This is a genomic window from Phocoenobacter uteri, from assembly GCF_900454895.1.
Lineage (GTDB): Bacteria > Pseudomonadota > Gammaproteobacteria > Enterobacterales > Pasteurellaceae > Phocoenobacter > Phocoenobacter uteri.
In genome coordinates this window covers 1-42,087 of the sequence record NZ_UGTA01000002.1, presented here as the reverse complement: position 1 = coordinate 42,087, position 42,087 = coordinate 1, and the positions used below count along the sequence as shown (strand labels likewise).

Sequence of the window (42,087 nt, the reverse complement as noted above, 5' to 3'; positions counted from 1 at the left end):
TCTAACTCTATGTAATTTACCATCCATAATTGGATGTTCGCCAGATACAACTAATCCCATATCCTTCATAAAAATAGAAAACTCTTCTCTTGGAGATAATGCAGGATCTTGTTGCACAGGGTTATTTTCTGGCAACCACTTCTTCATTTCATTAGTTACAACACCTGAAATATACCAACTCTTAACAGATTTATCCCACTTAGCACCCAAAGCTTTAGCTTCTTCTTTTCTTTAACGGAACAACCAAATATGTTTTCTCTGAATTATTCTTTTCTACTCTAACATTTTCTTTATTCATCCATTTACTAAAAGCTTCTTTATCAAGATTTTCAGGAATATACCAAGATGATTCTCCCCTATCCCATTTAGCTCCCAAAGCTTTAGCTTCTTCTTTTTCTTTAAATGGAACTGAGATATATGTTTTATTAGAATTTTCCATATCATTTACCCTAGCTAATATACTTAAATTAAGTTCTGTTGTTTCATCCTGTTGCTTATTAAGCTCTATTTTTTGCTCTTGGGATAGACTTAAGACAAAATCTTTTATTTTTTCTGCATCAGATGAGGCTCTAATAATTTCAGCAGGATCACTCTTCAATACTGCAACCCAACTTTGAACATAACTTGCATGCCTATTAGTATCATGTGGAATACCTACTTCCATTTCCAACATCATTGAAGAAATCTCTGCTCTTAGTTCTTCTCTTGCATATTTTTCACCTCCAAAATGGCCAGTTAAATCTCTATTTAGTCTTGTGGAATGCCCTGTCCAATGGCCTAATTCATGCAATGCTGTTCCATAATAAAATTCAGGTTTCTCAAATTGTTCTTTTAGAGGCAATACAATCTTATCTGTTGATGCTTGATAATATGCCTGATCCTGTTTTTTATGTTCTATATTGCCCCTGAGTTTTTAAGAATTTGTTCAGCTTTATCTATGCTATCCATACATCTATTGATTTTTCTGGAGCGGTGGCAATCCATCAATTTGCTCTGCATTAAAAACAACTGAATTAATTACTTTTGGTCTTTCTAAGCGTACTTTTTCTAAAATTTCTTTGCCATTATGATCTAATCTAGGTTTACCATTTTCATCTTTTATAGTCTGCATCTCCTCAAAAATCCAATATTGAACCTTTGTCCCCCGCTCCCCTTTTTTACCTGAGCTCCAAGAGTCTGAGCCTGTTTATAGGTCATCCAACGTGGATCTTCACGCCCAGATAATGCTAAATTTAAAACATTGCCCCTCTATAATTTTCCCAGTTATTACATTGTAAGGCCTGCCAGTAACTGTCCACCCTCTTTGCCAAGGAGCAACACCTTTTCCAATTGATCTATTAATTTATCAGCAACCTCTTTATAAAATGGTTTTTTAATATCTGACATATCTACTCCTAATTAGAATTTAATAAATCTAAAGCTCCCTCTATGATATCTTCCATATCCATAGAGTCATCCTCAAAGCACCTAAATAATCGGCTTCTTCAGGAGAAATTCTATAATAGCTCCTGGATTATTGCCTCAATCATTTTGATTCAAGTGCTTCAGTTTCAATTATAGATTGCTCATTATCAGAACCAATCAATTCATCTATTAAGTTTGGCATATTAACTCCTTAATCAATCTTAAATTTGGGCTTACCCATAACATCTGGATAAAGTTGTTTACAATTAGGATAATTCGAACAACTCCAAAAAATAATTTTGGATTCTTTTTACTTCTTCTTTAATAAGTCCACTACTACATAAATGACACTTATATTCTGAAATCACTGGTCTTATATAGGTTAAGTCTGGAGTATTATTTTATCAGGAAAACGAGCATCACATCCTTTTGTCTTATAAGCATTACACAACCAGAATAAACCATATTTACCATTTATTTGAGACATGCCGAACCACATTTAGGACAAATATATGCTTTAATATGACTTAAATTAAGCCCTTTTAGTTTAATTTGACTTACCTCATCTGTAATAAATTGAATAACACTATTAATTAGATCTTCTTTATTTAGAATCCCATTTTCAATCTCTAAAAATTTTTGATGCCATAATGCGGTCATATCAGGATATTTAGCTGAATCGGGCAAAACATCATAAAAAGCTCTACCTTTTTCTGTACTTATAACGGTTTTACCTTTCATTGATAGAACCCCCTTTCAAACAATCCTTTCAATATTTCATCCCTTGTTGCTGGAGTACCAATACCACCATGCTCCCCTTCTTTATTTTTATCTTTATCTATAAGAACTTTCTTTAAGTTAGGATCTAAAACATAATTTGCTACCCTTGTTAAATCATTTAACAAGCTATCCATGGTATATAATGCTTTTGGTTTTGTTTCTAATTTTTTCCAATCCGCAGATAAGCACTCTCCTTTACACCCCTCATTTAAATTATCAAAATTTAAATCAGCAATATCCTCAACACCATCATCATTATTTGCATCATTCTGGTACAATGTTTTCCACCCTAAATCAGTAGTAACAATACTCCTTGCTCCATATTCATACCCAAAACGCATATAAACCTCTACTATTTAATACCTTTATCCCAGTTTTTTATAAATTTATTGTCATAAATTAACTCTAAATATTTAGCATCTATATCCCAAAATGCTTTATTTAAAGACTCCCCTTGTTGAGAAAAAATAATTTTTCATGTTCTTCAACATTATCAAAAAAATCCTTCCCATTTTGGAGTAAATACAATCGTCTAAAATAATAATCTTGTAATACTAAATCATGTAATAAAGAAGAATTATTTGTAAAAAAATCAGCATTATTTATACAAATTTCCTTATACATATAGTTAATACTACATCTAAATTCATTCCATCGTTTCATTAAACTACTTGCAAAATCTAAATTTTGAGGATTAATCATTCTTGACTGAAAGTAATCTAATATTGATTGATGCTCTTCCTTTGAAACTCCACCTAAAAGTTTAATTAAGAATTTCTTCATTTCTGTTTTTCCTTCTCATTTTAGCGGCTAAAATCACCAAGTAAAAATAGGTATAACGACATTGTTTATATTTTTATAATTCAATATTCCATAATATCTACCATCAAAAGACATTGGATTTTTATCAGTCATAGTAAGCATTTCACCTTTCTTTAAAATATAATTATTAAAAGATTTAACGGGTATATTTAATCCTGAAATTCTCTTACTATGTAAATAATAATTACCATTAATAGTTACTCCAAAAGAATTAATAGATACCTTATCCCCTTCTGATGCCACTAAAATCTTCATCATCATTCCTAATTCACCATCACAAAAACCTTTATTAATCCACATTCTATTTCTAGCTTCTTGGAATAAAAAATTATTTGGTGGACAGAATAAAATAACATCTCCTTTTTCTGGTGTTTTATCTATAATTTTATAAATTCCAACAGGAATACTCGGCGTAGTATTAATTCTAATACCGAGAAAATAACCAGAAACTATAAATAAAAATCCAATACTTAAAATAATAATAAAGTATTTGCTAATCCAAACTAACTTTTTCATTCTCTCGTAATCTATTACTTTTAATAAGAAGATCGCTTTTTACTGGTGCAGGGATTTCTGATCTTTTTTGAAATATAGGATCTTTGAAATACAGGGGTTGTTTACCATATATTGCTGGATATCCTGTAACAAAAACTAACATATCGCCAGATTCAACAATAGAGCCATCCAAATCCTTTTTAGGTCCAGGCATTCGTTGTACTTCATCTGCTGTCATTAATGGCCTGGATATTTCCTCAACACTTCTTGACACTTGGCTATCCATAACAGAGACTCGCTTACCACTTGTTGTAATTTTCTCTTTTGTAACAGTTGTTATTCCTGTCATTTTAGATAAGTACTCTGCTGTTTCTAGTCTATTAGGTTGATAGGCAATTTGAACATGGCAATTAGATGTTATACTTTCCTCTGGCCCATATCCTGTTTCTCTACTTCTTAATTGCGTTGTATCTTGGCAAATTAAATAAGCCTTAATTCCATATCCAGCCAAAAATGCTAATGATTCTTGTAGAATCTCTAATTTACCTAAACTTGGGAGTTCATCTAACATCATTAATAATCTATGTTTGTAGTTTGCAACCGCTCGTCCATTTTTAAAATCCATACCTCCAGCATTTAATCTAATAACCATATTTACCATTATTCTCATTAATGGTTTTAATCTTTCCTTATCTGTTGGCTGTGCTATTGCATAAAGCGAAACAGGATCAGAGTAATCCATCAATTGTCTTAATTTAAAATCAGAAACATTTGTGTTTTTTGCAACAATAGGATCTCTATAAAGAGATAAATAAGTTTTTAATGTAGATAATACCGAGCCGCCTTCATCTTCTGGCTTATCTAACATATCCTTTCCTGCTGCAGAAACAACAGGATGAGCTTTTAATCCATCTATATGTAAATTATGTAACATTTCATTCCATAAGCCTTGCATTGCTTTCTTTTCATCATCAGAAGCATATTTAGGATCTGCCAATAAAGCATCTACACCAGCAAGGCTAGGTATGACTGTATCATCTATTTTAGATTTATAAATAACATGTAAAATTAACCCAACCAAAAGCATATATGATGTTTTTTGCCAATGGTCTCTTAGTCCCTTACCATTTGGATCTACAACTAAAATTGCAAGATTTTGTGCATCTGCAATTTCATTTTCTGAACCTATTCTAATTTCATCTAACGGATTCCATCTTGCACATCCTGAAGAAGATGCTGGCTCAAATTTTAGAATTTTATTATTTGCATGATTTTTTCTCCATCCAGAAGTCAAAGCATATAACTCACCTTTTAAATCACTTACAAAGGTTGAATGTGGCCAACTCAATAATGTTGGTAGGATTAAGCCGACACCTTTACCTGATCGAGTTGGGGCAAATGTAAGTACATGCTCTGGCCCACTATGTCGAAGATAGTTAAACTGCCCTTTATCATCAATCCATCCTCCGACATAAACCCCCTCCCCTTCGAGTAGTCCTGCATTTTTAACATCCTTTTCTGTTGCCCACTCAGCAGAACCATGTAAAAATTCATTTGCCTTTGATTTGGAAGAATTACTTTGAGCAACAACATATATTGCAAAAAAAATTAATAAAACAATTGTCGTCAAAAAGCCAATCGATATACTTTGCATAAAAATATTTTCATAATATTTACCCCAAGATAAATACCATTCAATAATTTTATGAGGAGAATAAACTCCTTCAATATTTACACCCAATCCTGCTTGAAATCCAAACTTATAAGCAGTCCATTGAGTTGCAGCCCAAAAACCTAAAATTATTGTTAATAAAAATAATACAAGACGTTGAAAAACATAATTATTTTTTCTCACATCATGTTTTCTGTTTCCAATCTGATTATTTAATTTTCTCTTTTTCATTTTTTATTCCTTCTTTGTTTGCTATTTTTAGCATCTTTCAATGAAATTTTGCCTTCGGAATCTAAATTAATTATTGACTGTAAACCTGCTTTTTTTAATTTTGATAACTCTCCATAAGCAGCGGCTTTAACATAAACATTATCATCTCCTGATTTCTGTAAGAGAATCAGATTTTGGTTATTTACTTTACGAACTCCCATAAATTTAACATCACCATTTATGCTGTTATTATATACCAAGTGTTTTGATATATCGAACACTTGTTTTAAATTATTACGCTTACTATTTCTTTCTGATACATAAGTTAAAATTGCATCTTTTTTATCTTGATCTAATCCATTGATATATGCCGCCCATCGCATTCCATCATCTCTACTGGTTGACTTCCTGTCCATATAATTATGTGCATTACTCTGCAATAACACTTTGTTTCGTTGTTCGAGTGATGCCACATTGCCACAGGACAATCCTGACATACTGTGTACTTCTTCGGTCGGTGCTCTTTCGGTAAACTGGCTAATGTTGGACTGAGCAAATAACCCTCGCTCATATTGCTTAAACTTTCTACTGTTGGATTCAGTACATCTTGATTCATTTCTTGAAGGAGCTGTTCTGATGCCATTTGAGCATCCATTTCCATCTGTGCTATTTGCTCTTGAGTAAGCTCTTGATCTAGAATCTCCATTCCAAGAATTTCTGAATAATCTTTGTCTATCATTATTGATTTGCTCCTTAATAAGAATTTGTCTATGTCTTTCCATTCCTATATCGTTAAATTGAATACTTAATTTTGCTTTTGCTGCAACTTTAACAATCTGTTGCTTAAATAATTCATCTCCTTCTATATTTAACAACGTCCCATATTTACTCTGTGCTAATTTTAATGCCTCTAAAATAGTTTCATCATCACTTTTACGGGTTATATCTATTCTTTTTCCTACATCCCTAATTCCTGATTTCTTTAAGATAAAAGATCCTCTTCGAGTAACTGACTCTACTTTTTTGTCTATATCAACAATTACATTATTATCATTTCCCCATATAGAGAATTTGCTTTTCCTGAAATTTTGCTGTTGTAATACCTTAGCGGCCTTTTCATTACCTGCCAAAGCCTCTTTTTTTAGCCAGTCATTCCAAACCAAAGGTTTCGTAGATTTATATAACGCTTCTCTCTCTCTTCTATATTCATCATTAATATTTTTAATTCTCTTTTTTAAATCATAAGATGTTGCCGCATAAGCAACTCTTTTAGAAATTCCCTTACTCAGTCCTCTAATAATGTTTCTTTTAATCTGTGCATTATTTTTAGCTTTTAATATTTTATTCTGGTGATCGTTCTTTAATTTAAAGAAACTTTGTTTTCTCTTAGCATTAAAATTATTTCTTTCATTCTTATAGGATAAGAAAAGATCAGTGGTATCAATTTTCCCTTTAAAAACTGGTTCTTTTTTATACTTTTTATTGGTTTTTCCTAAAAACTCTTTTCTATTACAAATAAATTCACCAAATTTTTTTTCTAAATTAGGCTTGGATAAATCTCGACTTATAGTACTGGCTTTAACCTCTAAATTACTCTCTTTATCCCCTATAACAAATCCATTACCTTTTAACCTAATGTAAAGATTAGACTCATTTAAAACTTTATGTAACTCTTCCCAATTAGAACTTCTAAATATATCATCTAAGCACTCTCTTCTTATCCAGCTAACCAAACTTTCAAGACCAGAAAATCTTTCCATATCCTGAACTTTATTTTGAGATATTGTTTTAGACCCTATATGATTTGTTGCTATCAAGTCATATTCATTTTCAACAAGAGAACAAACAGAAGATAAAATCTTATAATCATTAAAAGGCTCATGAATATTAAAAGATTTCGGATTAATCTTATTAATAGCTATATGAATATGTAAATTATCAGTATCATTATGAATAGCACTAATTCTCTGATGATCACCATATCCCAAAGCATTACAAAAGCGATCTTCTATCTCATAAAGTTTTTTATGTTCAAGGAATTCTCCAGTAGGAAAAGACAATAATAAATGGTATGTTTTATCTGATTCACTACGAGTATTTTTATTTTGAGTTGCTTGGATCTCTAATTTAGCCCATTCGATATTATCTGATGTACAATTTGTAATACGAATATTATCAATCCTATTATTTTTATTTTGTGTATCTGATATATAATTTACCAATCTACTAAAACTAGATTTACTAACTGTTTTCATTGGTATTTTTTTTGCAATCATTTATCTGCATTTCCATTAACATTATTGACAATGCTTAACATTGTAATTTGTAATTTTGCAATCTCATCAAGCAAAGTATCAATTTTTGTGGCTATATCTTTATCACCATATAAAGACATCTTTTCTGGATTTTTTAAAGCCAATGCCATTAAATTACCTAGCCTTGATTGAGCAGTATTTATTTTAACTAACTCTAAAATAGCATCTTGATCTAGCGTACTTGTTGGTTTAAATCCTAGCCCTAAATTTCTTAAAAATGTTGATGTCGTCATTCCTAAAGAGTTAGCTTTAATTTTTATTTCTTCTTTATCTGATTTAGATAAACAAACTTTAAGAATTTCTCTTCTTAAATTATCACGCTTAATGTTCATAATTCATTCCAAATATATTTTAATAAGGCGGCAGCCTTTAGCCTCGCAGAGCAAGATTGGACTTGAGCTTTAGCGAATTAGTCCAAGTAAATATGGATATCTTTGAAAAAGATGGCCATATTTACATATCTTGCCCACGTTTTAAAGTATAACGCCAGAAGAAAAAAAAGCAAATATTGGTTAATTATGTTTATTATTGTATAATAATGTTTATTATAGTTTAATAATTGGCAATTATTTTTTAATATAGGCGATTTTTGTTTATTACAGTTTTTTTGTATAAATAAAATTAATTTTAGCGGCTAAAATAATGAAAGAAAAAGAACTTCTAAAAGAACTAGCTAGCAGAGTTACGAATACTCAAAAACCTAAATCTAGGTTTTTTATTCTGGCGTATAAAACACATATTATATCTGCGTTGAATGAAGGCTATTGTTTCAAAGATATTTATGAAGTATTCAAAGAAAAGAATATCTATCCTTATAGCTACCAACAATTTACAAAATCAATTAAAGTAGTATTGGGAGACTATAAAAACATTTGTGATAAAAAAGATATAAATCAAATTTCTGCAGAAACGCAAAAAATAAAAATTAAGGAATCTAATAAATTTGAATTTAATCCTAAGGTAATTGATACAAAAAATTTAATTTAGTATAAAGAGGTGTATTATGGCAAAAATTAATTTTATTCTACAAGGTAAAGGTGGAGTCGGAAAAACTGTAGTATCTAGTTTGTTAGCTCAGTATAAAATATCGAAAGGCGATAAAATAAGCTGCATTGATACAGATCCTGTAAATGCATCATTTGAAGCTTATAAAGCATTAAATGTTAGTCACCTAGAATTAATTGAAGATCAGCAGATAAATACTCGTAATTTTGATAGACTTATAGAAATAATAAGTGAAACTGAATACGATATAATCATTGATAATGGTGCAGCATCTTTTTTCCCTTTATCTCATTATTTAATCTCAAATGAGATCCCAGAATTAATAGAATCAATGGGGCATGAAATAGTAATTCATACAGTGATTACTTCTGGACAAGCATTACTAGATACATTAAATGGATTAAATTCATTAGTTAAAAGTTTCGGGAAAAATTCAAATTTTGTTGTTTGGCTAAATCCTTTTTGGGGTGATATTGAATATAAAGGAAAATCATTTACAGAAATGGCTGTCTATAAAAATAATAAAAACTCAATTAATACAATTATTGAATTACCAAAATTATCTGCTGAGACCTTTGGTGCTGATTTTAGCCAAATGCTTAAAAATAAGCAGACCTTTCTAGAAGTCATTAATAATGAAGAAAATCATATAATGACTAGACAACGCATTAAAATTATTCAGAAGAATATTAATAGTGTATTAGATGCTGCTGGAGTATAAAATGTCTGATGAAATACAAGAATTAATAACAGAGATAGCACAAAAACATGGGGTTGTTATCACTAAAGATGATCCTATAGCAATTGCTTTTACTCTAAATAGATATTTATTAGAACAGACTAAAAAGAATCAGGAAACTCTCATTGCTAATCTAAAATCAGATATTGAAGAGATTTCATTAAATGTTTTAAATGAAAATAATAAACAAATTAAAAGTACTCAAGAAATATGCCTTAAATTAGTAAATGAGCATATAACTAAATCTAAAACGGCCATAAATAATGTTATTGACGACTCAGGTAACAACTTTAAAACAAAAATAACAGAATCTATTAAATCATTTAAAACAGAATTAGCTTCTTTTGGAGATTATTTTAAGTCATTAAAAATAATTTTAATTCTATCTATAATACTAAATATAATATTTATAGTAATCAATTTTTACTTATTTCTTATTCAATAAACTAAAAAAGGATTGAAAACAAATCAATCCTTTTTTAGTCGATAATACAGTCTATTTCTTTACAGATAGAGTATTAGTTAATGAATTAACAGCTTTATGAGATATCTCTTTCTGGTGTTTTAAATTCTTATTATTTTTTGCTTCTTGTATCTTTTTAATTCTATTAATCTCCATAATATCTTTGTATTTATTAACTAAGCAAGGATCTCTAAAATGTAATTTTTTCTTGGCCATATTTTCAATTTTAGAAGAATGTAATCCCATATCATCCCTAATCTCATGAACAGCCTCTAATCTCCTAGTTGCTACATTTATAATGTGCTTTTGAGCATTTATAATATTATTCCATTTATTCTTTCTACTAGGCATAGAAAAAAAACTTGGTTTATTGGACTGTAATCTATTAACTTGACTAGTTGCTTCTGATACTAATTTAGATAACTTAGTTTCTAATCGTTTTACCTGCTCATTCTTTTCATTAATAACTGAAGTTAATGAATCAGTATATTGATTCTCGATTAAATAATTTTGTTGCCTTTCAGCTTCCATAGCTTCATATACTGTTTTCTGAGTTTCATCTAAATTTTTATTTAATGAAGATTTAAGGATAACATTCTCCCCAAGAGAATTTTCTTCTTTATCAATTTTAGCGGCTAAAATATTGGTGTGAGGATGTAAAATATTTTTAAATACAGATTCTAAAGAAATAGAATTATTTTTTAAAAAACTTAGAGATTCATAAGCAGCATATTCATCTCTCCCAGCAAATTTTAACGAATCTTTATTTAGATTAGGAAATGATATTGAAATTACTTCCAAATCTCTAGATTTATATAATTCTTCTCTAGAGTTATCCGTTATATTTGTTTTAGACCAATCTAATTCATATCCCAACTTATCGGCAACTTGTCTAGTAAATTCTCTTATAGTTCTACTATTACCATCTTCAAAGGGATGTAAATGATCTAATGATGAATATAATGCACTTAGACTTTTTTCTATCTCTGAATTTGAACAATTATTTTTAAAATCATTTAAAACATTATTAATAACATCTTCAGTAACAACACCCTTATAATAGAAAACAGTGTAAGATCTATTCTCAGATTCAATATTTCGAGATCTTATCTGCTCATCATTAATTCTTAAATTTCCTGGGAAATAATATTTATTACTATTAAAAATACTCTTATGTATATTTTTTAGGGTTTCAGCATTTAAAATATCATCTAGTGTAGAGGTATTATCTGCATTTGTTGATGTTTTTATTAAAGCAATAATTGCCTTATTTAATTGGTTGCTCATTTATTAATTCTCTATTTTCAAACTTTATTTCAAGTTCTTCCAAAGAAGAAATTTCGCCATTTTCATATTTTTTAAGTAACTCTAATAAATGGGGGGATGGTATTTCCCCCTCTAATGCAAAACTAGCAATGGCATTTCTTACATGATAATTTCGTCTTTTTAAGTCATCATTTTTATTCATCTTAAGCCTCTATTAATTCTAATATAGTAACACTCGATAAATCAGCATCAACTTCCTCTCCAGAATCATCATATTTTATATATGCTCGACCTAATTCTGAAGGTCTCTTATTCATAATTAATCGACCTATTTGCCCATGATAACTTATCTTAAGAAATGATTTCTTAAGTTTATCAGGATCTTCTACCTTTGTTTTCTTATCTTTCGTCTTCTCTGTATTAGAAATGTTCTGCTTTTTATTTAATGAATCTTTAAAATTATTGAAAGATGTTCTCGAAAATTCATCTTGCTCAGAAATCCATGCTTCAACTTCTTCTGGAGTTTTCTTATATTGAGTGTTTAAATTAGCTAAAAGAGTAACATCTTCGCATTTAGCTTGATTTAATAAAGCTGCTATTGGTTCTTCTAAATTATTTAAACCAAAATATTGAGACACATAAGAGTTTGATTTACCCAACTTCTTAGCAATTTCTGATTTAGATAGTCCTTTTTTAATTGCTCTATCTATGACTATTGCTATTTCTCTTGCTGTTAAATTCTCACGTTGAATATTTTCTGTAGCTTGATCGTATAAGTCATAATCGTTATCAATAAAAGCTGGAATAGTTGCTTTATTTGCCATTAAAGAGGCTCTATAACGTCTTGCTCCATGATTAATGATATAAACTCCAGCTTGTGTAGGATTAGGTCTCACTGATATAGGGGATTTAACCCCTCTTTCTTTAATTGATTCAGCTAATTCTTTTAAAGATGACTCATCAAAAAATGTTCTTGGTTGCTCTGAATCTTCCACAATACAAGATAATTCTAATTCTAAGATTCCTGTATCATTTGGAGACTCATTTAATGCTCCTAAATTACCTAAATTAATGTCCATAACAACTCCTTACTTTGTTTTTTCTAAAATACATTCAATAACTGTTTTAATTTCTTTGCTTGCAACTCTTGCCGCACTTTTCTTTATATTCCAAACAGGGATACCTATATCTACTGCTTCTGCAATACTACTTCTTAATCCAATAGCTTGGGGAAGTACAAAGCCTGGGTATTTTTCCATCAATTGATTGTAATGTTTAATATGTCTTGGATCTCGTCTATTTATTTTAGAAATTAACATTCCTAAAAAAATAAGTTTATTATTTTGTTTTCTAATATTCGAGATAAGATTTATCATTTTTTCTATTCCTTGTAGAGCATATTTCTCTGGTTCAATCGGACTTAAAACATAATCAGAAGAAAATAAGGCTGCTACTAAAGAAGAATTAAGTGATGGTGCTGTGTCAATAATACAAAAATCAAATCCTTTTTGTTTTAGGATTTGAATTGAATTATAAAAAACTTTGGTAACTTCGTTTACTGACGAATTACTATATATTTCAGCCAATTCATTAGATCCTAAAAATAATGTTAATTTTTCATCTGAGTTATCAATAGAAAAATTATCTTGAAATAAAGAGTGAGCATATTTGGAGCTTGGAAATGATTTTTCTAATGTATAGCTAGCATTTACTTGAGTATCTAAATCAATAAAAACTCCTTTCATGCCTTTTTCTATTAGATAGAACGCAAAATGAGTAGCAAAAGAAGTTTTACCAACCCCTCCTTTTTGATTTGCAATAGTAAATATTTTCATAAAAACCCTCCTATTTTAGCGGCTAAAATATTATTTACTTTTAAAACATCTATACAATATCATAAGATAGACATTTTGTCTATTTTTAGCAGCTAAAATTCATTAGTTTTTCTTTTAAGATTGGAAAAATTAAGTTAATTAATATTTCTATAAGTAGAGAAAATAAAACAAGACTGATAAATTTTAAAAGAATATCAATTGTGTTATCAACATCTCCAGCAATTATAGTTAGTATTAATGGAAATAAGTAAAGAATAATAATAAAGTATAGTAAATATCTTATAAATTTCCAAATAATAGAGATTATATTAATAAAAATTAATAATGATATAGAAATTAGTCTTTTCATAAAATTCTCCTCGATATAAATATTATATTATACATAGACCTTATGTCTAGATCTTTCTTTCTGGAGTTTTTCGTGCGTAGCACACATTTTAATTGATTTATTATTTGTTGTTTATGAGACTTTTTCGCAAGCTCGGTGTTTATTTTTTAGGGGAAATATCTTGCGGCTAACTTATCCACAATAAAGCTTTTGCTTTATTTATCCTTTATATATTTATATATAACTCTCTTTAGAGATCTTAGTTCATTGTTTAAGATCGATTTTAAGTTTTTAAAAAATATGCGTTATCCACAAATAACGTTTATTTTAATAAAAATCAGGAAAACATTTTATTTTTAAGATAACAAACTCTCTTGAATTTGAATTAAAATGAAGGAAAAAAACAAAATTAGAAGTAACAAATAAAGGGAGGCCCTACTTATTTAAAAGTATATTATTAAGCGTTAAATGTTAGGTATTAAGTGTTAATTATTTTTCAGAATTTAATATAGCTCTTAGCTTTTTAATATTCTCAGATATGAGACGCTGCTCATCATCAGTCATTTTTCTTATATCATAAGAAAAATCATTTGTAGATTTTTTATAAGAACAACTTTTTTCTGGTGTTTTTTGTATATTATCTATGACTTCTTGACTTAAAAAATCTTTTTTTATATTAATCAATAAATTTTTTAAAGCAAATTTATCAGTTATATCTGCTACATTAGAATATGCCAAACGAGAAATATGCTCTCTATACATATTTTTAGATTTTTCTAACAAACCTTTTTTTACTCTGTATTTATATAGATTTTTTACTTTTTGTTTTAACCTTTTTTTAGAAAAACCAAAACTATAAAAAAACTCAGGTCTTAACCATATTCTCATAGCCTTACGTTGCTTTGTTTGATGATCCATTTCTCTTAAAATTATGATTAATCCAGCCTCCTCTAGCATTCTTAATGCTTTTATTACTGGATCATAAGATTTTCTTCCTGATGGATATATATGTAATTGTCTAATATTTTGAGCTAATCTCTCAACATTTGTCATTACTTCAAATAAATAATCACTATCTATAGAGTAATCAGCATATTCAATTAATTCATTCACTAAGGCATATAATGTTTCTCTTCTCTCAGAACGAATAGATAATCTCTGCTTTTTATTTTTTCTCAATTTCAATAGATATCTATTTCTGTTCCAATCATGAATATTAACAATTGCGGAAAGCTCTTTACCAAGAGCAAACTTAGAATTTTTCCTAATAACAGGAGTATGATTTCTATGTTTTTTTTGAATAAATACTTTTTTTTCTAAAAAAGATGATTGAGGTTGTTCAGTATCACTTACTGAACCTTTAAATAATGGAATTTTAGTATTTTCATATTTATTGAGCATTATCGTAAATCCTAGTTACGACCCTCTCAAACACTAACAAAATAATTTTACATTCTATCTTTCTGCAAATCCTTGCAAAATGGCAAAATATATGGTTAAATTAACCTTGTTATAGCAATTCGTTCTAAGAAAACGCTTTGCTTATGTGTTCGGCAAGAGAAGGTAATTGGTGTTGCTGAATCACGATAGAAAATACTGGTAATATTTTCTATCCTTTATTTGTTTAAAGATAATACTTTAAACTAAAAACAACCGCTCTATTATATAATGGGCGGTTTTTTTTACGCCCTTTATATTACAACACTTTTGTACGATCATTCAAGCTACAAATTAAAAAAGATCGAATGAATTAAAAAAGATCTATTTTTTAATGTAATTTATGCACAATATCCGCTACTGAGTCTTCTGCATAATAATCTATTGCATGACTCACAATTTCAGTCCACTTTATTGTACGATTAGCTTTAATACTTGCTCTAATAGCTAACATTTCTAATCTATCCTTTCTTTTTTTAGTAACATTATATGTCGTTCTTTTTGCTTCTTTTTTCAAAAAAAATCCTATTCAATAAATAAAATTCAAGTGAATAGGATAATTTATAATTGTAGTTCTAAACTATTTCCCAAAAATAAATACTGTAACCCATTGTTATATCTATAAATAACTCAATAGTTATTGAGTTCACTAACTCCCTGTTTTTTATTCTTTCGTTTAAATTTATCTAATTGAGGATATTTTGGTGAGTTACTTAATCTAAGAAAATTCTTATATTTAAAAGTTATTTTTCCAGAATCTCTAAGTGCATTAAATACTTGTAGTTTCTGCTTTCCATTGCTCAATTCCTGAACAATATAGTCCAAGCACCATTCAAATTCCTTTCTCCCTGTATATACCGATGTTCTATGGTTTTTTCTTAGGTTGTTCATATTTTTCCTATTAAAATTAGAAATATTATAAACTATAATGTTACCATATGTTTTTTGATCCATAATGAAATTTATTATCAAATGCGAGACCCTATAAATATGCCTTATCAAGAGTTAATTGCTTGCAATGTTTATGCTATAATGCAAAGCAAAAATATATCTCAAAATGCACTAGCATCAAAAATGGGAGTATCTAAATCTACATTGAGTTTATTTATGAATTGTAAAACAAGTCCTAGATTAGAGTTTTTATCTAAACTAGCGTTCGCTCTAGATACACCACTATCAAATCTTTTTCTACCACAAAATCTAGATAAACAAGCTAAATATTACTACATAAATTTACTTGCTAACAAAGACACTACTCCTGAAACAAATAAAACCACTGTCATTATAGATTTAACCCCAGAACAAATAAGAAAATTACAAACAATCATATAATATCAAAAATAAGTTTTAATATATTTTGACTTTTATTGTGTTCGATTTATAATAACACTATTGATTATCTATAATTCTAATTACTCTATTTTATGGAACAAAATAAAGACCAAGAATTTGGAAGAACATGTGCGAGTTTAGAAAGAACGCTTCAAAACACCCCATTTTATAAAGCCTATAAGGATAAAAATGTTATAGAAATAATGCTTAATCCTGATGGTTCACTATGGATTGATGAATTAGGTGCAGGCATGTCAAAAATAGGAACAATGTCTAATAGTGTTGCTGAAAATGTTATTAGAAATGTTGCTGGTTGTTTTAGAAAAGAAGTCCATTCTTCATCTCCTATTCTGGAGTGTAAATTTCCTTTAGATAATTCAAGATTTGCCGCACAACTTCCTCCTATTGTTTCAGCTCCAACTTTTTCTCTTAGAAAAAGAGCTGTCAAAATATTTACATTAGAACAATATTTAGAATATGGGACAATAACCAATAAACAGTATGAAACAATTATTCAAGCAATCAAAGATCATCGCAATATTCTTATTGCAGGTGGTACAGGATCTGGTAAAACAACATTGTTAAATGCAGTGATTAATGCAATGGTTGTTATATCTCCAAATGAGAGAATGCTTATTTTGGAAGATACTCCAGAAATACAATGTGCAGCAGAAAATGCTGTCTTGTATGAAACTTCGCCAGAAGTTGATTTATCATCATTAGTAAAAGTAACATTAAGAATGAGGCCTGACAGAATATTAGTAGGTGAAATTAGAGGTGGTGAAGCTCTCTCATTGTTAGAAAGTTGGAATACAGGACATCCAGGCGGTGTAGCTACTGTCCACTGCAATTCAGCATCTGAAGCAACAAGTCGAGTTGTAACTTTAGTTTCTAAAAATAAAGAAGCTCCTCGAAACATAGAAAATATGGTTGGGCAAATTCTTGATGTCATTATTTTTATTAAGAAAGATAAAAATACTGGTAAACGCTGCGTAGAGGAACTTGTCGAAGTCGTAAAATACGATCAAGACAAGTTTGTTTTTAATTCAATTAATTAGGATAAATAGTCATGACTTTATCAACTAAAAATCAAACAATTCTATTTGTATTAGCATCAATTTTTATACTTTTTTTACTTATTTCCCCAGAGGCTCATGCTTCAGCTACTAGTGGTGGTGGACTTCCTTATGAAGGATGGCTAACCAAAGTTAGAAATTCAGTAACAGGACCAGTTGCATTTACATTATCTATCGTAGGTATTGTTGGAGCAGGAGCTCTACTTATTTTTGGTGGAGAAATAAATGGTTTCTTAAAAACTTTAGTTTTTGTTGTTCTTGTCGCAGCATTACTTGTCGGAGCTCAAAACTTATTATCATCAATTACAGGTACTGGAGCAGAAATTACCATGATGATTAAACCTAATCTTACAAACTGATAAAGGAAAATAAAATATGCAAAAGCAAGATGTCAGAAAAATTTTAATTAGGAAAGTAGGTAATAGAGTTTCTCTTTTTCTTGGTGGTGATAGAGAACTTGTTATGTTTACTGGATTACTTGCTTTTGCATTAATTTTTTCAGCTCAAACCTGGTATTCCACTTTATACGCAATAATCATTTGGTTCGGTGGTTTATTTTCTTTAAGAAAAATAGCAAAAGCAGATCCTCTTATGAGAAACATCTATATAAGAAGCTTAAAGTATAAATCATTTTATTGTTCAAATAGCACCCCATTCAGATTAAATACTAAAGAGAGAAAATAATGAATGACATAAATATAACTACGATTACTATTGTAATAAGTATGATCGGAATTTTAATTCTGGTGTTATTAATGATTCAGTTAGTAGAATCTAATAAACAAATTAAATTAAGCAAATATCGTCACAAAGACGAGGGGTTTGTTGATCTACTAAATTATTCGGCAATGGTTGATGATGGCATTATTATAAATAAAAATGGTTCTTTTATGGCCGCTTGGGAATATAGGGGTATTGATTCTGCATCAGCAACTGTTCAAGAGCGAAATGCTATGAGTGCTAGAATCAATTTAGCAATAAGTAAATTAGGATCTGGCTGGATGTTTCATATAGATTCCTATCGAACAGAGTCTGCTAGCTACCCTAATCCTGGGCAAAGCTACTTCCCCGATGAAGTATCAAATGCAATGGATGAAGAAAGAAGAAGAATATTCCAGCATATAGGAAATTTATATGAAAGTTCATTTGTTTTGACTGTTACATATACCCCACCAAGAACAGCTGAACAAAAATTTTCTGACCTAATGTTTGATGATGATAAAGAAGAGTTGTCAAATAAACAAAAAACTATATCTTTATTAACTAAATTTAAAAAAGATATTGCGGATTTAGAATCTAGTCTATCTACCGCTTTCAGTCTAAATCGCCTAAAAGGTATTAAGAAAGTAACTGAAGAAGGTAAAAATATTACTCACGATAGTTTCCTTAGCTGGTTACAATTTTGTATAACAGGAAAACATCAACCAATTCAATTACCAGATAATCCTATTTATCTAGATAAATTAATTGGAGCACAAGAGTTTATTGGAGGCGTAATACCTAAAATAGGAGATCAATTTATTCAGGTTGTGGCTATTGACGGATTTCCATCAGAATCATCTCCAGGAATTTTAAATAAATTAGCTCAATATCCAACAATTTATAGATGGTCAAGTCGTTTCATATTTATGGATCAATTTGAGGCAGAAGCATTATTAGAAAAATATCGCAAAAAATGGAAACAAAAAACTAGAGGTTTTTTTGACCAGATGTTTAATACCAATACTGGAAAAGTAGATCAAGACGCATTAGCTATGGTACAAGATGCTGATGATGCATTAGCTGAAACTAAACAAGGAATTATATCTCAAGGATTCTTAACTACAACCATTATATTGATGAGTTCAAATAGACAAAGAATTGAAGATGATGCTAGAGCTATAAGTAAAGAGATATCTTCACTAGGATTTAATGCAAGAATAGAAACAATCAATACTATTGAAGCTTACTTAGGTAGCTTACCAGGACATGGTTTTGAAAATATCCGCCGTCCTATTGTTCATACTCTCAATTTTGCAGATATGATACCAACATCTTCTATATGGACAGGAAGTGAAAATGCTCCTTGCCCTTTATTTCCCGCAAATTCACCAGCTCTAATGCACTGCGTTACAACTGGATACTCTCCTTTTAGACTAAATCTCCATGTAGGAGATGTGGGACATACTCTAATATTTGGGCCTACTGGTGCAGGTAAATCAACTCTTCTTGCAACTATTGCAGCTCAATTTAGACGTTATCCTAAAGCAAGTATATTTGCTTTTGATAAAGGAATGTCTATGTATCCTTTAACAAAAGCCTGTGGAGGTGATCATTTTGAATTAGGAAATTCTGATAACTCAATTTTAGCATTTTGTCCGCTTCAATATCTTGATACAGCTTCAGATAGAGCTTGGGCAGCAACATGGATTGAAGAAATTTTAAATCTAAATGATTTGAATGTCAGTATTGAAATGAGAATACAGATTTCATCAACCTTGATGAATATGTATGAAAATAATAACCATACAATGACTGATTTTAAAAATCTTATTCAAGACAATAAAATTAGAGATGCTATTAATGACTATACAATTGAAGGGCAGATGGGAAGTATCTTTGATGCAGAAAAAGACAATTTATCTATCTCAAATTTTATGTGTTTTGAAGTTGAAGAACTGATGAGACTTCAACCTAGATTTGCAGTACCAGTACTACAATATATTTTTAGACGTATTGAAATAGCTTTAAAAGGACAGCCAGGATTAATAATTTTAGATGAAGCTTGGTTAATGCTTTCCCATGAGATGTTCAAAGAAAAAATTAGAGAATGGTTCAAAGTGTTAAGAAAAGCAAATACAACAGTTGTACTGGCTACACAATCGTTAGCAGATGCCTCAAGATCGAGTATTTTTGATACTTTATTAGAAAGTACTCCAACTAAAATATTTTTACCAAATCCTAATGCTTTAGTAGAAGAAACGGCCGCAATTTATAAAAACATGGGGCTAAATATAAGACAAATTGAGATTTTAGCAAATAGCCGACCTAAACATGATTACTATTATTCATCACCAAAAGGACATAGATTATTTAATCTAGCTTTGGGTAAATTACAATTAGCATTTGTAGGTTCTTCTGACAAAGATAGTATAGCTACTATAAAAAAATTAGAAGCTAAACATGGCGAAGACTGGATTAATGCTTGGCTATTTGAAAAAAATATTTCATTACAACATTATCAAAATTACAACTAGGGGATAAATTCAATGTTTCATAAAGAACGTTCTGAAAAAATTAAAGAGACAAACAATCCTTATATTGATGCTCGTATCAACTATAGAAGCAATGAGGAAAAAGAAAAATCTAATACGAGAATGTGGCAAATAGCTTCTCTTTCGGCGTTATTTATAGTTGCTATATTGGCTGGAGGATATGTTGCTGAAAAAAAAGAAAGTAAGTTTATTCCTTATATAGTTGAAGTCAATCAGCTTGGTCAAAGCATGACTAGTAAAATAGCTCAAAGAGCAATCCCAACAGACCCTAGAATTATTAAAGCAACATTAGCCGAGTTTATTTCTAATTTAAGACTAGTCACTCCAGATAGCGAACTTCAAAAAAGAGCAATTAGAAAGGTTTACTATCACTTGCTAGATAATACTCCTGGAATAAAACAAACAAATGAATTTTTTTCAGATGACAAAAGCAATCCATTTCATCGAGCAGAAAAAGTAATTGTTAATTGCGAAATATTGTCAGTATTACCTCAAACCAAAAAAAGCTGGCAAGTTACATGGCTTGAACATGTTAGATCACATAATGGGGATGACTTAGGTACAACTCGAAGAACTGGGATTATACAAGTAATTGTTAAAGAAAATACGAATGACACGACAGAAGACGAAATAAGACGTAATCCATTAGGGATATTTATTCAAAGTTATGCTTTATCTGAAGAAATTCAATAACTATATTCATATATTTTAGAGGAAATTACAAATGAAAAATATTTTCAAATATACCGCTTTAATAACAATTATGGGATATTCATCTATTGCTTTATCTCAAGGATTAAATATACAAGAAAGACAAGCTGTTAATTTATCTCAAAAATGGAGAAATGGCTCTCCATACACAAAACCACTTTTAGGAAAAAATGGAGTTAAATTTGTATATGGTTCATCACAACCATATATTGTTACATCTATATTCAGAGTTACAGACATAGCACTTGAACCAGGGGAACGAGTTAATAACATAAATATAGGTGATAGCATTAGATGGGATATATCCCCTACTATTACTGGCTCAGGAAGCAATAAACAAGTACATATTATTATCAAACCATATGATAAGAATCTATCTACAAATCTTATTATATCTACAGATAGAAGATCTTATCATCTCAATTTAAAATCAACATCTAAAAAATATGTATCTAATGTATCTTTCATTTATCCTGAAGACTTAAATGAACAAATTGCTAAGATCAATGCCGATAGACAAAAACACATTGAAAGAACAACTCTTCCTGATGGAAGTGGAAATATTGATAACCTAAACTTTGAATATAATATTTCTGGTAACGCCTCTTGGAGACCTATAAGAGTTTATGATAATGGTCAACAAACAACAATACAGATGCCTAATAAGATAAGTACAGGAGATGCTCCAGCCCTATTAGTTTTAAAAAATTCAGGAAGTATATTTAAATCAGATACCACCGCCGTTGTTAATTATAGAGTAATTAATAATAAATATATTGTTGATGGTATTTTTAATAAGGTAATCCTTGTTTCTGGAGTTGGTAGCAATCAACAAAAAATCACTATTAGTAAAAAATAGAGGAATAACAAATGAAGAAATTTATACTTAGTATTATGTGTATTGTATTAGTTGGATGTTCATCTAAATTTGGTAATTATTCCAATGCTTCAGTAGATATTTCATCTGCAATGGCTCAAGATGTTACTGAACAACTAAATAGCTTTTATTCACCAGCAACAACTTTATTTAAATTTAAAAATAGCATACCACCATCAGATCACTTTGGCCTTATGTTACAAGATAATTTACGCCAAAAAGGATTTGCTATTCAACTTAAAGTTGTAAATTCTAATACTGGAAATAATCAAGATATTGGGCTATCCACCTTACCACTCAGCTACATCGTAGATAAATTAGATACAAAAAGCTACAGGGTAACGGTATATTTACCTGAAGCAATATTTAGTAGAGCTTATTCTATTGATGAAGGTAAATTTCAAAAAATAGGAAACTGGGTAAAAGGTAACTAAAATGAATTTATTTAAAAAACAGCAAATTGATGATATGTCACCAAACTCATCCCCATCAAAAACATCTTCATTAGGTGGTGTGAAAAGAGCTAATAAAGTACCTTTAATTATCATTGGTATTTTAGGTGTATTATTTTTAATTGTAATGGCGATTGTAAGTTTGGAAAGAGCTAATAATCAAATTTCAGAACCTAGCAAAAAGGATGATTCTACTGGATACTTTAAAGACACATCCCAATATGCTAACAGTATTTTAAAAAATGCACCTTCTGGTGTTGTTAAATCAAGTCAGAAAACACCAGAAAATAATATTTCACCTGAAAAATCTAATATTAAACAGAATAAAGAGGGAGCAAATCAGCAAGCAATAGATATTCCAACAATTCCAGATAAGCCAACTATTATTTACAAAGATAGAGATATCGATCCATATAAAGAAGAATTACTCAGAGCACAGAGGGAACGAGAACGTAATGCACAATATTCTAAAAGCAATGTTTCTGACTTCAATTCTAATTTCTCTAGTAATGGCTCATCAGAAAACTTAACAAGAGATGAAATGCTATCTCAGATGGCTGCAATTAGAAGACAAGCCACTGAAGCATCAAGCAGTGCTGATGCAACAGCATCATATCAAGAGCAAATGCGAATGGTTCAAGCACAAATGGTTGGAGCAACCGAAAATAATATTTCTAATTCAGAATATACAACATTCTCAAATAATCAAGGACAAAATGATATTCAACAATTCAATGGTTCAAGTTCTCGTTGGAATATTAATGCCCCATTAGAAACGCCTAAACCATTTGAACTAAGAGCTGGATTTGTTATACCTGCAGTTATGATAAGTGGTATAAATTCTGATTTACCAGGACAGATTTTAGCTCAAGTATCTCAAAATATATTTGATACTGCTACAGGTAAATATCTACTTATACCTCAAGGAGCTCGTTTAGTAGGAAAATATACAAGTGATATTGCATATGGACAAGAAAGAGTTTTAGTTGCATGGCAGCGTATAATATACCCTGATGGAAGAGCACAAGATATTGGTAGTATGCCTGGCTCAGATTCTTCTGGCTACGCAGGATTTAACGACCAAGTAAATAACCACTATTTCAGAATATTTTCATCAGCTTTATTAATGTCTGGTATTACGGCTGGAGTATCTTATTCTCAAAAAAATAGTTCTTCTTCTAATAAAGAGAGTGCTGGAGATATTCTCAGCCAATCTCTAGGACAAAATATGGGGCAAGTAATTGTTCAGATGTTACAAAAAAATATTAATATTGCTCCAACATTAGAAATTAGACCAGGTTATCAATTTAATGTAGTTGTTGTAAAAGATCTTTCATTTAAATCACCATACAAAAACTACGCATACTAAATGATGAGGTAAAAAATGAAAACATTTAAATTAAAAAGTCTTTTAGCAATATTAGTTCTTTCAAGTATTTCAGTAAAATCCACTGCTGGAGGAATACCTACTTTCGATGGATTGAATGTTGTACAAAGTACAATAAGTGCATTAAATACAGTTCATCAATACCAAAAGCAAATTCAAGAATATAGAACTCAACTATTACAATATGAGAATCAATTGAGAAATAGCTTAGCTCCTGCTGCTTACATATGGGCAGAAGCTCAACAAACTATGCAAGATCTTCAAAGAACTGTTAATGCCTTACAGAACCTTCAAAACCAAATGGGGGGAGTAAATGAATATTTAAAACGTTTCAAGGATATAAGTTATTATCAAAATGCTAATTGTTACTATACTCCTCAAGACTGTATTGAAGAATTTAAAGAACAAAGAGAAATTTTTTCAAAATTGCAAAATAGGGCAAATGAAGATTTATACAAAGGAATCGATTTTCAACAAGAACAACTAAATAGAGATGCCCGTAAACTACAAAATTTACAATCAAATGCTCAATCTGCCCAAGGTCAAATGGCAGCATTACAATATGCTAATCAACTTGCTGCTGAACAAAGTAATCAAATATTACAATTAAGAGCGATTCTTTTAACTCAAATGAAAGCTCTAAATGTGGCACAACAAGTCTCAGCAAGCAGACAAGCTCAAATAGAAGGGGCTACAAATAAATTACATGCTACAGGCAATACCATGGGGCTAAGACCTTAAAAGGAAAATGCAATGACAATAAACAAAAAATACCTAAATTTATTTTTTCTTCTATTTGGTATATTCCTTATATTATACTCACAAGAAGCAGCTGCTGATACTAGTGTTCTAAATTCTGTTGTAACGCAATTTAAAGATAAAGCAGCTACTTGGAGTGGAAAAATAATAATAGCTGCTAAATTCCTATTTTATAGTCTAGGAGTTATCAGTCTTAGTTGGACTCTAGGATATATGCTTATTAAAAAAGCGGAAATAGGAGAGCTTTTTGGTGAGCTGATTAAATTTGTTGTATTTTTTGGATTTATGTATTATATCTTAATAAATGCGACAGACATTGGTAGCGATATCATCGATTCCTTTACGGAATTAGCAGATAAAGCAGGGGGAAATAACAACCCAACCACAGCATCATCCATAGTCGATATAGGATATGATCTTTTCATTGCCACAACTAAAAAAGGATCTTTCTGGAGCCCTGTAGAAAGTTCAATAATTATATTCACTGCCTTAATTATCTTCATTGCATTATGCTATATTGCGGCTAGTTTTGTAACTCTACAAATCACAGCTTATGTTACTTTAAATGCAGGAATCTTTGTCTTAGGATTTGGAGGATCAAAATGGACTAGCGATATGGCTATTAATTACTACAAAACACTTATTGGCCTAGGATTACAGTTATTTACAATGATATTAATTGTCACTACTGGTAAAAATATCATGATTGATTACAAAACATTAATGGGAAGTAATATTAGCTTTGAAAACCTAGCTATTATGCTATTAACATCAATCTTTCTACTTCTTACTTCAAGCAAAATTCCTCCAATGATAGGTGGACTAATTAATGGAGCTACGGGCAATACAAATTTTGGTGGTGCAGGTATGGCATTAGCAGGATTTGCTGCTGCGGCAACAGCAGCATCAGCAGCCCTTGCTGGAGCTGCTGCCTCATTAGCAAAAGCCACTGTAGGAAATGTTGGAGGTGCTGCACAAACAGTCAGTGCTGCAATGAATGCTGCCTCAGGAGGAACTGAAGATAGTTCTACCCCTAATATATCTAATATCGCAGATGATGTAGCATCTTCTACACAAGGAGGAGCTAATGAATCCATGCAAGGTTCTAACAGTTCTTCAGGACAAGATGGTACTTCTGGAAGTTCAGGCGAATCAATGCAAGGCTCAGAGGGTTCTTCAGGACAAGATGGTACTTCTGGAGAGCCAGGTGAATCAATGCAGGGTTCAGAAGGTTCTTCAGGACAAGATGGAAGAGACGGAGAATCTATGTCAGATTTAAATGATTCTTCAGAAAATAACAGAGAGTCTGAATATAAGAATGATTCTGGAGAACAGAATAATAACTCAAAAAATATTTCAAATAGTGAATCAAGCTCAACTCAAAAACCATTATCTTTCTCAGAGAAAGTGAAACAAGCTACTCAAGCTGCTGGATTAATTGGAGGAGCTATTAAGACTGATGCAATTCAATCTGCAAAAGGTTCATTGAATAATTTAGTGAGTAATTCATATATGGGAAAAATTGCTTCAAATATTAAAGAGGCTAATACTGCCTCAGAAGGTACTGGTAGCATTTCTTCACCAAATATAAGTTCTACATCAAAAACAACACCGAAGAATAAAGGCTCTGCAATAACACAAGCAGTAAGCCAAACAGCCGAAAATTTAAATAAAACACAAGACTGGTAGGTAAACTATGAAAAACTTGAAACTATCTCTGATATTATCTGGGCTAATCATTCTATCATCTAATAATACTCTCGCTAATGGAGAAATTCTTACTGGAGATCCTAGATTAGCTTGTGAAGCAATTTTATGTTTATCAAGCGGGAAAAGACCTGATGAATGCACTCCATCTATTAGACGTTATTTCTCTATAACAGATAAGAAATTACATAGGTTAATCAGAAAACGTCTGAACTTTTTAAATTTATGTCCCAAAGACAACAAAGGGATTGATAAAGATGTACTAGCAAGAATAGGATTAGACCAAGAAAAGCAAAAAAGAGGGATGGATAGTTTGACGAATGTAATTATCCACCTTCCTCACGAATGCACATCCAAATCCTTAAATGCTCAAATTCAAAGAAGAGTTGAAAGATCTTGTGATGGTGGAAAAAACTGTGATTATTCATATTACTATAGAATATCACCAAAAATGCCACAAAGTTGCATAGATTTAAAAAACCATGAGTGGACTAGAATTGAACTACCTATTCAATACGGTAATAATAATTGGGTTGAAGGTTCTCAATACTCTCACCCTCCTCTTCCACCAATTTGGTTTCTAAAAGATGATTTAGAAAAATTCAAATCAAAACAGATGCCAAGATAAAGGAATAGAATATGATTATAGATTTACCCCCTCTTCAACAAGAAATGGTTGTATGCTCCATCTATGCGGCCAAAGAATATAACATTCCTACCACCGCTTTATTAGCAATAGCTGAAGCAGAGGGAGGTAAACCAGGTCAATGGATTAAAAATAAAAATGGTAGCTATGATATTGGTACAATGCAATTTAACACTAATTATCTAAAAGAGTTAGAAAAGTTTGGTATAACAACCAAAGATGTCGAAAAATCAGGATGCTATCCATACCATCTAGCAGCATGGAGAATAAATCAACACCTTAGAAAAGACAAAGGAGAATTTTGGACAAAAATTGCAAATTATCATTCAAAAACACCAAATAAAAATGCAATTTATAAAGCTAAATTAATTCCCTTAGCCGCAAAATGGGAGGCTTGGTTGAAAAGCAAATTTTTATCTAAAAATGATAATTCAAATTTAACTCCTCCCCCTAAACCTCGTAATTTGAAAAATATTACTGTAGATCAAATCAATATTTCTGCTTATGCAGACTACATAGAATATGCACCTATACCAAAAGGTATTATTTCAGATAAATTTAATATAAATAAAAACTTTCAAGCAACAAAGAACAATGTAAATCAAAATCCTATGAAATCATCGAGTGCAATTACCTTACCTAATAAATTCATCGAATTGATGAAATAGATTTTTATTATATAAAATATAAGTTTTGAGTACTTTTATTACCTCAATCAAAACTTTTATTATAAAATATGACTTCAATCAAAAATACAAATTGATAAGTTTTGAATGGATGATTACAATATCAATCAAAACTTTTAACTTTTGAAGGAGTTTAGCTTATGCGTAAATATAATCATTTTTTAACACCCGTCTCTCAAAATTTTAATGAATTAACACCTGAACAACAAAAAGATATTGAAAAAATAAGCGAAAAAATGAATTTAATGAAAAAGACAGGAAGGCTAGAGCTTATGTATAAAGGAGAATGTCTTTTTAAAAAACCTATAAAGACTAAATAAGTCTTTAATTTTAACTTATGATTGAATACCCAAAGGAAGAAAAATATGGAACTCGTACTAAACCTTTTCATCATACTACTTATAACTGTTTTTTTGACATTTTTGATCTATCAACCTTTTAAAAAGAAAAAAGAAATTGACGATGAAAAAAGACGCCTTTATTCTGAATTTTTAGATAAATTAGTTAAAGATGAAGCTAAAAGAGAAGAGTATTTAGAACTTGTGAAAAGTTTTAAAAATTTGGATGAACGAGAAGCAGAAAAGCTGAGAAAAGATTTTATAACAAAATTTCTCGAACAAAAGCATTAACTTTTGAATAGGAGTAGAAATGGAAAGCCTAACAATCAATTTTTGTTATAGTCTTGCAGATCAAGAAATAAAGCTAGCTAACATAGACAAATTGAAATTACTACTTTATTTATGCGAAGCTAAGTTAACAAAGGATATTGATTTACCTTTAAAACGAGTAACCGTTATAGGCACTGATTACGTTACAGAGCCATATAGGGATTTAATTAGTGAATTACACATAGTCGCAAAGCAAAGTAGAAGATTGGGATTATCCTTTACTATTTGGGAAAAATACCCACAAAATGCAAGTGACTTTAAACTTTAATTTTTGATTATACTTATGAATAAGGAGATAAAGATGAACTATGAAATATTAATTCCGTTTGTATTTCTTTTTATTACAGTTTTTTTATTAATGTTAAGAATATCACGCATTGAGAAATATCTTTCTAAACTTCAAGATTATTTAAATGCACAAAATTTGAAGAAATAAACGATAAATGGAGCTTAAATAGTGGCGAAAATAGGATTCGCTCGAGTTTCAACTCGAGAACAATATTTAACTGAGCAAGTTGAACAATTAAAAAAAGCTGGTTGTATTAAAATTTTTGAAGGAAAAAATTCAGGAAAAAAAGATACAAATGCACTTCGCTTAAAAGAGCTGCTTAATTATGTTCGTCATGATGATATTGTAATAGTTACAAAACTTGATCGATTAGGACGTTCTACAATGCAAGTATTAAATGCAATTAATGATTTTAATGAAAAGGGAGTAGGATTTAAAACACTTGATGGATCAATAGATACAACTAAAAAAAATGATCCTATTTCTACCGCATTATTGCAGGTACTTGCAATGGTTGCAGAACTTGAGCGAAATTTTATTGTGTCTCGTACTCAGGAGGGAAGAATAAGAACTGGAAAAAAAGGAGGAAGACCAAGAGCCTTATCCGATGGAAAATTTGCTGAGTTTAAAAAGGATTTAAAAAAAGGATTTAGTATATCAATGTTAATGAGTAAATATCAATTATCAGAAGCTACCGTTGTTCGTTATAAAAGAAAATTGAAATAATTTATATATGCAAATCATATCAATAGAAACAGTGGACAAAATTACAATCTGAACTATTGCCCACTGTATTAATGTTTTAAAACATTTTAAACAAATCAATCACTCTTACCATCTTAGTCTAAAAATTAGTACGTTCTAAGAAAATATTGCACGTTCCCGCTAGGATGACATCTCTAACAATACCCCTAATTTTTTTCTTCTGTCCAACTCTTATCGATTTTAAATTCACGGTTCTTTCTGGTATAGTTATAATACTGATAGAACTACCATCCTTAAAGTCAACCGAATAATTACCCCAAGCAGTTTTACCAATGCTATCAATTGTCCCTGATAAAGAAACATAAGATTTAAACCATTTTTCTCTAGCTGTTAAAGAATTACTCTTAAAATCTCTACAAATTGTTTTGGCAGAAGTATTTTTAACCTTCATATTGGAGTTAGTATTTAAGGTACTACCCAATGTCTTATTTACAGAATCCAGTGCTGTATTCAATTCAGCACAAGAAACAATAAATAATGAAGATAATGCAACTAATAAAACATTTTTTTTCATAAAGAACTCCTATCTTTTAATTTTCTTTATTTTAGCTATTTTATGAGATACAACATTCTCATTGTCTATGAGTTTTTTAATTGAAATTGGTTCTACTGGTTTTAAAATTGCTTCCTTCTCCAATTTCGATGTTAGTAACTTTTTTACCTCTAATTGCTCACTTTTATCTAAAGATAATGAATTTAATTCATTATTAATTATATCTTTTATAGATTTATTTTTATCTACACCAGAATCAAATAGTTTAGCTGTTCTCGAATATATTTCAAATGATGCTACAGCTCCTGAATCAAATATTAATTGTGCATTATCTGCTAACTTATCAACAACTAAATCATGATGTTCTTTAGGAACATATCTAGGTTGCAGATTAGCATCTATTTGAGCTTCTGCACGCTTTATTGTACTTTCCCAACTAATAGATTTAGGGCAAGTACAAACAACTATACTTGGTTCATATCCATTTTTTTTAAAATTATCAATCTCTTTAAGAGGTGTTTCTACAGTTCTAAAAGTTCCCTCTATAACAATATTTAAACGTTCTTGAATAGCTTTGTCTCTTACTTTACCTACCATTTCACCAGCAAACTTAGCAGTATGCTCTGAAGCTGATTCACCATATTTCTGATAAATTTTATCGTAGTATTTATGAAAGGCTCTAAATTCATCACCATTGATTACTAACACATTATTATGTAATCTTTTTTTTATTTCCTTTGTCCCATAAGATTTGCCTGCTCCTGGCTGCCCTCCTAATAAAATGCCTTGAGGCTTACTTTGTGGAGTTGCATTAGATTCTGACAGGACTTTACGCCACACTGCTGAGAACTGAGCTTCAACATCAGCTTTAAGATCATAATCTTTCATTAAAGTTCCTATCTATATTGAGGCATTAATGGTTTATCTTCAAATCTACGTTGAATCACCTTTACTTCTCCTAATATATCAGTATATGAAATATCATTAGGATCATTACTATAAAGAAAATCTCTAATTTCTCCCAATCTAAGTTCTTCATCGGTTAAAGGTGAATCAACATCCACTCTCTTTGTTACTATTGCCTGAGCACTGGCAACCAACTCAATCAAAACATCTTTCTGCATCAAAGTACACATATTTTATCTCCTATCTTATTAGATATAATTATAAACCAAAATAGAACAAAAGTCTATACCAATCCTAATTAACCCCATATTTTACCTAATCCAGCTTCATGACATAGTATAGCCCAAGCTGCATAATTTATTTTAGCTTCTCCTTTAACCCATCGATTCACCTGTCGTGCAGTAACACCTAAATATCTAGCGGTTTCAGATTGTGTCCAACCACTTCTAAATATAACTTCTCTAATTTCATCTGGTGTAGGTTGAATCCATTGAATATTTGTAGTTAATACTTCTGATCTAATCTCTGTTTTCATAATGTTTTATACCTTTATATATTTATCAGTAAAAAGAATAAGATTTGAAAGGTTAAAAGTCTATAAAAAGCTATCTTCTAACCTTCCTATTACTTAATGTTAAACTAATCCATTTGTGGGATCAGACTCTTTTTTATCTAAGATTTGAATTTCTCCCAAGAAATCACTAAGAACTATTTCAGTTAAATATCTCTTTTGCCCGTCTTTTTCATATTCTCTGTAATTAAGTTTACCTGATATGTAAATAAACGAGCCTTTTTTCAAATAATCTTTTACAAAATCAGCTTTCTTACCAATTATTGAAACATTATGCCACTGAGTGATATCTTTTCTCTCCCCAGTCTCTTTATCCTTATAATATTCTGTTGTAGCCACAGAAAAATTAGCAACAGGTGTTCCATTTGGGAATGCTCTTAATTCAGGGTCTTTACCTAAATGTCCGATTAATTCCACTCTATTTAAATAAGCCATAATTTTCTCCTATCGTTTAATTTTTATGGTTTTCTCTTTAAAAATTTTGTTATCCCTATTTTTAATACTATCTATAGTAGATGTCATTATTTTCTTAACTGAATCCAATTTATAATTACTTTCTCTAGCTAAATCATTAAAATCAGTACATGATTTTAGTCCTATTTTATTAGAGGGAAAAATAGGAAAAACAGCAACTCCATTTACATTTTTTGCTGCTTCCTCTGCTTTGATTCTACCAACATTAGGCTTATTCTCCAATGTTCTATGATGATCATCATCTCCTGCAATAATAATAGGTTTATCTGGATATTTTTGATGTAATTTTTCAGATACTATTTTCAAGTTGCCACTATCAAATGCTGCGACAACAGGAATTTTAGTTGCTTCAGTAATAGTTGATGCAGTTGCATAACCTTCTGCTATAATAATTATATTGGATTTATTTAATTCATCCAAACCACCAATAACATGAAAATTACCTTCTTTTTTTCCCCCTGCTGTAAATCTCTTATTACCATCAGGATATATTGTTTGATTAGCCCAAATTTTCCCATTCTCATCATAAGCAGGAATAACCATATTTCTATATTTATCTTCATAAACTCCTTTATGAACTTGAATATCTTTTTTTACTAAATAAACTTGATCCGCCTTTACGGAGGATAGTTTATGAATATCATTAGTTAATTTTTGAGAAATCTCTTCATGTTTTTTCATAATATCCTTTTCTCTTTCTTGAAGTTTTTGAGCAGCCTCTGCTCTCATTCTAGCTAACTCATTAGACGAAAAATGATACCCTTTAGATTTCCAATTTTGTTTTTCTCCCGTTTTAAAGTTCTGTACATATCCAGCTGGCAATCCATCACCATGTAAAATATATGCTCCACTTAAATCTTTTGATTTATCATTTTCTGTTCTAACTCTATGTAATTTACCATCCATAATTGGATGTTCGCCAGATACAACTAATCCCATATCCTTCATAAAAATAGAAAACTCTTCTCTTGGAGATAATGCAGGATCTTGTTGCACAGGGTTATTTTCTGGCAACCACTTCTTCATTTCATTAGTTACAACACCTGAAATATACCAACTCTTAACAGATTTATCCCACTTAGCACCCAAAGCTTTAGCTTCTTCTTTTTCTTTAAACGGAACAACCAAATATGTTTTCTCTGAATTATTCTTTTCTACTCTAACATTTTCTTTATTCATCCATTTACTAAAAGCTTCTTTATCAAGATTTTCAGGAATATACCAAGATGATTCTCCCCTATCCCATTTAGCTCCCAAAGCTTTAGCTTCTTCTTTTTCTTTAAATGGAACTGAGATATATGTTTTATTAGAATTTTCCATATCATTTACCCTAGCTAATATACTTAAATTAAGTTCTGTTGTTTCATCCTGTTGCTTATTAAGCTCTATTTTTTGCTCTTGGGATAGACTTAAGACAAAATCTTTTATTTTTTCTGCATCAGATGAGGCTCTAATAATTTCAGCAGGATCACTCTTCAATACTGCAACCCAACTTTGAACATAACTTGCATGCCTATTAGTATCATGTGGAATACCTACTTCCATTTCCAACATCATTGAAGAAATCTCTGCTCTTAGTTCTTCTCTTGCATATTTTTCACCTCCAAAATGGCCAGTTAAATCTCTATTTAGTCTTGTGGAATGCCCTGTCCAATGGCCTAATTCATGCAATGCTGTTCCATAATAAAATTCAGGTTTCTCAAATTGTTCTTTTAGAGGCAATACAATCTTATCTGTTGATGCTTGATAATATGCCTGATCCTGTTTTTTATGTTCTATATTTGCCCCTGAGTTTTTAAGAATTTGTTCAGCTTTATCTATGCTATCCCATACATCTATTGATTTTTTCTGGAGCGGTGGCAATCCATCAATTTGCTCTGCATTAAAAACAACTGAATTAATTACTTTTGGTCTTTCTAAGCGTACTTTTTCTAAAATTTCTTTGCCATTATGATCTAATCTAGGTTTACCATTTTCATCTTTTATAGTCTGCATCTCCTCAAAAATCCAATATTGAACCTTTGTCCCCCGCTCCCCCTTTTTTACCTGAGCTCCAAGAGTCTGAGCCTGTTTATAGGTCATCCAACGTGGATCTTCACGCCCAGATAATGCTAAATTTAAAACATTTGCCCCTCTATAATTTTTCCCAGTTATTACATTGTAAGGCCTGCCAGTAACTGTCCACCCTCTTTGCCAAGGAGCAACACCTTTTTCCAATTGATCTATTAATTTATCAGCAACCTCTTTATAAAATGGTTTTTTAATATCTGACATATCTACTCCTAATTAGAATTTAATAAATCTAAAGCTCCCTCTATGATATCTTCCATATCCATAGAGTCATCCTCAAAAGCACCTAAATAATCGGCTTCTTCAGGAGAAAATTCTATAATAGCTCCTGGATTATTTGCCTCAATCATTTTTGATTCAAGTGCTTCAGTTTCAATTATAGATTGCTCATTATCAGAACCAATCAATTCATCTATTAAGTTTGGCATATTAACTCCTTAATCAATCTTAAATTTGGGCTTACCCATAACATCTGGATAAAGTTGTTTACAATTAGGATAATTCGAACAACTCCAAAAAAATAATTTTGGATTCTTTTTACTTCTTCTTTTAATAAGTCCACTACTACATAAATGACACTTATATTCTGAAATCACTGGTCTTATATAGGTTAAGTCTGGAGTATTATTTTTATCAGGAAAACGAGCATCACATCCTTTTGTCTTATAAGCATTACACAACCAGAATAAACCATATTTACCATTTATTTGAGACAATGCCGAACCACATTTAGGACAAATATATGCTTTAATATGACTTAAATTAAGCCCTTTTAGTTTAATTTGACTTACCTCATCTGTAATAAATTGAATAACACTATTAATTAGATCTTCTTTATTTAGAATCCCATTTTCAATCTCTAAAAATTTTTGATGCCATAATGCGGTCATATCAGGATATTTAGCTGAATCGGGCAAAACATCATAAAAAGCTCTACCTTTTTCTGTACTTATAACGGTTTTACCTTTCATTGATAGAAACCCCCTTTCAAACAATCCTTTCAATATTTCATCCCTTGTTGCTGGAGTACCAATACCACCATGCTCCCCTTCTTTATTTTTATCTTTATCTATAAGAACTTTCTTTAAGTTAGGATCTAAAACATAATTTGCTACCCTTGTTAAATCATTTAACAAGCTATCCATGGTATATAATGCTTTTGGTTTTGTTTCTAATTTTTTCCAATCCGCAGATAAGCACTCTCCTTTACACCCCTCATTTAAATTATCAAAATTTAAATCAGCAATATCCTCAACACCATCATCATTATTTGCATCATTCTGGTACAATGTTTTCCACCCTAAATCAGTAGTAACAATACTCCTTGCTCCATATTCATACCCAAAACGCATATAAACCTCTACTATTTAATACCTTTATCCCAGTTTTTTATAAATTTATTGTCATAAATTAACTCTAAATATTTAGCATCTATATCCCAAAATGCTTTATTTAAAGACTCCCCTTGTTGAGAAAAAAATAATTTTTCATGTTCTTCAACATTATCAAAAAAATCCTTCCCATTTTGGAGTAAATACAATCGTCTAAAATAATAATCTTGTAATACTAAATCATGTAATAAAGAAGAATTATTTGTAAAAAAATCAGCATTATTTATACAAATTTCCTTATACATATAGTTAATACTACATCTAAATTCATTCCATCGTTTCATTAAACTACTTGCAAAATCTAAATTTTGAGGATTAATCATTCTTGACTGAAAGTAATCTAATATTGATTGATGCTCTTCCTTTGAAACTCCACCTAAAAGTTTAATTAAGAATTTCTTCATTTCTGTTTTTCCTTCTCATTTTAGCGGCTAAAATCACCAAGTAAAAATAGGTATAACGACATTGTTTATATTTTTATAATTCAATATTCCATAATATCTACCATCAAAAGACATTGGATTTTTATCAGTCATAGTAAGCATTTCACCTTTCTTTAAAATATAATTATTAAAAGATTTAACGGGTATATTTAATCCTGAAATTCTCTTACTATGTAAATAATAATTACCATTAATAGTTACTCCAAAAGAATTAATAGATACCTTATCCCCTTCTGATGCCACTAAAATCTTCATCATCATTCCTAATTCACCATCACAAAAACCTTTATTAATCCACATTCTATTTCTAGCTTCTTGGAATAAAAAATTATTTGGTGGACAGAATAAAATAACATCTCCTTTTTCTGGTGTTTTATCTATAATTTTATAAATTCCAACAGGAATACTCGGCGTAGTATTAATTCTAATACCGAGAAAATAACCAGAAACTATAAATAAAAATCCAATACTTAAAATAATAATAAAGTATTTGCTAATCCAAACTAACTTTTTCATTCTCTCGTAATCTATTACTTTTAATAAGAAGATCGCTTTTTACTGGTGCAGGGATTTCTGATCTTTTTTGAAATATAGGATCTTTGAAATACAGGGGTTGTTTACCATATATTGCTGGATATCCTGTAACAAAAACTAACATATCGCCAGATTCAACAATAGAGCCATCCAAATCCTTTTTAGGTCCAGGCATTCGTTGTACTTCATCTGCTGTCATTAATGGCCTGGATATTTCCTCAACACTTCTTGACACTTGGCTATCCATAACAGAGACTCGCTTACCACTTGTTGTAATTTTCTCTTTTGTAACAGTTGTTATTCCTGTCATTTTAGATAAGTACTCTGCTGTTTCTAGTCTATTAGGTTGATAGGCAATTTGAACATGGCAATTAGATGTTATACTTTCCTCTGGCCCATATCCTGTTTCTCTACTTCTTAATTGCGTTGTATCTTGGCAAATTAAATAAGCCTTAATTCCATATCCAGCCAAAAATGCTAATGATTCTTGTAGAATCTCTAATTTACCTAAACTTGGGAGTTCATCTAACATCATTAATAATCTATGTTTGTAGTTTGCAACCGCTCGTCCATTTTTAAAATCCATACCTCCAGCATTTAATCTAATAACCATATTTACCATTATTCTCATTAATGGTTTTAATCTTTCCTTATCTGTTGGCTGTGCTATTGCATAAAGCGAAACAGGATCAGAGTAATCCATCAATTGTCTTAATTTAAAATCAGAAACATTTGTGTTTTTTGCAACAATAGGATCTCTATAAAGAGATAAATAAGTTTTTAATGTAGATAATACCGAGCCGCCTTCATCTTCTGGCTTATCTAACATATCCTTTCCTGCTGCAGAAACAACAGGATGAGCTTTTAATCCATCTATATGTAAATTATGTAACATTTCATTCCATAAGCCTTGCATTGCTTTCTTTTCATCATCAGAAGCATATTTAGGATCTGCCAATAAAGCATCTACACCAGCAAGGCTAGGTATGACTGTATCATCTATTTTAGATTTATAAATAACATGTAAAATTAACCCAACCAAAAGCATATATGATGTTTTTTGCCAATGGTCTCTTAGTCCCTTACCATTTGGATCTACAACTAAAATTGCAAGATTTTGTGCATCTGCAATTTCATTTTCTGAACCTATTCTAATTTCATCTAACGGATTCCATCTTGCACATCCTGAAGAAGATGCTGGCTCAAATTTTAGAATTTTATTATTTGCATGATTTTTTCTCCATCCAGAAGTCAAAGCATATAACTCACCTTTTAAATCACTTACAAAGGTTGAATGTGGCCAACTCAATAATGTTGGTAGGATTAAGCCGACACCTTTACCTGATCGAGTTGGGGCAAATGTAAGTACATGCTCTGGCCCACTATGTCGAAGATAGTTAAACTGCCCTTTATCATCAATCCATCCTCCGACATAAACCCCCTCCCCTTCGAGTAGTCCTGCATTTTTAACATCCTTTTCTGTTGCCCACTCAGCAGAACCATGTAAAAATTCATTTGCCTTTGATTTGGAAGAATTACTTTGAGCAACAACATATATTGCAAAAAAAATTAATAAAACAATTGTCGTCAAAAAGCCAATCGATATACTTTGCATAAAAATATTTTCATAATATTTACCCCAAGATAAATACCATTCAATAATTTTATGAGGAGAATAAACTCCTTCAATATTTACACCCAATCCTGCTTGAAATCCAAACTTATAAGCAGTCCATTGAGTTGCAGCCCAAAAACCTAAAATTATTGTTAATAAAAATAATACAAGACGTTGAAAAACATAATTATTTTTTCTCACATCATGTTTTCTGTTTCCAATCTGATTATTTAATTTTCTCTTTTTCATTTTTTATTCCTTCTTTGTTTGCTATTTTTAGCATCTTTCAATGAAATTTTGCCTTCGGAATCTAAATTAATTATTGACTGTAAACCTGCTTTTTTTAATTTTGATAACTCTCCATAAGCAGCGGCTTTAACATAAACATTATCATCTCCTGATTTCTGTAAGAGAATCAGATTTTGGTTATTTACTTTACGAACTCCCATAAATTTAACATCACCATTTATGCTGTTATTATATACCAAGTGTTTTGATATATCGAACACTTGTTTTAAATTATTACGCTTACTATTTCTTTCTGATACATAAGTTAAAATTGCATCTTTTTTATCTTGATCTAATCCATTGATATATGCCGCCCATCGCATTCCATCATCTCTACTGGTTGACTTCCTGTCCATATAATTATGTGCATTACTCTGCAATAACACTTTGTTTCGTTGTTCGAGTGATGCCACATTGCCACAGGACAATCCTGACATACTGTGTACTTCTTCGGTCGGTGCTCTTTCGGTAAACTGGCTAATGTTGGACTGAGCAAATAACCCTCGCTCATATTGCTTAAACTTTCTACTGTTGGATTCAGTACATCTTGATTCATTTCTTGAAGGAGCTGTTCTGATGCCATTTGAGCATCCATTTCCATCTGTGCTATTTGCTCTTGAGTAAGCTCTTGATCTAGAATCTCCATTCCAAGAATTTCTGAATAATCTTTGTCTATCATTATTGATTTGCTCCTTAATAAGAATTTGTCTATGTCTTTCCATTCCTATATCGTTAAATTGAATACTTAATTTTGCTTTTGCTGCAACTTTAACAATCTGTTGCTTAAATAATTCATCTCCTTCTATATTTAACAACGTCCCATATTTACTCTGTGCTAATTTTAATGCCTCTAAAATAGTTTCATCATCACTTTTACGGGTTATATCTATTCTTTTTCCTACATCCCTAATTCCTGATTTCTTTAAGATAAAAGATCCTCTTCGAGTAACTGACTCTACTTTTTTGTCTATATCAACAATTACATTATTATCATTTCCCCATATAGAGAATTTGCTTTTCCTGAAATTTTGCTGTTGTAATACCTTAGCGGCCTTTTCATTACCTGCCAAAGCCTCTTTTTTTAGCCAGTCATTCCAAACCAAAGGTTTCGTAGATTTATATAACGCTTCTCTCTCTCTTCTATATTCATCATTAATATTTTTAATTCTCTTTTTTAAATCATAAGATGTTGCCGCATAAGCAACTCTTTTAGAAATTCCCTTACTCAGTCCTCTAATAATGTTTCTTTTAATCTGTGCATTATTTTTAGCTTTTAATATTTTATTCTGGTGATCGTTCTTTAATTTAAAGAAACTTTGTTTTCTCTTAGCATTAAAATTATTTCTTTCATTCTTATAGGATAAGAAAAGATCAGTGGTATCAATTTTCCCTTTAAAAACTGGTTCTTTTTTATACTTTTTATTGGTTTTTCCTAAAAACTCTTTTCTATTACAAATAAATTCACCAAATTTTTTTTCTAAATTAGGCTTGGATAAATCTCGACTTATAGTACTGGCTTTAACCTCTAAATTACTCTCTTTATCCCCTATAACAAATCCATTACCTTTTAACCTAATGTAAAGATTAGACTCATTTAAAACTTTATGTAACTCTTCCCAATTAGAACTTCTAAATATATCATCTAAGCACTCTCTTCTTATCCAGCTAACCAAACTTTCAAGACCAGAAAATCTTTCCATATCCTGAACTTTATTTTGAGATATTGTTTTAGACCCTATATGATTTGTTGCTATCAAGTCATATTCATTTTCAACAAGAGAACAAACAGAAGATAAAATCTTATAATCATTAAAAGGCTCATGAATATTAAAAGATTTCGGATTAATCTTATTAATAGCTATATGAATATGTAAATTATCAGTATCATTATGAATAGCACTAATTCTCTGATGATCACCATATCCCAAAGCATTACAAAAGCGATCTTCTATCTCATAAAGTTTTTTATGTTCAAGGAATTCTCCAGTAGGAAAAGACAATAATAAATGGTATGTTTTATCTGATTCACTACGAGTATTTTTATTTTGAGTTGCTTGGATCTCTAATTTAGCCCATTCGATATTATCTGATGTACAATTTGTAATACGAATATTATCAATCCTATTATTTTTATTTTGTGTATCTGATATATAATTTACCAATCTACTAAAACTAGATTTACTAACTGTTTTCATTGGTATTTTTTTTGCAATCATTTATCTGCATTTCCATTAACATTATTGACAATGCTTAACATTGTAATTTGTAATTTTGCAATCTCATCAAGCAAAGTATCAATTTTTGTGGCTATATCTTTATCACCATATAAAGACATCTTTTCTGGATTTTTTAAAGCCAATGCCATTAAATTACCTAGCCTTGATTGAGCAGTATTTATTTTAACTAACTCTAAAATAGCATCTTGATCTAGCGTACTTGTTGGTTTAAATCCTAGCCCTAAATTTCTTAAAAATGTTGATGTCGTCATTCCTAAAGAGTTAGCTTTAATTTTTATTTCTTCTTTATCTGATTTAGATAAACAAACTTTAAGAATTTCTCTTCTTAAATTATCACGCTTAATGTTCATAATTCATTCCAAATATATTTTAATAAGGCGGCAGCCTTTAGCCTCGCAGAGCAAGATTGGACTTGAGCTTTAGCGAATTAGTCCAAGTAAATATGGATATCTTTGAAAAAGATGGCCATATTTACATATCTTGCCCACGTTTTAAAGTATAACGCCAGAAGAAAAAAAAGCAAATATTGGTTAATTATGTTTATTATTGTATAATAATGTTTATTATAGTTTAATAATTGGCAATTATTTTTTAATATAGGCGATTTTTGTTTATTACAGTTTTTTTGTATAAATAAAATTAATTTTAGCGGCTAAAATAATGAAAGAAAAAGAACTTCTAAAAGAACTAGCTAGCAGAGTTACGAATACTCAAAAACCTAAATCTAGGTTTTTTATTCTGGCGTATAAAACACATATTATATCTGCGTTGAATGAAGGCTATTGTTTCAAAGATATTTATGAAGTATTCAAAGAAAAGAATATCTATCCTTATAGCTACCAACAATTTACAAAATCAATTAAAGTAGTATTGGGAGACTATAAAAACATTTGTGATAAAAAAGATATAAATCAAATTTCTGCAGAAACGCAAAAAATAAAAATTAAGGAATCTAATAAATTTGAATTTAATCCTAAGGTAATTGATACAAAAAATTTAATTTAGTATAAAGAGGTGTATTATGGCAAAAATTAATTTTATTCTACAAGGTAAAGGTGGAGTCGGAAAAACTGTAGTATCTAGTTTGTTAGCTCAGTATAAAATATCGAAAGGCGATAAAATAAGCTGCATTGATACAGATCCTGTAAATGCATCATTTGAAGCTTATAAAGCATTAAATGTTAGTCACCTAGAATTAATTGAAGATCAGCAGATAAATACTCGTAATTTTGATAGACTTATAGAAATAATAAGTGAAACTGAATACGATATAATCATTGATAATGGTGCAGCATCTTTTTTCCCTTTATCTCATTATTTAATCTCAAATGAGATCCCAGAATTAATAGAATCAATGGGGCATGAAATAGTAATTCATACAGTGATTACTTCTGGACAAGCATTACTAGATACATTAAATGGATTAAATTCATTAGTTAAAAGTTTCGGGAAAAATTCAAATTTTGTTGTTTGGCTAAATCCTTTTTGGGGTGATATTGAATATAAAGGAAAATCATTTACAGAAATGGCTGTCTATAAAAATAATAAAAACTCAATTAATACAATTATTGAATTACCAAAATTATCTGCTGAGACCTTTGGTGCTGATTTTAGCCAAATGCTTAAAAATAAGCAGACCTTTCTAGAAGTCATTAATAATGAAGAAAATCATATAATGACTAGAC

General features: G+C 30.3%; 52 protein-coding genes and 1 pseudogene. 23 read left to right on the top strand and 30 right to left on the bottom strand.

Annotated features, from left to right (window positions below; genetic code table 11):
- From DYE60_RS10005 to DYE60_RS09960, 11 genes and pseudogenes are all read right to left on the bottom strand, one after another.
- Positions 1-210: DUF5710 domain-containing protein (locus tag DYE60_RS10005; protein ID WP_147285456.1), on the bottom strand; the 210-nt coding region annotated here is incomplete at its 3' end.
- A 4-nt stretch (positions 211-214) separates the two neighbouring features.
- Positions 215-898, bottom strand: coding sequence for a zincin-like metallopeptidase domain-containing protein (locus DYE60_RS10000; RefSeq protein WP_172460420.1), 684 nt, complete (start codon positions 896-898; stop codon positions 215-217).
- A gap of 54 nt (positions 899-952) precedes the next feature.
- Positions 953-1,111, bottom strand: coding sequence for a hypothetical protein (locus tag DYE60_RS10255; protein WP_172460419.1), 159 nt, complete (start codon positions 1,109-1,111; stop codon positions 953-955).
- A pseudogene (locus DYE60_RS10435) lies at positions 1,099-1,230 on the bottom strand (ArdC-like ssDNA-binding domain-containing protein); the annotation flags it as partial. The gene DYE60_RS10255 and the pseudogene DYE60_RS10435, both read right to left, overlap by 13 nt.
- A 648-nt stretch (positions 1,231-1,878) precedes the next feature.
- A complete protein-coding gene (locus DYE60_RS09990; RefSeq protein ID WP_115316506.1) occupies positions 1,879-2,145 on the bottom strand; it encodes a hypothetical protein in 267 nt (88 codons plus the stop codon).
- Positions 2,142-2,525, bottom strand: a complete 384-nt coding sequence (locus DYE60_RS09985; protein ID WP_115316505.1) for a DNA topoisomerase — start codon at positions 2,523-2,525, stop codon at positions 2,142-2,144. Before DYE60_RS09985 ends, DYE60_RS09990 begins: the two co-directional genes overlap by 4 nt.
- A gap of 100 nt (positions 2,526-2,625) precedes the next feature.
- Positions 2,626-2,967, bottom strand: coding sequence for a hypothetical protein (locus DYE60_RS09980; protein WP_115316504.1), 342 nt, complete (start codon positions 2,965-2,967; stop codon positions 2,626-2,628).
- Between the two features lie 33 nt (positions 2,968-3,000).
- On the bottom strand, positions 3,001-3,522 hold the full coding sequence (gene traF / locus DYE60_RS09975; RefSeq protein WP_115316467.1) for a conjugative transfer signal peptidase TraF: 522 nt from the start codon (positions 3,520-3,522) through the stop codon (positions 3,001-3,003).
- Positions 3,500-5,404, bottom strand: a complete 1,905-nt coding sequence (locus tag DYE60_RS09970; RefSeq protein ID WP_115316466.1) for a type IV secretory system conjugative DNA transfer family protein — start codon at positions 5,402-5,404, stop codon at positions 3,500-3,502. The genes traF (DYE60_RS09975) and DYE60_RS09970 overlap by 23 nt, the downstream gene beginning before the upstream one ends.
- Positions 5,401-7,659, bottom strand: a complete 2,259-nt coding sequence (gene traI / locus DYE60_RS09965; protein ID WP_115316465.1) for a TraI/MobA(P) family conjugative relaxase — start codon at positions 7,657-7,659, stop codon at positions 5,401-5,403. Before traI (DYE60_RS09965) ends, DYE60_RS09970 begins: the two co-directional genes overlap by 4 nt.
- On the bottom strand, positions 7,656-8,030 hold the full coding sequence (locus DYE60_RS09960) for a plasmid mobilization protein (RefSeq protein WP_115316464.1): 375 nt from the start codon (positions 8,028-8,030) through the stop codon (positions 7,656-7,658). The genes traI (DYE60_RS09965) and DYE60_RS09960 overlap by 4 nt, the downstream gene beginning before the upstream one ends.
- 310 nt (positions 8,031-8,340) lie before the next feature.
- Here DYE60_RS09960 and DYE60_RS09955 point away from each other — a divergent pair, with 310 nt between their 5' ends.
- The 3 genes from DYE60_RS09955 to DYE60_RS09945 are packed head-to-tail and all read left to right on the top strand — an operon-like array spanning position 8,341 to position 9,887.
- Positions 8,341-8,685: a TraK family protein gene (locus tag DYE60_RS09955; protein WP_115316463.1), complete on the top strand. Its 345-nt coding sequence runs from the start codon at positions 8,341-8,343 to the stop codon at positions 8,683-8,685.
- A 16-nt stretch (positions 8,686-8,701) separates the two neighbouring features.
- On the top strand, positions 8,702-9,424 hold the full coding sequence (locus DYE60_RS09950; protein ID WP_115316503.1) for a nucleotide-binding protein: 723 nt from the start codon (positions 8,702-8,704) through the stop codon (positions 9,422-9,424).
- A gap of 1 nt (position 9,425) precedes the next feature.
- A complete protein-coding gene (locus DYE60_RS09945) occupies positions 9,426-9,887 on the top strand; it encodes a hypothetical protein (RefSeq protein ID WP_172460418.1) in 462 nt (153 codons plus the stop codon).
- A 51-nt stretch (positions 9,888-9,938) separates the two neighbouring features.
- On the opposite strand, the gene DYE60_RS09940 is transcribed toward DYE60_RS09945, so the two are convergent.
- The 6 genes from DYE60_RS09940 to DYE60_RS09910 form a co-directional block, all read right to left on the bottom strand.
- Positions 9,939-11,192 (bottom strand): IncP plasmid survival protein KfrC family protein, encoded by a 1,254-nt coding sequence (locus DYE60_RS09940; protein ID WP_115316501.1) that lies wholly within the window; start codon positions 11,190-11,192, stop codon positions 9,939-9,941.
- Complete coding sequence (locus DYE60_RS09935) at positions 11,173-11,373, bottom strand: antitoxin VbhA family protein (protein ID WP_115316500.1); 201 nt, start codon at positions 11,371-11,373, stop codon at positions 11,173-11,175. Before DYE60_RS09935 ends, DYE60_RS09940 begins: the two co-directional genes overlap by 20 nt.
- 1 nt (position 11,374) lies before the next feature.
- Positions 11,375-12,250: a ParB/RepB/Spo0J family partition protein gene (locus DYE60_RS09930; RefSeq protein WP_115316499.1), complete on the bottom strand. Its 876-nt coding sequence runs from the start codon at positions 12,248-12,250 to the stop codon at positions 11,375-11,377.
- 9 nt (positions 12,251-12,259) lie between these two features.
- Complete coding sequence (locus tag DYE60_RS09925) at positions 12,260-13,006, bottom strand: ParA family protein (protein WP_115316498.1); 747 nt, start codon at positions 13,004-13,006, stop codon at positions 12,260-12,262.
- Positions 13,007-13,823: 817 nt separating this feature from the next.
- A complete protein-coding gene (locus tag DYE60_RS09915) occupies positions 13,824-14,735 on the bottom strand; it encodes a hypothetical protein (RefSeq protein ID WP_115316496.1) in 912 nt (303 codons plus the stop codon).
- 367 nt (positions 14,736-15,102) lie between these two features.
- Entirely contained in the window at positions 15,103-15,288 is a 186-nt protein-coding gene (locus DYE60_RS09910) for a hypothetical protein (protein ID WP_115316495.1), read from the bottom strand.
- A 473-nt stretch (positions 15,289-15,761) separates the two neighbouring features.
- Here DYE60_RS09910 and DYE60_RS09900 point away from each other — a divergent pair, with 473 nt between their 5' ends.
- The 18 genes from DYE60_RS09900 (at position 15,762) to DYE60_RS09820 (ending at position 29,341) form a co-directional block, all read left to right on the top strand.
- Complete coding sequence (locus DYE60_RS09900; RefSeq protein WP_172460417.1) at positions 15,762-16,103, top strand: helix-turn-helix domain-containing protein; 342 nt, start codon at positions 15,762-15,764, stop codon at positions 16,101-16,103.
- A 92-nt stretch (positions 16,104-16,195) separates the two neighbouring features.
- Positions 16,196-17,161, top strand: coding sequence for a P-type conjugative transfer ATPase TrbB (trbB, locus tag DYE60_RS09895; protein ID WP_115316492.1), 966 nt, complete (start codon positions 16,196-16,198; stop codon positions 17,159-17,161).
- 11 nt (positions 17,162-17,172) lie between these two features.
- The gene (locus DYE60_RS09890; protein ID WP_115316491.1) at positions 17,173-17,538 is read left to right on the top strand and encodes a TrbC/VirB2 family protein; all 366 of its coding nucleotides are present in this window, start codon (positions 17,173-17,175) and stop codon (positions 17,536-17,538) included.
- Positions 17,539-17,554: 16 nt separating this feature from the next.
- Entirely contained in the window at positions 17,555-17,863 is a 309-nt protein-coding gene (locus DYE60_RS09885; RefSeq protein ID WP_115316490.1) for a conjugal transfer protein TrbD, read from the top strand.
- On the top strand, positions 17,863-20,415 hold the full coding sequence (locus tag DYE60_RS09880) for a VirB4 family type IV secretion/conjugal transfer ATPase (protein ID WP_115316489.1): 2,553 nt from the start codon (positions 17,863-17,865) through the stop codon (positions 20,413-20,415). Before DYE60_RS09885 ends, DYE60_RS09880 begins: the two co-directional genes overlap by 1 nt.
- Before the next feature lie 12 nt (positions 20,416-20,427).
- On the top strand, positions 20,428-21,126 hold the full coding sequence (locus tag DYE60_RS09875; RefSeq protein ID WP_115316488.1) for a VirB8/TrbF family protein: 699 nt from the start codon (positions 20,428-20,430) through the stop codon (positions 21,124-21,126).
- A gap of 31 nt (positions 21,127-21,157) precedes the next feature.
- Positions 21,158-22,003, top strand: coding sequence for a P-type conjugative transfer protein TrbG (gene trbG / locus DYE60_RS09870; protein WP_115316487.1), 846 nt, complete (start codon positions 21,158-21,160; stop codon positions 22,001-22,003).
- 11 nt (positions 22,004-22,014) lie between these two features.
- Entirely contained in the window at positions 22,015-22,455 is a 441-nt protein-coding gene (locus DYE60_RS09865; RefSeq protein ID WP_115316486.1) for a hypothetical protein, read from the top strand.
- A 1-nt stretch (position 22,456) separates the two neighbouring features.
- Positions 22,457-23,842, top strand: coding sequence for a TrbI/VirB10 family protein (locus DYE60_RS09860; RefSeq protein ID WP_115316485.1), 1,386 nt, complete (start codon positions 22,457-22,459; stop codon positions 23,840-23,842).
- Between the two features lie 15 nt (positions 23,843-23,857).
- Entirely contained in the window at positions 23,858-24,601 is a 744-nt protein-coding gene (gene trbJ, locus DYE60_RS09855) for a P-type conjugative transfer protein TrbJ (RefSeq protein ID WP_115316484.1), read from the top strand.
- A 12-nt stretch (positions 24,602-24,613) separates the two neighbouring features.
- Positions 24,614-26,308 carry a P-type conjugative transfer protein TrbL gene (gene trbL / locus DYE60_RS09850; protein WP_115316483.1) on the top strand — a complete coding sequence of 565 codons (1,695 nt, stop codon included), beginning with the start codon at positions 24,614-24,616 and terminating at the stop codon, positions 26,306-26,308.
- A gap of 7 nt (positions 26,309-26,315) precedes the next feature.
- Positions 26,316-26,954, top strand: coding sequence for a TrbM/KikA/MpfK family conjugal transfer protein (locus DYE60_RS09845; protein WP_115316482.1), 639 nt, complete (start codon positions 26,316-26,318; stop codon positions 26,952-26,954).
- Between the two features lie 11 nt (positions 26,955-26,965).
- The gene (locus DYE60_RS09840; protein ID WP_115316481.1) at positions 26,966-27,640 is read left to right on the top strand and encodes a lysozyme family protein; all 675 of its coding nucleotides are present in this window, start codon (positions 26,966-26,968) and stop codon (positions 27,638-27,640) included.
- Between the two features lie 158 nt (positions 27,641-27,798).
- Positions 27,799-27,978 (top strand): hypothetical protein, encoded by a 180-nt coding sequence (locus tag DYE60_RS09835; protein ID WP_115316480.1) that lies wholly within the window; start codon positions 27,799-27,801, stop codon positions 27,976-27,978.
- A 45-nt stretch (positions 27,979-28,023) separates the two neighbouring features.
- The gene (locus DYE60_RS09830; protein ID WP_115316479.1) at positions 28,024-28,287 is read left to right on the top strand and encodes a hypothetical protein; all 264 of its coding nucleotides are present in this window, start codon (positions 28,024-28,026) and stop codon (positions 28,285-28,287) included.
- 19 nt (positions 28,288-28,306) lie between these two features.
- Positions 28,307-28,594, top strand: a complete 288-nt coding sequence (locus tag DYE60_RS09825; protein ID WP_115316478.1) for a hypothetical protein — start codon at positions 28,307-28,309, stop codon at positions 28,592-28,594.
- Positions 28,595-28,627: 33 nt separating this feature from the next.
- On the top strand, positions 28,628-28,762 hold the full coding sequence (locus tag DYE60_RS10395; protein ID WP_279525374.1) for a hypothetical protein: 135 nt from the start codon (positions 28,628-28,630) through the stop codon (positions 28,760-28,762).
- 21 nt (positions 28,763-28,783) lie between these two features.
- The gene (locus DYE60_RS09820) at positions 28,784-29,341 is read left to right on the top strand and encodes a recombinase family protein (RefSeq protein ID WP_115316477.1); all 558 of its coding nucleotides are present in this window, start codon (positions 28,784-28,786) and stop codon (positions 29,339-29,341) included.
- A 118-nt stretch (positions 29,342-29,459) separates the two neighbouring features.
- On the opposite strand, the gene DYE60_RS09815 is transcribed toward DYE60_RS09820, so the two are convergent.
- From DYE60_RS09815 to DYE60_RS09755, 13 genes are all read right to left on the bottom strand, one after another.
- Positions 29,460-29,894 (bottom strand): OB-fold protein, encoded by a 435-nt coding sequence (locus DYE60_RS09815; RefSeq protein WP_115316476.1) that lies wholly within the window; start codon positions 29,892-29,894, stop codon positions 29,460-29,462.
- A gap of 9 nt (positions 29,895-29,903) precedes the next feature.
- Positions 29,904-30,761 carry a zeta toxin family protein gene (locus tag DYE60_RS09810; RefSeq protein WP_115316475.1) on the bottom strand — a complete coding sequence of 286 codons (858 nt, stop codon included), beginning with the start codon at positions 30,759-30,761 and terminating at the stop codon, positions 29,904-29,906.
- Between the two features lie 8 nt (positions 30,762-30,769).
- Positions 30,770-31,009 carry a hypothetical protein gene (locus DYE60_RS09805; RefSeq protein WP_115316474.1) on the bottom strand — a complete coding sequence of 80 codons (240 nt, stop codon included), beginning with the start codon at positions 31,007-31,009 and terminating at the stop codon, positions 30,770-30,772.
- Positions 31,010-31,077: 68 nt separating this feature from the next.
- A complete protein-coding gene (locus DYE60_RS09800) occupies positions 31,078-31,314 on the bottom strand; it encodes a helix-turn-helix domain-containing protein (RefSeq protein WP_115316473.1) in 237 nt (78 codons plus the stop codon).
- 99 nt (positions 31,315-31,413) lie between these two features.
- Positions 31,414-31,785, bottom strand: a complete 372-nt coding sequence (locus tag DYE60_RS09795) for a single-stranded DNA-binding protein (protein ID WP_115316472.1) — start codon at positions 31,783-31,785, stop codon at positions 31,414-31,416.
- Between the two features lie 9 nt (positions 31,786-31,794).
- Positions 31,795-34,098, bottom strand: coding sequence for a zincin-like metallopeptidase domain-containing protein (locus DYE60_RS09790; protein ID WP_115316471.1), 2,304 nt, complete (start codon positions 34,096-34,098; stop codon positions 31,795-31,797).
- A gap of 8 nt (positions 34,099-34,106) precedes the next feature.
- Positions 34,107-34,322 (bottom strand): hypothetical protein, encoded by a 216-nt coding sequence (locus DYE60_RS09785; RefSeq protein WP_115316470.1) that lies wholly within the window; start codon positions 34,320-34,322, stop codon positions 34,107-34,109.
- A 9-nt stretch (positions 34,323-34,331) separates the two neighbouring features.
- Positions 34,332-35,246, bottom strand: a complete 915-nt coding sequence (locus DYE60_RS09780) for a DNA topoisomerase (protein ID WP_115316469.1) — start codon at positions 35,244-35,246, stop codon at positions 34,332-34,334.
- Between the two features lie 11 nt (positions 35,247-35,257).
- A complete protein-coding gene (locus DYE60_RS09775; protein ID WP_115316468.1) occupies positions 35,258-35,689 on the bottom strand; it encodes a hypothetical protein in 432 nt (143 codons plus the stop codon).
- A 33-nt stretch (positions 35,690-35,722) separates the two neighbouring features.
- A complete protein-coding gene (traF, locus tag DYE60_RS09770) occupies positions 35,723-36,244 on the bottom strand; it encodes a conjugative transfer signal peptidase TraF (protein WP_115316467.1) in 522 nt (173 codons plus the stop codon).
- Complete coding sequence (locus DYE60_RS09765; protein ID WP_115316466.1) at positions 36,222-38,126, bottom strand: type IV secretory system conjugative DNA transfer family protein; 1,905 nt, start codon at positions 38,124-38,126, stop codon at positions 36,222-36,224. Before DYE60_RS09765 ends, traF (DYE60_RS09770) begins: the two co-directional genes overlap by 23 nt.
- A complete protein-coding gene (traI, locus tag DYE60_RS09760; RefSeq protein ID WP_115316465.1) occupies positions 38,123-40,381 on the bottom strand; it encodes a TraI/MobA(P) family conjugative relaxase in 2,259 nt (752 codons plus the stop codon). Before traI (DYE60_RS09760) ends, DYE60_RS09765 begins: the two co-directional genes overlap by 4 nt.
- Entirely contained in the window at positions 40,378-40,752 is a 375-nt protein-coding gene (locus DYE60_RS09755) for a plasmid mobilization protein (protein ID WP_115316464.1), read from the bottom strand. The genes traI (DYE60_RS09760) and DYE60_RS09755 overlap by 4 nt, the downstream gene beginning before the upstream one ends.
- A 310-nt stretch (positions 40,753-41,062) precedes the next feature.
- Here DYE60_RS09755 and DYE60_RS09750 point away from each other — a divergent pair, with 310 nt between their 5' ends.
- A complete protein-coding gene (locus tag DYE60_RS09750) occupies positions 41,063-41,407 on the top strand; it encodes a TraK family protein (RefSeq protein WP_115316463.1) in 345 nt (114 codons plus the stop codon).
- A gap of 16 nt (positions 41,408-41,423) precedes the next feature.
- On the top strand, positions 41,424-42,087 hold a 664-nt coding region (locus tag DYE60_RS09745; RefSeq protein WP_115316462.1), incomplete at its 3' end, for a nucleotide-binding protein.

Excerpts from the sequence above, each read along its gene's own strand:
- DYE60_RS09875 (WP_115316488.1), top strand. The coding sequence starts at position 20,428 with ATGTTTCATAAAGAACGTTCTGAAAAAATTAAAGAGACAAACAATCCT.
- trbJ (WP_115316484.1), top strand. The coding sequence starts at position 23,858 with ATGAAAACATTTAAATTAAAAAGTCTTTTAGCAATATTAGTTCTTTCA.
- DYE60_RS09865 (WP_115316486.1), top strand. The coding sequence starts at position 22,015 with ATGAAGAAATTTATACTTAGTATTATGTGTATTGTATTAGTTGGATGT.
- DYE60_RS09765 (WP_115316466.1), bottom strand. The coding sequence starts at position 38,126 with ATGAAAAAGAGAAAATTAAATAATCAGATTGGAAACAGAAAACATGAT.
- DYE60_RS09860 (WP_115316485.1), top strand. The coding sequence starts at position 22,457 with ATGAATTTATTTAAAAAACAGCAAATTGATGATATGTCACCAAACTCA.
- traF (WP_115316467.1), bottom strand. The coding sequence starts at position 36,244 with ATGAAAAAGTTAGTTTGGATTAGCAAATACTTTATTATTATTTTAAGT.
- DYE60_RS09795 (WP_115316472.1), bottom strand. The coding sequence starts at position 31,785 with ATGGCTTATTTAAATAGAGTGGAATTAATCGGACATTTAGGTAAAGAC.
- DYE60_RS09755 (WP_115316464.1), bottom strand. The coding sequence starts at position 40,752 with ATGAACATTAAGCGTGATAATTTAAGAAGAGAAATTCTTAAAGTTTGT.
- traF (WP_115316467.1), bottom strand. The coding sequence starts at position 3,522 with ATGAAAAAGTTAGTTTGGATTAGCAAATACTTTATTATTATTTTAAGT.
- DYE60_RS09915 (WP_115316496.1), bottom strand. The coding sequence starts at position 14,735 with ATGCTCAATAAATATGAAAATACTAAAATTCCATTATTTAAAGGTTCA.
- DYE60_RS09890 (WP_115316491.1), top strand. The coding sequence starts at position 17,173 with ATGACTTTATCAACTAAAAATCAAACAATTCTATTTGTATTAGCATCA.
- DYE60_RS09780 (WP_115316469.1), bottom strand. The coding sequence starts at position 35,246 with ATGCGTTTTGGGTATGAATATGGAGCAAGGAGTATTGTTACTACTGAT.
- trbB (WP_115316492.1), top strand. The coding sequence starts at position 16,196 with ATGGAACAAAATAAAGACCAAGAATTTGGAAGAACATGTGCGAGTTTA.
- DYE60_RS09945 (WP_172460418.1), top strand. The coding sequence starts at position 9,426 with ATGTCTGATGAAATACAAGAATTAATAACAGAGATAGCACAAAAACAT.
- DYE60_RS09815 (WP_115316476.1), bottom strand. The coding sequence starts at position 29,894 with ATGAAAAAAAATGTTTTATTAGTTGCATTATCTTCATTATTTATTGTT.
- DYE60_RS09950 (WP_115316503.1), top strand. The coding sequence starts at position 8,702 with ATGGCAAAAATTAATTTTATTCTACAAGGTAAAGGTGGAGTCGGAAAA.
- DYE60_RS09925 (WP_115316498.1), bottom strand. The coding sequence starts at position 13,006 with ATGAAAATATTTACTATTGCAAATCAAAAAGGAGGGGTTGGTAAAACT.
- DYE60_RS09825 (WP_115316478.1), top strand. The coding sequence starts at position 28,307 with ATGGAAAGCCTAACAATCAATTTTTGTTATAGTCTTGCAGATCAAGAA.
- DYE60_RS09775 (WP_115316468.1), bottom strand. The coding sequence starts at position 35,689 with ATGAAGAAATTCTTAATTAAACTTTTAGGTGGAGTTTCAAAGGAAGAG.
- DYE60_RS09810 (WP_115316475.1), bottom strand. The coding sequence starts at position 30,761 with ATGAAAGATTATGATCTTAAAGCTGATGTTGAAGCTCAGTTCTCAGCA.
- trbL (WP_115316483.1), top strand. The coding sequence starts at position 24,614 with ATGACAATAAACAAAAAATACCTAAATTTATTTTTTCTTCTATTTGGT.
- DYE60_RS09790 (WP_115316471.1), bottom strand. The coding sequence starts at position 34,098 with ATGTCAGATATTAAAAAACCATTTTATAAAGAGGTTGCTGATAAATTA.
- traI (WP_115316465.1), bottom strand. The coding sequence starts at position 40,381 with ATGATTGCAAAAAAAATACCAATGAAAACAGTTAGTAAATCTAGTTTT.
- traI (WP_115316465.1), bottom strand. The coding sequence starts at position 7,659 with ATGATTGCAAAAAAAATACCAATGAAAACAGTTAGTAAATCTAGTTTT.
- DYE60_RS09840 (WP_115316481.1), top strand. The coding sequence starts at position 26,966 with ATGATTATAGATTTACCCCCTCTTCAACAAGAAATGGTTGTATGCTCC.
- DYE60_RS09900 (WP_172460417.1), top strand. The coding sequence starts at position 15,762 with ATGCCTTATCAAGAGTTAATTGCTTGCAATGTTTATGCTATAATGCAA.
- DYE60_RS09940 (WP_115316501.1), bottom strand. The coding sequence starts at position 11,192 with ATGAGCAACCAATTAAATAAGGCAATTATTGCTTTAATAAAAACATCA.
- DYE60_RS09845 (WP_115316482.1), top strand. The coding sequence starts at position 26,316 with ATGAAAAACTTGAAACTATCTCTGATATTATCTGGGCTAATCATTCTA.
- DYE60_RS09985 (WP_115316505.1), bottom strand. The coding sequence starts at position 2,525 with ATGCGTTTTGGGTATGAATATGGAGCAAGGAGTATTGTTACTACTGAT.
- DYE60_RS09970 (WP_115316466.1), bottom strand. The coding sequence starts at position 5,404 with ATGAAAAAGAGAAAATTAAATAATCAGATTGGAAACAGAAAACATGAT.
- DYE60_RS09885 (WP_115316490.1), top strand. The coding sequence starts at position 17,555 with ATGCAAAAGCAAGATGTCAGAAAAATTTTAATTAGGAAAGTAGGTAAT.
- DYE60_RS09955 (WP_115316463.1), top strand. The coding sequence starts at position 8,341 with ATGAAAGAAAAAGAACTTCTAAAAGAACTAGCTAGCAGAGTTACGAAT.
- DYE60_RS09835 (WP_115316480.1), top strand. The coding sequence starts at position 27,799 with ATGCGTAAATATAATCATTTTTTAACACCCGTCTCTCAAAATTTTAAT.
- trbG (WP_115316487.1), top strand. The coding sequence starts at position 21,158 with ATGAAAAATATTTTCAAATATACCGCTTTAATAACAATTATGGGATAT.
- DYE60_RS09800 (WP_115316473.1), bottom strand. The coding sequence starts at position 31,314 with ATGAAAACAGAGATTAGATCAGAAGTATTAACTACAAATATTCAATGG.
- DYE60_RS09805 (WP_115316474.1), bottom strand. The coding sequence starts at position 31,009 with ATGTGTACTTTGATGCAGAAAGATGTTTTGATTGAGTTGGTTGCCAGT.
- DYE60_RS09750 (WP_115316463.1), top strand. The coding sequence starts at position 41,063 with ATGAAAGAAAAAGAACTTCTAAAAGAACTAGCTAGCAGAGTTACGAAT.
- DYE60_RS09980 (WP_115316504.1), bottom strand. The coding sequence starts at position 2,967 with ATGAAGAAATTCTTAATTAAACTTTTAGGTGGAGTTTCAAAGGAAGAG.
- DYE60_RS10255 (WP_172460419.1), bottom strand. The coding sequence starts at position 1,111 with ATGCAGACTATAAAAGATGAAAATGGTAAACCTAGATTAGATCATAAT.
- DYE60_RS09930 (WP_115316499.1), bottom strand. The coding sequence starts at position 12,250 with ATGGACATTAATTTAGGTAATTTAGGAGCATTAAATGAGTCTCCAAAT.
- DYE60_RS09785 (WP_115316470.1), bottom strand. The coding sequence starts at position 34,322 with ATGCCAAACTTAATAGATGAATTGATTGGTTCTGATAATGAGCAATCT.
- DYE60_RS10395 (WP_279525374.1), top strand. The coding sequence starts at position 28,628 with ATGAACTATGAAATATTAATTCCGTTTGTATTTCTTTTTATTACAGTT.
- DYE60_RS09880 (WP_115316489.1), top strand. The coding sequence starts at position 17,863 with ATGAATGACATAAATATAACTACGATTACTATTGTAATAAGTATGATC.
- DYE60_RS09990 (WP_115316506.1), bottom strand. The coding sequence starts at position 2,145 with ATGAAAGGTAAAACCGTTATAAGTACAGAAAAAGGTAGAGCTTTTTAT.
- DYE60_RS09960 (WP_115316464.1), bottom strand. The coding sequence starts at position 8,030 with ATGAACATTAAGCGTGATAATTTAAGAAGAGAAATTCTTAAAGTTTGT.
- DYE60_RS09935 (WP_115316500.1), bottom strand. The coding sequence starts at position 11,373 with ATGAATAAAAATGATGACTTAAAAAGACGAAATTATCATGTAAGAAAT.
- DYE60_RS09830 (WP_115316479.1), top strand. The coding sequence starts at position 28,024 with ATGGAACTCGTACTAAACCTTTTCATCATACTACTTATAACTGTTTTT.